This is a genomic window from Neomegalonema sp. (genome assembly GCF_028688855.1).
GTDB lineage: Bacteria > Pseudomonadota > Alphaproteobacteria > Rhodobacterales > Rhodobacteraceae > Neomegalonema.
Map to the genome: position 1 here is coordinate 1 of NZ_JAQTXI010000005.1, position 55,360 is coordinate 55,360.

Here is a 55,360-nt window from a genome sequence, read left to right on the forward strand (position 1 = left end):
CGGGGACGACCTCGGCGGCGACGACCTCGGCGGGGATCTGGACGGCGGCGTCGAGGCCGTGGTGCGCGGCGGCGACGGGCTCGGGGACGATCTCGGCGGCGACGATCTCGGCGGGGATCTGGGCGGCGACGATCTCGGCGGAGATCTGGGCGGCGGCGACGACCTCGGCGGCGACGACCTCGGCGACGCGGGCGCGGGCGCGGGCGGCCAGCGGCGTTGAGCCTTCCGGAGGGCTTCGGCCCTCCCTGACGTCCGGTTTCGGGGCGACGTGGAGGAGCTTTCTCCGCGCCGCCCTTTTCTTTTGGGCCGGGATGCGCTATGAGGCGTCTTCAGAAACATTCCAAGAACGAATTTGAAGGACTCAGGGCGCGCATGGCCGAGAATCTCTTCGCCGATTCCGCCTCCGGGAGCTATTCGGCTCAGGACATCGAGGTGCTGGAGGGTCTGGAGCCCGTCCGCAAGCGGCCCGGCATGTATGTCGGGGGCACGGACGAAAGGGCCCTGCATCATCTGGCCGCCGAGGTGCTGGACAACGCCATGGACGAAGCCGTGGCGGGCCACGCCTCGCGGATCGAGGTGTCGCTCCGCGCCGACGGCTTCCTGACCATCCGCGACAATGGTCGCGGCATTCCGGTCGATCCTCATCCGAAATTCCCCGGCAAATCCGCGCTGGAGGTGATCCTCACCACGCTGCATTCGGGCGGCAAGTTCTCGAACAAGGCCTATCAGACGGCGGGCGGCCTGCATGGCGTGGGCAGTTCGGTGGTCAACGCGCTGTCGGAGCGGCTGGAGGTCGAGGTCGCCCGCGACCGCAAGCTCTATGGTCAGGATTTCGCGCGGGGCCTGCCGCTCGGGCCTCTGGTCGAGAAGGGCGCGGCGCCCAATCGTCGGGGCACGACGGTGACCTTCCGCCCCGATCCCGAGATCTTCGGGGCGCGGGCGGGGTTCAGGCCGTCCCGGCTGTTCAAGATGGCGCGGGCGAAGGCCTATCTGCATCGGGGGGTCGAGATCCGCTGGGCCTGCGCGCCGGAGCTCCTGCAGGAAGGCGACGCCACGCCCTCCGAAACGACGCTGCATTTTCCGGGCGGCCTCGAAGAATTCCTGCGCGCCGAACTGGGCGATCAGCAGCCGGTGGAAGGCGCGATCTTCTCGGGCAAGGCGGCCTTCAGCGAGAAGTTTGGCCCCGAGGCGGTGGGCTCGGTGGAGTGGGCGCTCGCCTGGACCGAGGACGGCGAAGGCTTCGTGCAGAGCTTCTGCAACGCCATCCCGACGCCGCTCGGCGGCACTCATGAGGCGGGGTTCCGCGCGGCGATCCTGAAGGGCCTGCGGGCTCATGGCGAACTCACCAGCAACCGCAAGGCGGCCCAGATCACGCCCGAAGACGTCTTCGTGGGCGCGGGAGCGGTGATGTCGGCCTTCATCCGCGATCCGGAGTTCCAGGGCCAGACCAAGGAGAAGCTGTCGAGCGCCGAGGCGACGCGCTTCATCGAGGGCGCGATGCGCGATCCCTTCGACCATTGGCTGGCGGCGGATCCGCGTCGGGCGGGGGCGCTGCTGGAGCTGTTCATCTCGCGCGCCGAGGAGCGCCTGAAGCGTCGCGCCGAGAAGGACGTGGCCCGCAAGAGCGCCACGAAGCGCCTGCGTCTGCCGGGCAAGCTGGCCGATTGCGCCGACGCCTCCAAGGCGGGCTCGGAGATCTTCATCGTGGAGGGCGATTCGGCGGGCGGCTCGGCCAAGCAGGCCCGCGACCGCAAGACCCAGGCGATCCTTCCGCTCAAGGGCAAGATCCTGAACGTGGCCAGCGCCAGCCTGGAGAAGCTCGCGCAGAATCAGGAGCTTCAGGATCTGATGCAGGCTCTGGGGGTGGCTCTGGGCCGGAATTACCGCGACGAGGATCTGCGCTACGAGCGCGTGATCATCATGACCGACGCCGATGTGGACGGCGCCCATATCGCTTCGCTGCTGCTGACCTTCTTCTTCACCCAGACGCCGAAGATGATCGAGGCCGGGAAGCTCTATCTGGCGGCGCCGCCGCTCTATCGCCTGACCCAGGGGGGGAAGTCGGTCTACGCCCGCGACGACGCCCATCGCGAGAAGGTCATGGCGAGCGTCTTCCGCAACAAGGGCAAGGTGGAGGTCAGCCGCTTCAAGGGCCTCGGCGAGATGACCCCGCGCCAGCTCAAGGAGACCACCATGGATCCCGAGCTTCGCCAGCTGATCCGCGTGCGCCTCGCCGACGAGGAGCCGGGCGAAACCTCGGATCTGGTCGAGCGGCTGATGGGCAAACGCCCCGAGATGCGCTTCGAATTCCTGCGCGAAAACGCCGCCTTCGCCGAAGCCGACATCTGAACGACGCGGAGGAGCGGCTTACAGAAGCCGCTCCAGATAGCGCACGGTCTTGCCGCGATCCTCCAGCCGGGCGCTGCCGACCTCGCGGAAGCCGAGCGCCGCATGGAAGGCGTCCGAAGCGGGATTGGGCGGATCGGAGTTCACTTCGCAGACGACGCGCTTCAGCCCCGCCTCTTTCGCGCTTGCGAAAAGCTCGGCGTAAAGCCGTCGCGCCAGGCCGCCGCCGCGCGCCCGCTCCGAGACGATCACCCGATCCACATAGGCGAAATCTCCGGCGGCGTCCGGGCCGCGCGCCCGGAACCAGAGGAAATTCGGGCTGTCGTAATCCGCCGCGGCGTCCAGCGCGATCAGCAGGGCCTCGGGCGCGCCCTCGGGCCCGACGGCGCGGGCGAGGAAGGCCTCGCCGAGCAGCCGGACGAAGGCTTCGGGGCTCATCGAGGAGGTTTCGCGGGCGTGCGCCTCGTTCAAGGCGTGAAGCCCCGCCAGATCCTGCGCGAGGATCGGGCGGGGCTGACGTCTTTCAGGGATTTCAGTCACTTCAGACGGCGGGCGTTGGCGCTGGCCTTGCGGGCGATGGGCTTGAGCGCCGCGCTGGCGATCTGGGGGGCGCCCTTGCCGTTCACCGCCGCGAGGGCGGCGCTCTGGGCGGCGTGAGCGAAGGCCACGGGCTTCTCCATGGTCATGCGCACGGCTTCGCTGGGGAGCATCTTGCCCTCGGCCATCATCATGGTGCGGCGCCAGATGACGAATCCCGCGTTCTGGGCCATGGTCTGCGCGGCGGTCGCGAAGGTCCACCAGGCCTGAAAGGCGCGGAACTGGGCCGAAGGGTCGAAAAACCAGTCTTGACGACTCATGACGTCCACTCCGGATGCATGGGTTATGTTGCAGTGCAATATAAACGGGGAAGGGGGCGAAAACAAGGCCGCGCGCCGAAGCTTCCGCTCCGCGGAGGAAGGCGAAAGGACGCGGCCGCCGGGAGGTCTCCGGCGGCCGCAAATTCAGGACTGGTCGGCGAAGGCCGCAGGCGAAGCCGTTCCGGCCGCGCCCGACGACGCCCTCACACCGAGTAGGAGGTCACGAACTCGATCGGGTGAGGCGTGGTCTCGTAGGCGAGGACCTCGTCCCACTTGATCTCGGCGTAGGACTCGATCTGGTCCTTGGTGAAGACGTTGCCCTTGAGCAGGAACTCGTGGTCCTCCTCGACCGCCAGCAGAGCCTCGCGCAGCGAGCCGCAGACGGTCGGGATGCCCTTCAGCTCCTCCGGCGGCAGGTCGTAGAGGTTCTTGTCCATGGCCTCGCCGGGATTGATCTTGTTCAGGATGCCGTCCATGCCGGCCATGAAGATCGCGGTGTAGGCGAGGTAGGGATTGGCGGTGGGATCCGGGAAGCGGATCTCGACGCGCTTGGCCTTGGGGTTCGAGGTGTAGGGAATGCGGCAGCTGGCCGAGCGGTTGCGGGCCGAATAGGCCAGCAGCACCGGCGCCTCGTAGCCCGGGACCAGGCGCTTGTAGCTGTTGGTCGAGGGGTTGGTGAAGGCGTTCAGGGCCTTGGCGTGCTTGAGGATGCCGCCGATGAAGAACAGGCAGGTGTCGGAGAGGTCGGCGTAGCGGTTGCCGGCGAAGACCGGCTTGCCCGCCTTCCAGATCGACTGGTGGACGTGCATGCCCGAACCGTTGTCGCCCTTGATGGGCTTGGGCATGAAGGTCGCGGAGAGGCCGTAGGCCTGGGCGACGTTGTGGATCACGTATTTGTAGGTCTGCATCAGGTCGCCGCACTGCGAGAGCGGCGAATACTTGAAGCCCAGCTCATGCTGGTTGGTGGCGACCTCGTGGTGGTGCTTCTCGACGGGCACGCCCATCTTCTTCATGGTCGAGAGCATCTCGCTGCGGAAATCCTGCCCGGAATCGAGCGGGTTGACCGGGAAGTAGCCGCCCTTGGGGCCCGGACGATGCGCGAGGTTGCCGCCCTCGATCTCCTTCCAGGTGTTGGCGGGCGACTCGGGGCCCTCGATCTCGTAGGCGACGCGGTGCGAGGAGACGTCGTAGCGCACGTCGTTGAAGATGAAGAATTCGGCTTCCGGGCCGCAATAGATGGTGTCGCCGACGCCCGTCTGCTTCAGATAGGCCTCGGCCTTCTTGGCGGTGCCGCGCGGATCGCGGGAATAGGGCTCGCCGGTGCCGGGCTCGAGGATGTCGCAGATGATGTTGACGGTCTTCTGCGCGTAGAAGGGATCGACGGCGGCGGTGGAGGCGTCGGGCGCCATCACCATGTCGGATTCGTTGATCGCCTTCCAGCCCGCGATGGAGGAGCCGTCGAACATGATGCCTTCGGTGAGCAGCTCTTCGGTGACCTCGGAGATGTCATAGGTGATGTGCTGCCACTTGCCGCGCGGATCGGTGAAGCGGAAATCGACATATTCCGCGTTTTCCGCGGCGATGAGGTCGAGAACGGATTTGGCGTCGCTCATGGCTCGTCCTTATGGGATCTGGAAGGCTCGAAACGAAAACGGAGGGGCGGGGAGGAGAGGTCAGACGGCGTCGGGGCCGTCCTCGCCGGTGCGGATGCGGATCACCTGCTCGACGGGCGTGACGAAGATCTTGCCGTCGCCGATCTTGCCGGTCTTGGCGGCCTTGACGATGGCCTCCACGGCCTGATCGAGCAGATCGTCGTTGACGACGACCTCCACCTTGATCTTGGGCAGGAAGTCCACGACGTATTCGGCGCCGCGGTAAAGTTCGGTGTGGCCTCTCTGGCGTCCGAATCCCTTGGCCTCCAGCACCGTCAAGCCTTGCACCCCGATCTCCTGAAGGGCTTCCTTCACGTCGTCGAGCTTGAAGGGTTTGATGACGGCTTCGATCTTCTTCATGTAAGGGTCCTCGGCTTTCGTCTCGGGCCGCCGCGCCGGAAGGGCGCGCGCCGCCAGGACTTAGCAAATGCGGCGCCATTCCAGTTTCTCCTGAAGATTCAAGGAGGAATGGAGTAAACTCCGGCGAAGGGGCGCATTTTCAGGCTTTGCGGCGCCCAAAATTCAGGCGACAAGCCCAAATTTTAAGCTCTCGTGAAGCTTTCGTCGCCGCGCCGTCGCCGACTTCGCTGCGGGAGCGGGCCCGCCGCCGCCGCCCGGAGCCCCGGACCCGGGCGGCGGCGGGGGAGGGCGGGAGGCGCTTTTTTGTGATGCGCGCCCTTTCGCCTGTGCTATAGAGGCCCCGATCCGGCTGGGTTTTCCCGGCGGGGTCGCACGGTTTTGCGGGCGTGGTGAAACTGGCAGACACGCAGGATTTAGGTTCCTGTGCTGAAAGGCGTGTGGGTTCAACTCCCTCCGTCCGCACCAAATCTCGACCGCCGCGCGACAAAGACACGCACCCGGCGCGCCTCCGGCCGCCCACGACAGGACGACGACGAACATGCAGGTGACGGAGACCAAATCCGAAGGTCTGAGGCGCGAATACGCCGTGGTGATCGGCGCGGCGGAGATCGACGCGAAGGTCGTCGACAAGCTTCAGGGCAACCGCGAAGCCTTCGCCATGAAGGGATTCCGCAAGGGCAAGGCGCCCCTCGCGGTGATGCGCAAGATGTTCGGCAAATCGCTGCTCGGCGAGACCGTGCAGGAGCTGGTGGACGGCGCCGTCAAGGATCTGGTCGCGCGCCATGAAATGCGCCCGGCCATGCAGCCGGACGTGCGCATCACCACCGCCAACTTCCAGGAAGGCGACGACCTGAAGCTGGAGGTGGCCATGGAGCTGCTGCCCGAGATCCCCGAGGTCGATTACGCCGCCGTGGAGCTCGAGCGCCTCGTGGTCGAGGCCCCCGAGTCCGAAGTGGACGAGGCCCTGAACAAGATCGCCGAATCCAGCGCGACCTACGCCCCCCGCGAGGAAGGCGCCCTTTCCGAGACGAAGGACCAGCTCTCCATCGACTTCCTCGGGAAGATCGACGGCGAGGCCTTCGAAGGCGGCAAGGCCGAAGACTTCCCGCTGGTGCTGGGCTCCGGCCAGTTCATCCCCGGCTTCGAGGACCAGCTCCTCGGCAGGAAGGCCGGCGAGGAAGTCGCGGTGAAGGTGACCTTCCCCGAGAATTACGGCGCCCAGAACCTCGCGGGCAAGGAAGCCGTCTTCGACGTGGTCGTGAAGGAGGTCCGCGCCCCCGGCAAGGCCGAGCTGAACGACGATCTCGCCAAGAAGTTCGGCGCCGCCGACCTCGCCGAGCTGCGCTCCCGCGTGGCCGAGCGCGTCAAGGCCGAATACGACGCCGCCTCGCGCGCCCATGTGAAGCGCCGCCTGCTCGACGCCCTGGACGAGAAGGTCTCCTTCGACCTGCCCCCGACCATGGTGCGCGTCGAGGCCGACTCCATCGCCCATCAGCTCTGGCACGAAGAGCACCCCGAGGAGCACGGCCACAACCACGGCTCCATCGAGCCGACCGACGAGCATAAGAAGATCGCCGAACGCCGCGTGCGCCTCGGGCTGCTTCTGGCGCAGGTCGGCACCGTGAACCAGATCGCGGTGAGCGAGCAGGAGCTGAACCAGGCCATCTTCCAGCAGGCCCGCCAGTATCCCGGCCAGGAACGCGAGTTCTTCCAGTGGGTGCGCGGCAACCAGAACGCCCTGAACCAGGTCCAGGCCCCGATCTTCGAGGACAAGGTCGTGGACTTCATCCTCGGCAAGGCGAAGATCGCCGACAAGACGGTCTCCAAGGAAGAGCTGGAGAAGGCCCTCGCCGAACTCGAGGAAGCCGAGCTCTGACCCTATGCGCCGGGCGGGGCCCTCTTGGCCTCGCCCGGGCTTTGCGCGTAAGCTCCGCATGTTTGATCCGCGAAGCTCGGGAGCCCCCTGCCAAAAGCGGATCCGGCGCCTATATCTACGACGGGATCGCGACGCCTTCCCTGACGCCCCTAATCGCGAGCGAACATGAGAGATCCGATCGAGACCTTCACGAACACCCTCGTTCCCATGGTGGTCGAGCAGACCAGCCGCGGCGAGCGGGCCTTCGACATCTACTCCCGTCTTCTGAAGGAGCGCATCATCTTCCTCGCCGGCCCGGTGCATGACGGCATGGCCACTCTGGCCGTGGCGCAGCTCATGTTCCTGGAGTCGGAGAATCCGAAGAAGGAGATCTCGCTCTACATCAACAGCCCCGGCGGAATCGTGACCTCGGGCCTGTCCATCTACGACACGATGCAATACATCCGCTGCCCCGTGGCGACGCTCTGCGTCGGACAGGCGGCCTCGATGGGCTCGCTCCTGCTGACGGCGGGCGAGAAGGGCATGCGCTATTCCCTGCCGAACAGCCGGATCATGGTCCATCAGCCTTCGGGCGGCTTCAACGGCCAGGTCAGCGACATCCAGATCCACGCCCGCGAGGCCCTTGAACTGCGCGAGCGGCTGAACAAGATCTACGTGAAGCACACGGGCCAGGACCTCGAAGCCGTCGAGGCCGCCATGGAGCGCGACAACTTCATGACGCCCGAACAGGCCAAGGCCTGGGGGCTGATCGACCAGATCTTCGAGAAGCGCCCGGAAGCGCCGACCGCCAGCGCCTGATTCCGGGATTGAATCGCGCGTCGGCGGGGCTTACCGTCGACGCGCGCCCGGGCATGGCGCGGGAATTGCTCGGGAAAGCCCGGAGCCGGGCTTTTGCGGGAGGCTCCGCAGCGTCGCCCCTCGATTGCGGGCGGCGCGCGAGCGAGAGGATGAGGCGAGTTCCGCCGGGAGGATGCGATGACCACGAAACCGACGGGCGACTCCAAGGGCGCGCTCTATTGCTCTTTCTGCGGCAAGAGCCAGCATGAGGTGCGCAAGCTCATCGCGGGCCCCACGGTCTTCATCTGCGACGAATGCGTCGAACTCTGCATGGACATCATCCGCGAGGAGAACAAGACCTCGCTGGTGAAGCAGCGCGAGGGCGTGCCCACGCCCCAGGACATCGCGCAGGTGCTCGACGACTACGTCATCGGCCAGCGTCGCGCCAAGCGCGTGCTCGCGGTGGCGGTGCACAACCACTACAAGCGCCTCGCCAACGCCGCCAAGGCCGGCGACGTCGAGCTGGCGAAATCCAACATCCTGCTGATCGGCCCGACCGGCAGCGGCAAGACCCTGCTCGCGCAGACCCTCGCCCGCATCCTGGACGTGCCCTTCACCATGGCTGACGCCACCACCCTCACCGAGGCGGGCTATGTCGGCGAGGACGTCGAGAACATCATCCTGAAGCTGCTCCAGGCCGCCGACTACAATGTCGAGAAGGCCCAGCGCGGCATCGTCTACATCGACGAGATCGACAAGATCAGCCGCAAGTCGGACAATCCCTCGATCACCCGCGACGTCTCGGGCGAGGGCGTCCAGCAGGCGCTGCTGAAGATCATGGAGGGCACGGTGGCCAGCGTTCCGCCTCAGGGCGGCCGCAAGCATCCGCAGCAGGAGTTCCTGCAGGTGGACACCACCAACATCCTCTTCATCTGCGGCGGGGCCTTCGCGGGGCTGGAGCGGATCATCGCGCAGCGTCAGAAGGGCGCGGCCATCGGCTTCGGCGCCGACGTCCGGCCGCCCGACGACCGCCGCACGGGCGCCATCCTGCAGGATCTCGAATCCGAGGACCTTCTGAAATTCGGTCTCATTCCGGAATTCATCGGGCGTCTGCCGGTCACGGCGACGCTCGAGGATCTCGACGAGGACGCGCTGATCAAGATCCTCTCCGAGCCCAAGAACGCTCTGGTGAAGCAGTATCAGCGGCTCTTCGACATGGAGGGCGTGAAGCTCGCCTTCACCGAGGAGGCGCTGCGCGCCGTGGCCCGCAAGGCCATCGACCGCAAGACCGGCGCGCGCGGCCTGCGCTCGATCCTCGAGGACGTGCTGCTCGACACCATGTACGACGTGCCAGCCGCGCGGGGCCTGGAGAGCGTCACGGTCGGCGCCGAGGCCATCGAGGGCAAGGGCAAGCCGCTCATGAGCTACGCCAAGGACAAGGATACGGCCTCCGCCTCCTGAGGCGGCCGGAGGGTCCGGACCACCTGAAGAACATGAAAACGCCGGATGCGAATCCGGCGTTTTTTCCGTCTTCACGTCTCTGCGTCATGTCTTGAGGCGCGGGGGCGGAGAAGGAGTCCGGACGTGATCGCGCAAGTCTTGCTGGCCGGGGGGACGCTGGGCCTTCTGGTCGTCTTCAGCTTTCGTTGCGCCCGGTTCGGTTCCGGAACGCGGAGGCGCCTCTTCTGGCTCGCCTTCTGCCTGGTGCTGGCTCTGGGGCTGGCGCAGAGCGACGCGGCGCTGGTTCTGGCGCTTCTTCCCGGCCCTTTCGCCTTTCTGATCGGCAGGATCGACGCCCGCGGATGGCTGAGCCGCGCCGGGCGCCTGCTCCTCTGCGGACTGGTCGGCGGCGCAGGGAGCGCCCTGCTGATCTCCGCCTCTCCGCGCTTCGGGCTGTCGGAGGCCCTCTTCGCCGGCTGTCTCGGGGCGGGGACGGTCTGGTTCGTGGCCTGGCTTGTGAAGACCCGGGTCGGCCCAGGCTACATCTGACGCAGGAGACGCAACCTCTTCGTCAGTTTTCGGCGCTATGAGGGAACCCATGGAGGGCCGGAGGCTTCCGCCCCTTGCGCAGGGAGTCGTCTTGCATGGCCTATGGCAGCGGTTTGCCGCGCATCATGCCCAATCTCACGCATCATTGCCGCCCCGGCCTCGCGGAGGCCGCGGTGGCGCGTCATCCGGCTCCGGCCGTGGTGCTCGACATGGGCGCGGGCGGACGCAAGATCGCGCCGCATGTGGTGGCGGTGGATTTCGTCGCCCTTCCGGGCACCGACGTCGTGTCGGACGTCTGCGCCACGCCCTTCCCCGATGATCACGCCGACTGCATCGTCGCCACGGGGCTGATCGAGCATCTGGAGGACGACCTCGCCTTCCTGCGCGAGGCCCGGCGCATCCTCAGGCCGGGCGGCGAGATCCATGTGGAGATCCCCTTCCTCCAGCAATATCACGACGATCCCATCGACGTCCGCCGCTACACCGCCGACGGCCTCGCGCGGGTGATGCGCGCCCAGGGCTTCGAGCCTGTCGACAGCGGATTCCACATCGGGCCGGGCGTGGCCATCGCCACCCTCAACGCCTATTACTGGGGGACCGTCTTCGAGGGCGAGAGCCGCGCTGCGAAGATCCTGTCCAACGGCGCCTTCTTTCTGGCCTCCGTCATCGGCTGGCCCCTGACGCGGCTCGACCGCTGGCTGATGCGCAAGCGCTCGGCGCATCGTCTGGCCTTCGGAGTCTATTGCGTCGCCCGCAAGCCCCTCTCCTGAACGGAGAAAGGGCGCCGGACAACCTCCCGACGCCCCTCCCGGGCTTACAGCGTCACGACCGCGTGGCGCTTCTTGCCCGCCGAGAGCTTCAGCGGACCCGCAGCCAGATCCGCCGCGCCGATCAGGCGGGTGGGATCGCTGGCGGGCTGGTCGTTCACGCGGGCGCCGCCCTCCGAGAAGAGCCGCCGCGCCTCCTTGCCGGAGGAGGCCAACCCCGCCCTCTGGAAGAGCTGAACCAGAGAGACCCCCGCCGCCGCCTCTTCGGCGTTCAGCGTCACGGCAGGCAGATCCGCCCCCAGCTCGCCCGCCTCGAAGGTCGCCTGAGCGGTGGCCTTGGCGGCTTCGGCGGCCTCGCGGCCATGGGCCAAGGTGGTCGCCTCGTCGGCGAGGATCTTCTTGGCCTCGTTGATCTCCGAGCCCCCGAGCGCCCCGAGCCGCGCGATCTCGTCGAGGGGAAGCTCGGTGTAGAGCTTCAGGAAGCGCTCGACGTCGGCGTCCGGGATGTTGCGCCAGAACTGCCAGAATTCGTAGGGCGAGAGCATGTCGGCGTTGATCCAGACCGCCCCGCCGAGGCTCTTGCCCATCTTGCGGCCGTCCGACATGGTCAGCAGCGGCGAGATGAGCGCATAGAGATCCGGAGTCCCCATGCGCCGCCCGAGGTCCACGCCCGTGACGATGTTGCCCCACTGGTCGGAGCCCCCCATCTGGAGCCGCACGCCGTAACGGCGGTTGATCTCCACGAAGTCGTAGGACTGGAGCAGCATGTAGTTGAATTCGAGGAAGCTGAAGGCCTGCTCGCGCTCCAGCCGCAGCTTCACGCTGTCCATCGCCAGCATGCGGTTGATCGAGAAATGACGCCCGTAATCGCGCAGGAAGTCGAGGTAGTTGATCCTGTCGAGCCATTCGGCGTTGTCGATCATGAGCGCGTCGGTGGGGCCCTCGCCGAAGGTCAGGTATTTCACGAAGACCTTGCGGATGCCCGCCTTGTTCTCCTCGATCTTCTCGGGAGTGAGCAGGGGGCGGGCTTCGTCGCGGCCCGTGGGGTCGCCGACGCGCGTCGTGCCGCCGCCCATCAGCACGACGGGCTTGTGGCCGGTCTTCTGGAGCCAGCGCAGCATCATGATCTGCATCAGGCCGCCGACGTGAAGGCTGGTCGCCGTCGCGTCGAAGCCGATATAGCCCGGAACGATCTGAGACTTCAGCAGCGCGTCGAGGCCCTCGTAATCGCTGCAATCCTGAATGAAGCCGCGGGCTGAAAGCTCCGCCAGAAACTCGCTCTTGAACCGGGACATGATGAAAGTCCTTAGGGATGGTCGGGAACAGCGGCTTATAGCCCCCCCCTTCCGCCCCTTACAAGCTTCACGCGAGATCGAGCCGCCGCAGGATCTCGCGCAGGCCCGCTTCGGGGCTGGTCAGGGCGTCGGGCGCCTCCCGCGCCGCCGGCGCCATCGAGGCCTGAGCCAGCGCGATGGTCGCGAAGCCTTCGGCGCGGGCTCCGTCCAGAGCCTCGCGGATCGCCGCCTGATAGGCCTCCGCCTCGCCCGCCCTGAAGCGCGCCCAGGCGCCGGGGATCAGCCGCAGCGGCGGCGGCGTCGCGCCGCGTTCGGCGGCCGCCTCGCGCAGACGGCGCCCCGTGGACCACAGCGTCCCCGGCGACGAGCAGAGCGCCAGACCGGGGCCCGGCGCCGCCACGAGATCCCGAAGGAGAGCCGCCTCCGCCCCCTCCAGCGGAATCCGCAGCCGGGCCTGGGCGAAGGGGATGACGTCGCCCAGACTGGAGCAGGTGAGCAGAAGCGCCCCGCAGCCGGGCGCGAAGGCTCCGAGCGCCTGGGCGGTCTTCGCCGTGACGAGCAGACGCGCCGGTCCATCCTCGCCCGCGGCCTCGATCTCGGCGAGCAGATCGGGACGGATCATGTGCCGCAGGCTCCCCGGCGCCAGGCCGAGGCGTCCGGCGGCCTCCTCGAAGAGGGGCACGTTGCTGGCGGCGCTGTGCAGACAGCCGATGGCGATCAAGCGGGAGCCTCCCGGAGGCGCGAGGATGGAGCGGACAGGCTTCAGCTGCGGTCGACGTCGGCCAGTTCGCCCTCGATGATCACCGAGCCGGGGCCGAAGAGCCGGATCTGCTCGACCGCCCGCGCGGCGGCGTAGCATTCCTCGACATGCTTGTTGAGGATCCAGGTCATCACGCGATAGCTGATCGCGGCGGCGGCGGCCTGTCCGAGGACGGGCGCGAAGCGCGCCGCCTGCCGCACGCCGAGCGCGCGCGCCAGAAGCAGGGCGATCATCTTGCGCGTGACCGCCCGCGCGATGAAGCTGTTGGAGAAGCCCTTGATGGTGCCGTAGAGCGCGACGCGCTCGGCTTCCTCGAGCTGTTCGATCTGCTCGGGGGCGAGGCCGAACTCCCGCGAGATCTGCGGCAGGGCGTTCATGAGCATGGCCATGTCGGCGGCCACGTCCACGCCCGGCAGAGGCGCGGCGGCCAGAATCGCCGAGGTCGCGGCGCGCCGCCGGATCATGGCGCGGCATTCGTGGCGAATCGCTTCGATCTCTTCGACTCTGGGCATGCGCGGCGCTCCCTTTCAGGGCGTTCCGCGGCGCGGAGGTTCGCCCGCGGATGGAGTTCGGCTCGGATTTCGATATGGCTCCGGGCCGCTCCGCCTGCAAGAGCATGCGGATCTTTCTGAATATTCTGTAAATAAACCTCGCCTTGATTTCCGCTTTGCGCGATCCTGCGTATAAGGCTCTTGGCGAAAGCGGCGGGAGGATTTACTCTCGCTTGCGAGAAAGATCAGAAACTTCGCAGGGATTGTTGAACCGATCCCGCAGAAAGAGCCATCAAGCGAGGAGGGCGACTCAATGGGAAGGTTCCTCAAAGTCCTTGGCGTATGCCTGATGGCGGGAGCCTCCGCAGGCTGCGCCGCAGGGGTCAACGCCGATTGGGGCGGAAGGCTGGCGGGCGGCGGCCCTGGCGTCAGCGCGGGACTGGGCGGCCACATCAAGGTCGTGGACGTTCCTTATCAGGGCTCTCATGGATGGCGCGGCGGCCATGGCGGCGGACCCGTCTACAATCCCGCGCCTCTCTACTCCGGGCCGAGCTACTCCGCGCCGAGCTACTCCACGCCGGGCGTCAGCCTCGGGCCGATCGTGAGCGCGCCGCCGGTCTACAGCCCTGCGCCGAGCTACTCCGGGCCAAGCTACTCCACGCCGAGCGTCAGCCTCGGGCCGGTCTACGCCCCGAGCCCGAGCTATCTGCCCTCCAGCTATCCGACCACGAGCTACGCGCCGCCTCTGGTGGCGCCTCCGCCCTACGCGCAGGTGGTCCGGCCGCCGCCGGAGGTGCGGTACGAGCCCCCCGAGATCCAGGTGATCAAGCCGCCGCCCATCGTGAAATACGCGCCGCCCGACGTCCAGGTGATCAAGCCGCCGCCGGTGGTGCAATATGCTCCGCCCGAGGTGCAGGTCATCAAGCCGCCGCCCATCGTCAAGCATGAGCCGCCCGACGTCCAGGTGGTCCAGGCGCCGCCCATCGTGAAATACGCGCCGCCCGAGGTGCAGGTGGTGAGGCCGCCGCCCATCGTGAAATACGCCCCGCCCGAGGTGAAGGTCGTCCAGGCGCCGCCGGTGGTGAAATACGTCCAGCCCGCGAGCGCGCCCTGCTGCGCGCCTCCGCCTCCTCCGCTCTGCTGCGCGCCGCCTCCGCCGCCGACCCCCCTCTGCTGCGACAGGCCCGCTTGGGGCGGAGGCTATGGCGGACAGCCCTGGGCGCCGCGCCGTCCGACGGAATGGCTCGACTGACGCGAGCCGCCCCAGGCGGAACGCCGGAAACCATGAAAGACGCCGCCGGAGGCTTCTCCGGCGGCGTTTCGCTTTGGGGGCGGCTCAGGGGCCCGGCCTGGCGACTCGCGCGCAGGAGGGCCTGAAGAGAGGCCGTCAGGCTTTCGGGAAGGGGCTCTGGCGGCGTCCCTCACTCGCCTTCGGCGGCGAGGAAGCGTTCGGCCTCCAGAGCGGCCATGCAGCCCATGCCCGCCGAAGTCACGGCCTGACGATAGACGTGGTCCGTGACGTCGCCCGCCGCGAAGACGCCCGGAACCGAGGTTGCGGTGGAGAAGGGCTTGACCACCACATAGCCGCCCAGATGGGTTTCGAGCTGCCCCTCGACGAGCTGCGAGGCGGGGGCGTGGCCGATGGCGACGAAGGCGCCCTGCACGGCGATTTCGCGCGTCTCTCCGGTCTTCGCGTGGCGGAGCTCCAGTCCGGTCACGCCCTGTTCGCCGGGCTCGCCGAGGATCCCGGCGACTTCATGATCCCAGATCACCTCGACCCTGGGGTTCTTGAACAGGCGGTCCTGCATGATCTTTTCGGCGCGCAGGGAATCGCGGCGATGGATGAGCGTCACCTTCCGGGCGAAGCGGGTCAGGAAGAGCGCCTCCTCGACGGCGGTGTTGCCGCCGCCGATCACCGCGACCTCCTTGTCGCGGAAGAAGAAGCCGTCGCAGGTGGCGCAGGCCGAGACTCCGAAGCCCTTGAGTTTCTCCTCGGAGGGCAGGCCCAGCCAGCGCGCCTGGGCGCCCGTCGCGAGGATCACCGTCTCGGCGCGATAGACCGCGCCGGAATCGCAGACCGCCGCGAAGGGGCGCTGCGAGAGATCCAGCGAGGTGACCACGTCGTATTCGATCTTCGCGCCCATTTCGGCGGCGTGGGCGGACATGCGCTCCATGAGGGCGGGGCCTTCGACGCGGGCGTCTCCGGGCCAGTTCTCGACGTCGCTGGTGATGGTGAGCTGTCCGCCCGGCTGCATCCCGGCGATCAGCACCGGCTCCAGCATGGCGCGGGCGGCGTAGACGGCGGCGGTGTAGCCGGCCGGACCCGATCCGACGATCAGGGTTTTCACGGCGATGGGCGAGGACATGGAGATTTCCCGATCAAGGCGCGCTCCGGGCTTGCGGCTCCGGGAGGGCGCGGGACGTCAAGGCGAGGATGTCGCCTGATCATATATGGGGGGCGCGGCGGCGCTCAAGCGGGAAGCGCGGCGGCCTCCTGCGGCGCGGGGAGATGGTGGGCGGTGAGGGGATCGAACCCCCGACCCTCTCGGTGTAAGCGAGACGCTCTTCCGCTGAGCTAACCGCCCTCCTGAGCCCCTCCGATCCGGGCGGATCATCCGTGAGGGCTCCCTGTCCTGATCGGCCTGTCCTGATCGGCCGCGCGGCCTGCGCGGCCGCCGCGCCAGGGGCGCAGCCGAGGCCTTCCCGCATCAGCCGGGAGGCTTGCGCTCCTGAAGCGGCGCGTCGGTCCGCGCGGGCGCTCCGCCCGCAACGAAGCCGCCGCAGAGGGCTCTGCGGCGGCCTCTGGCCGCGTCGGCGCGGGTCTCAGGCGTTGAGCGAATCCTTGAGGCTCTTGCCGGGCTTGAAGCGGGCCTGTTTCGAGGCCTTGATCTCGATGGTCTCGCCCGTGGAGGGATTGCGGCCCGAACTGGCGGCCCGCTCGGCGACGACGAAGGAGCCGAAGCCCAGCAAGCGGACTTCCTCTCCCTTCTGGAGCGCCTCGGAGATGAGGGCGAGGGTCGCGTCCAGGACCTCGGCGGCTTGCGCGTTCGTGACGCCGGCGCGCTCGGCGACTCCGGCGACGAGTTCTTTCTTGTTCACGCTTTCAGGCCTCTTGCTGATGCAAACGACGAATATGGTAACGAATCGAGCTTGAAGGTCAAAGCAAAAGCGGCCCCGAAGGGCCGCTTCACGTCTTTTGAGCGAGGTTCAGGCGTTGAAGTTGCGCGGAGCGCCGCCTTCCTCGCCGCCGGAGCGGCCATAGGAGGCGCGTTCGGCGGCTTCCTGATCGGCTTCGCTCCATTCGATGGGCTCGGGGTGGCGCACGAGCGCCGCATCGAGAACCTGCGTCATGGTGGAGACCGGGATGATGGTCATCCCTTCCTTCACGTTGGCGGGGATCTCGATGAGATCCTTTTCATTCTCCTTGGGGATGAGGACGGTCTTGATCCCGCCCCGCAGCGCCGCGAGGAGCTTCTCCTTGAGTCCGCCGATGGCCAGCACGTTGCCGCGCAGCGTGACTTCGCCGGTCATCGCCACGTCCTTGCGGACGGGCACGCCCGTCAGCACCGAGACGATGGCCGTGGTCATGCCGACGCCCGCCGAAGGGCCGTCCTTGGGGGTCGCGCCCTCGGGCACGTGGACGTGGATGTCCACCTTCTCGAAGAGCGGCGGCCGGATGCCGTATTTGGGCGCCTGAGCCCGCACGTAGCTGGCGGCGGCCTCGATCGACTCCTTCATGACCTCGCCGAGCTTGCCGGTGGTCTTCATGCGGCCCCGGCCGGGCAGACGCAGGGCCTCGATGGAGAGCAGTTCGCCGCCCACCTCGGTCCAGGCCAGCCCCGTGACCACGCCCACCTGATCCTCCTGCTCGGCGACGCCGTAGCGGAAGCGCGCCGGGCCCAGCAGCGTCTCGAGATCCTTCGGCTCGACCTTCACCTCCTTGAGCTTCTCGCGGAGGATGCGGGTCACGGCCTTGCGGCAGAGCCGCGCCATCTCGCGCTCGAGGTTGCGCACGCCCGATTCCCGGGTGTAGAGCCGGATCACGTCGCGCAGGGCTTCGTCCGAAAGATGGAACTCCTTCGGCTTCAGGCCGTTGGCCTCGATCTGCTTGGGCAGCAGGTGCTTGCGGGCGATCTCGACCTTCTCGTCCTCGGTGTAGCCCGAGAGCGAGATCACCTCCATGCGGTCCAGCAGGGGCCGGGGCATGTTGTAGGTGTTGGCCGTGGTCACGAACATCACGTTCGAGAGGTCGTAATCGACCTCGAGGTAATGGTCGTTGAAGGTCGAGTTCTGCTCCGGATCCAGCACCTCGAGCATGGCCGAGGCGGGATCTCCGCGGAAGTCCTGGCCCATCTTGTCGATCTCGTCGAGCAGGATGAGCGGATTGCTGGTCTTGGCCTTGCGCAGGGCCTGGATGATCTTGCCCGGCATGGAGCCGATGTAGGTGCGCCGATGGCCGCGGATCTCGGCCTCGTCGCGCACGCCGCCCAGCGAGATGCGGATGAACTCGCGGTTCGTCGCCTTGGCCAGCGACTTGCCCAGCGAGGTCTTGCCCACGCCCGGAGGACCGACGAGGCAGAGGATCGGCCCCTTCAGCTTGGTCTTGCGCTGCTGCACGGCCAGATATTCGAGGATGCGCTCCTTGACCTTCTCCAGCCCGTGATGATCGGCGTCGAGGATCTTCTCCGCGGCGTCGAGGTCCTTCTTGACCTTGGAGTTCTTGCTCCACGGAATCCCGAGCAGCCAGTCGAGGTAGTTGCGCACCACGGTGGCTTCGGCGGCCATGGGCGGCATCTGGCGGAGCTTCTTGACCTCGGCGAGCGCCTTCTCGCGGGCCTCCCTGGAGAGGGCCGTGGCTTCGATGCGCTTTTCGAATTCGCCCGCTTCGTCGCGGCCGTCCTCGCCCTCGCCGAGCTCGCGCTGGATCGCCTTCATCTGCTCGTTGAGGTAATACTCGCGCTGGGTCTTCTCCATCTGCCGCTTGACGCGCGACTTGATCTTCTTGTCCATCTGCAGGACGCCGATCTCGTTGGCCATCAGACCATAGATGCGCTCCATGCGCTCCGAGACCACGAGGGTCTCGAGCAGGGACTGCTTCTCGGAGATCTTGACCAGCAGATGCGCCGCCACCGCGTCGGAGAGCCGACCCGGATCCTCGATCTGGAGGATTCCGGCCGCCGCCTCCTGAGGGATGTTGCGGTTCAGCTTGGCGTATTTGTCGAATTCCTCGGCGAGCGTGCGCGTGAAGGCGGCCGCGGCCTCGGGATCGCCGACGCTCTCTTCGAGCGTCTCGACTTCGGCTTCGTAGAAGGCTTCGTTCTCGACGAAGCGGCGGATGCGCGCGCGGCTCCGGCCTTCGACCAGCACCTTGACGGTGCCGTCGGGCAGCTTCAGGAGCTGGAGCACGGAGGCGATCACGCCGGTCTGATAGATGTCTTCGGGCGTGGGATCGTCGTTGCCCGCCTCGCGCTGGGTGGCGAGCAGGATCTGGCGATTGTCGCGCATGACGCTTTCAAGCGCCCGCACCGACTTCTCGCGCCCGACGTAGAGCGGCGCCGCCATGTGCGGAAAGACCACGATGTCGCGAAGAGGCAGGACGGGATGACGGGAGACCGTCGGAGATGAGCTGTCGGTCATGTCTTTTCCTGATGGGCGAACCGGCGTGGCCCCAGGATTGGCGGCCGCAGCGGCTCCCGCGATGCGATGTCGTCATAAATGGCTTGGCCCGAGGGGATTTTCAAGCGGGCAGGGGAAGCCCCCCGCAAGAAGCCTCCGGCGGCCCGGGAAGGGCGTCCAGGCCCCGGCGCGGCCCTCCCTAGAGGCTGGCGACGATGCTGGCGGCGCTTCCGGCGTGTCCGGCGATTCCGGCGCGCGGCAGGATCCTGTCAATCTTTTCGGGAGAGGATTCCGCAGGGGATCTTCAGGCGGGGGTCTTCAGGGGGATCTTCGGGCGAAAACCGGCTCCGGAAGTCATGAACGATGTTCATGATCCTTGAGTCCGGCGCGCGGATCGCCTATATCTGCGGAAATGCGCGGAGGATGCGCTCCTTCCGTAGGCGTCGTGGGGTGAGGAGCTTGCAGATGAAACGCTCGAAGGCCGTGCATCTTCTGTATCTGGGGATCGCCGCGACGGCGCTTCAGGGCTGCGGCGAGGACGAACGCCCCAGAGGCTACGTCGAGGCGCCGACCGTCCAGACGGTGGCCACGGGCGAAGGCGCCTATTTCTCCATGCAGGAATGTCTGACGCGCTTCGATCAGGCGCTCTGCGACGAATCCGCCGCCGAGGCCCGCGCCGAACACGCGCAGAACGCGCCGAAATTCTCCAGTCAGGAATCCTGCGAGGCCTTCTCCGGCCCCGGCATGTGCGAGGCCGCGCCCCAGACGGCCGGCGCCTCTTCGGGCGGCTCCTCCTTCATGCCGATGCTGATGGGCTTCATGGTGGGCCGCGCCATCGGCAACATGAGCAACTCCGGGCGCGGCTATTACGCGGGGCCTCCGGCGGGCTGCGACCGCTACGGCGCGCAGCCCCGTCTGAACGGCGCGAATTGCGCGCCTCCTGCGCGCAGCGGCGGCGGCGCGGGCGGCGCCCATGTGGGCTCGGTCTTCTCGACGAGCCGCGCGGGCCGCGACGCGCCCTTCTCCGGAGCGGCGGCCATGACGGCGGCCAGGGCGCCGGTGGGGGCCGTGGCCGATTCCCGCGTGATCGGCTCCACTCCGGCGACGGTGCGCGCTCCGGCCACCACGCGGGTCGTCTCGACGCCCGCCGCCCGACCCGCCGGGACCAGCACCACGCGCGGCGGCTTCGGCTCCACGGGCCAGAGCCGGGGATGGTTCTCCGGCTCCTGAGGCCCGCCGCTCCGAGACGTTTCCCCCAGACATCCAAGGAGCGCGCCCATGCGCCGCGTCCGCACTCCCGCCCGTCCCGACTGGATGGAGAAGGCCGAAGCCGTCGGCTTCACCTATCACACCGAGGGTCTGCCGCCCGAACTGCGCAATCCCAACGGCTCCTGGTGGTTCGAGGACGCCGCATGGGAGTTCACGGCCGACGAGATCGACGTGCTGGAGGAGGCCGCCGAGGAGCTGCACCGGCTCTGTCTTTCGGCGGTCTCGCGGGTGGTGCATGACGAGGAGCTCATGGCGCGCTTCGCCATCCCCGAGCCCTTCCGGCCCTGGATCCGGCGTTCCTGGGAGCGCGACGACCCCTATCTGATCGGGCGGATGGATCTGGCCTTCGCGCCCGGCGCCCCCGGCCTCGACGCTCCGAAGCTCATCGAATACAACGCCGACACCCCCACCACCACCATCGAGACCGCCGTGATCCAGTGGCGATGGCTTCAGGACGTGAAGCCCGGCATGGATCAGTTCAACTCGCTGCACGAGAAGATCATCGAGCGCTTCGAGTGGATCGGCGGCTTCATGCCCCGCGGCGAGGTCATGCATTTCTCCGGCATGCTCGAAGAGGAGGAGGAGGCGCGCCACATCATGTATTACATGGATCTCGCCGAACAGGCCGGGATCAAGACGCGCAACACCTCGATTTCGGCCATCGGCTGGGACGCCGCGCGCAAGCGCTTCGTGGACCTCAACGAAGAGCCGATCCGGCGCTGGTTCAAGCTCTATCCCTGGGAATGGCTCATGGCGGAGGAGTTCGGCGTCCATCTGCTGGAGGACACGCTCCGGGTGATCGAGCCGCCCTGGAAGGCGATCCTCTCGAACAAGAACCTGCTGCCGCTGCTCTGGGACACCTTCCCGGATCATCCGAACCTCCTGCCCGCCTTCTGGACGCAGGATGCGCGGCTCGGTCAGTCCTACGTCAAGAAGCCGGTCTTCGCCCGCGAGGGCGCGAACGTCCGCATCGTGCGCGACGGCCGCGTGCTGGAGGAGACGGCGGGGCTCTATGGCGAAGGCGCCTACATCTGGCAGGCTCTGGCCGACATCCCCGAATTCGACGGCGTGCGGCCGATCCTCGGAGCCTGGCTGGTCGGCGACAAGGCGGCGGGCATGATCGTCCGCGAGACCGACCGGCGCATCGTCAAGGGCGGCGACCGCGTGGCGCCGCACTGGTTCGTCCCGCGCCCCGAAGAGGGGGAAGGCGTCGCCTGAGGGATCAGCGATGAGGCGCGGGGGCCTCGCGGCCGCGCATCTCGCGCGCCGAGAGGATCGGCGCCTCGACCTCCAGCCGCGCGCCCGACTCGAAGATCAGCGTGAGCGGCGCCTCGCCGCCCGCCTCCAGAGGCCCCGTCAGGCCGATCAGCATGACATGGGCGCCGCCCGGCGCGAGGATCGCCGTGCTCCCTGCGGGCAGAGCCAGGCCCTCGGCGAGCTTGTCCATGCGCATCACGCCTTCGGGAGTCGTCAGGGTGGCGTGGAGTTCGGCGCGTTCGGCGCGGGGGCTCTCGACGCCGATCAGCCGATCCTCTCCGGCTCCGCCGCGCAGCGTCAGATAGACCGCGCCCGTGCGGGCGCCGGGGGGCGTCGCGCGGGCGTAGGCGTCATGGGCCGAAACGCCCTCCGCCAGAGCGGGCGGGGCCCAGCTCAGGACCGAAGCGGCGAAGGCGAGGCGGAACAGGCGCATCGGAAGGGCTCCAGAGTTCAGGAGACCGCGGGCGCGGCCTCGGCGGGGTCCATGTGGACGATCACGTCGGCGTCCGGCCAGATCCTGAGGATCGCGGCCTTGAGGCTCCGGGCGCGTTCATGGGCGTCGTGCAGGCTGAGGGCGCCGTCAAGCTCGATGTGGATCTGGATGAAGCGCCGTCCGCCGGAACGCCGCGTCTTGAGGTCGTGCCAGCCGCGCAGGACCGGATCTCCGGCGCAGAGCGCCTTGACCCGCTCCAGATCCTCTTCGGGCAATTCGCGGTCCATCAGCCCGCTGAGCGCCTCGCCGCCCACGCCCCAGACGCTGCGCAGCAGGATCCCCGCCGCCAGCAGCCCCACGGCGGGATCCACCCAGCCCGGCCCGCCCAGCCCGATGATCCCCAGCGCGAGGATCGCGCCGAGCGCGGGCAGAAGATCCGACACGTAATGCAGCGAATCCGCCGCCACCACCAGCGAGCCGGTCTTCTTCACGACCTGGCGCTGGAACAGCACCAGCGCGCCCGTGACCAGGATCGCGAGGACCATGGCCGCCAGCCCCTCGGGGGCGGCCTGAAGGGGGGCGGGCTCCAGCAGGCGTTGAATCGAGCGTCCGCCGATCAGCACCGCCGAGATCAGGATCAGCGCCGATTGCGCCAGAGCCGCCAGATCCTCCGCCGAGGCGTGGCCGAAGCGGTGGTCTTCGTCGGGGGGGCGCTGGGCGTAGAGGATGGCGGCGAAATTCGCGCCCGAACTCACCACGTCGAGGGCCGAATCCGCCAGCGAGGCGGCCACCCCGAGCGAATCGGTCCGGATCCAGGCCCAGGCCTTCAGGGCGGTCAGGCCGAGCGCCACCCCCACCGAGACGGCGCCCGCGATCCGGACGAGTCGCCCATGCCGAACATCGGTCGGGGCGGGATTCGGAGAATTTACGCTCTCTGGCATTCGCTGGCTCCAGCGGGGCTGAAAGGCTTCTGCGGAAGGTTAGCTATATGTTTGCAGGGCTCCCGCGCAAGGAAGTCGAAAGGAAACTTGCCCCAGGATGATCCGAAGTCCCTGCTGAGACCGGCGGGCGCTTGTCTGGTCGGGAGGCCGCCCAATGACCCATGCGACGACCCATTCCTTCGCCGCCTTCGCGTTGCTCGACGCGCCGAAGCCGCTTGACCTCTCGGCTCTGGCCGAGGCCCTGAAACGGCGCAGACCCGCGCTGGCTCAGGGGATCTCCGCGGAGTCGGCGCCCGCCTGGCATCTGCGCATCGGCGGCGGAGCCGTGGCCGTCACGCCCGTGGCCGCGCCCATCGCGGGGCTGAAGCTCGGCCCCGGAGCGCCTGCGAAGCTCATCCGCCATCAGGCCCATGTGGTCGCCGCGACCCTCTCCAGCAGCGGCGATTCCCGTCAGGACGCCCTGATGCTCAGCTACGTCATGGCCGAGCTCTGCCGTCAGCAGGGGGCGCGGGGCGTCTACTGGCCGACCTCGGGCGCCTTCGCGCCCGCCGACCACTTCGTCGAGAAGACCGAGGCCGCGGATTCCTGGCCGACGGACATCTGGCTGCGCATCAGCGTGCTGGCCCAGCCCATGCGCGAGGATCCCCGCCGCACCGGATACGGCGTGCGCACGCAGGGTCTGCTGCCGTTCTTCGGCTACGAGCTGGACATGCCCGCCTGGAAGGAATCGGCGGGCGTGGACCGCGCGGCGCGTCGGGCGGCGCAGGTGGCCTCCTATCTCTTCGCGAAGGGCGGCGGCGTGCAGGACGGCGACACTCTGGATTTCGGCGAACCGGCCTGGCGTCTGCGGGCGCGTCTGGTGCGCCAGGGGGCGGCGGCCTCCCTGCGGCTGGTGCCCGAAGCGCGCCCCGCCGCCTGATCCTCCTGCGAGGCCCGGACGAAACAACCCGCGACGCCTGGGCGCCGCGGGTTTTCTCATGCGGGTCAGACGGCTCAGAGTCCGGCGGTGCGGATCGGGCCCGAGCCGCCCGAAGGCGCGAAGCGGTAATGGCCCACCGGCGGCGAGAGGAAGAGCATGTTCTCCTCCTTCACGCCCGCGCCGATGTTGTGGATGATGTAGGGGACTCCGGTGCGCTCGTCGCGCTTGTCCGAGACGATGCCCATATGCGGCTGAGTCCCGCTGATGCGCCAGCTCACGATGTCGCCGGGCTGGTAATCCTGCGGATTGCGGGTCGGGGTGAGGTTCTGGGCGTGGCGCTCCAAGAAGGCCTCCATGTTCACCACGCGGCGATGGTCGATGTTCGGATCCGGCTCCTTGAGGCCGTAGATCTCGGCGCTGGGGTAATAGGAGAAGGCCTGACGCATGTCCTCATGCACCATCTGCTGGAAGTCGAAGCCCATCTGCCGATAGGCCCGCACCAGAACGTCGGTGCAGACGCCGGTGTCTCCCGGCACGTCGCCCCAGGGATAGGCGATCTTCACATAGGCGCCGTCGTAGCGGACGGGGCTGCGCGTCTGGGCGCGGGCGGCCTCCACGAGGCGCGGGCCCATCCCCGGATCGAAGCCGAAGCCGCGCGCCGGAGCCGCAGGACCAAGGCTCGCCACCCGGCGCAGCTCCTCCGGCGCGGGCGCGGAGAGGTCGCCCTCGGCGGTGCGGTAGCGCCCGGCCCGACGCGGACCGGCCGAGGCCGTCGCGGAGCCGCCCGAAGCCTGGCCGTCGGCGCGGTCGCGCACGGGCGCCATCTCGCCGGGGCGGCGCGGACCGCCCGGAAGGGCGCTCTCCGGCGCGGCGTAAGCGTAGCTCGGGGCGGCGGAGGCGTAGCTCGGCGCGGCGTAAGCATAGCTCGGGGCGGGGGCCTGGGGGGCGAAGGCCGGAGCGTCGTAGGTGGGGATGCGCGGCGGGGCGGGCTGATGAACCGGAATCAGAGGCTGCGGCGCATGGATCGGCGCGGGGGCGCGCGCCGTCGGGGCGTCGTAGGTGGGGATGCGCGGCGCGGCCGCGACCTGGTGGACCGGAGCGGGCGCCCGGGCGGCGGGCGCCTCGTGGAGGGGCGCAGGCCCCCGCCGCACGGCGGGATCATGGACCGGAGCCCCGGGCGTGGCGGCGGCGGTCTGGGGCGCGGGGGCCTCGACGGGCGTGGTCGCCCCGGCGTTCAGGCCGGGCGGCGACGTCCGGGGCGCGGCGGCCCCTCCCGACGGGCCATGCGCGCAGCCGGCGAGGCTCAGGGCGGCGGCGGCGAGCGCCGCATAGCGCGGAAGCGTCATGAAAGAGAGTCCCTCGTCATACGAATGCCGTTTCGAAGGCTTCGCCCGGAACGTCCGGCGGGCGAGGCCCCAGAGGTCGAACAGGGTCGCGCTTGTGATCCGAAGGGCGATTCTCCGCGCCTGATCCGGGCCGCGCTCTAGGCTTTACACGGGCTCATTCTGGATTTCATGCCCAAACTTACCGTTACCAGAAGGCGCCGTCAGCTGTCCGGAGGGCGCGCCGGATCTTGCATCCCCGCTTTCGCCCGCCAGCGGATTGTCGCATGATGGGACGGAGCAGCCTTGAGGAGCCCGACGCCATGCCGCCCCCTCCGCCTTTCCTTCCCCTCGCCCGCGCCGCCGGAGCCCTGGTTTTCGCCGCGCCGGGAGAAGGAAGAGCCGGAGCTCCCCCTCAGGGCGGCCCGCCGGGGAGAACCGCCGCGCCGAATCCCGAAACGATCCGCACGCGCCATCGGGCGCCGAACGGCGCTCCCCTTTTCGTGAACAGGCTGATCGAGTCGGCTTCGCCCTATCTGCGCCAGCATGCGCATAATCCGGTCGACTGGCGGCCCTGGTCGGAGGCGGCCTTCGCCGAGGCCAGGGCGCGCGGCGTGATGGTCTTCCTCTCCATCGGCTACGCCAGCTGCCACTGGTGCCACGTGATGGAGGAGGAATCCTTCGACGACGAGGCCGTCGCCGGGGTGCTCAACCGCGATTTCGTGCCGATCAAGGTCGACCGCGAGGAGATGCCCGACCTCGACGCGCAATATACGGCGGCTGCGGCGCTCTTCTCGGGGCGGGCGGGCTGGCCGAACAATCTGCTGATCGTGCCCGACGGAGCCTGGCCCGCCATGGCCTTCTCCTATCTGCGCAAGGACATGCTCATGCGGGCGCTGCAGGCGGCCCTGCAGGAATGGGGACGTCCGGAGCGGCGCAAGATCATCCTCCAGCAGGCCCGGCAGCTCGGCGAGGCCGCCCGGGACACCGCGCTCAAGCGTCCGGCGCCCGCGCCCCTCGGCCCCGAGGTCTTCGACGCGGCGGCGGATGGAATCGCGCGTCAGGCCGATCCCCTGCACGGCGGATTCGGACAGGGCGAGAAATTCCCCAATGAAGTCGTGAGCCGCTTCCTGCTCGATTCGGCGGCCCGTCGCCCCGGACGCACCCCCGCCCTCGACGCCGCGACCTCCCTGCTCAAGGCGATCCTCGCGGGGGGCGTCCACGACCAGATCGGCGGCGGCTTCCACCGCTACGCCGTGGATCGCGACTGGCGCACGCCGCATTTCGAGAAGATGCTCCACACCCAGGCGCTGATGATCCGTTCGCTTCTGGCGGCTCAGGCTCTGGAGCCCGATCCCCTCTGGGAGCGCGCGATGAAGCGGACGCTCGCCTTCGTGGCGCGCGAGATGACGTCGCCGGAGGGCGTCTTCCATTCGGGGCTCGACGCCGATTCGCGCGATTCCTCGGGCAAGATGGAGGAGGGCGCCGCCTATCTCTGGCGCCCGCAGGAGGCCGAAGCGGCGCTGGGCTCCATGCCGGAATCCGAGAAGCGCCATGTGCTCTCGACCCTCGGGCTTCTGACCCAGCCGCGCCTCGCCGGAGGCGTGACGCCTCATCTCGATCCGCGCGCGCGCATCGACTTCCCCCGCCTCGACCCCGCTCTGGACCGGTTGCTCGCCGCCCGCAGGACGCGCCCCGCGCCCTTCGTGGACGACAAGGCCCTGATCGGCTGGAACGGCCTGATGATCCGCGCCCTGGCGGAATATTCCCTGGCGATGGATTCGCCCGCCGAAGCGGCTCTGGCCGACCGCGCGGCGCAGATCCTCTGGGCGCGGGGGCGCAATCCCGACGGCTCCCTGGCGCGGGGCCTGATGAACGGACGCCCCTTCGGACTCGGCACGGTGGAGGATTACGCCCATCTCGGGCTCGGCTTCGTGGCGCTGCACGACGCCATGCGCGATTCCCGCATCCTCTCGGCGGCGGAGACCCTCGGCGACATGCTGTGGCGCGGCGCCTTCCATCCGGATCACGGGCTTCTGGCGGCGCCTGCGCCGCTCGGGCCGCATATCGACGCCCGCGACATGGGCGCGCCCTCCGGCAACGCCGCCGCCATCGAGCTTTACGCCCTGCTGGCGCGGCGGACCTCGAAGCCCGAGAACCAGAAACGCGCCGAAACCCTCTCGCGGGCGATCTCGGGCTCCATCAACCACGAGGCCGGCGCCCATACCGAAGCCATGACCGCGACGCGCATCCTGCATCAGGGCGAGACGGGCCCCATGCGGGCGCTCTTCCAGGGGCGGCTGACGCTCTGGGCGCGGCGCGACGGGGATCTGCTCAAGATCGACCTCGAAGCCTCGCCGGGATGGACCTGGAACGATCCGCCTCCGGCGCTGACCGGGCAGGGGGTGGGGCCGGTCTCGACGGAGCGTCATGGGCTTTCGGCGCGGGTCCGGGGGCCGGGGCTGGCGGTCCTGAACCTCCAGCTTTGCGGCGAGGGGCGCTGTCTGCCGACCGAAACCGCCGCGTTCCGCCTCGGCTGAGAGCGCCCCCGTCGCCCGGAAGGATCAGGCCCGGCCGGAGGCGGCGGCGTTCAGCGCGGCCTTGAGCTTCGCGCCATGGCCTGCGGGCGCCGCCAGAGCCTCGGCGAGAAGCTCGGCCTCCAGAGCGGCGATTCCGGCGCGGGGCGGCGCGGCCTCGACCAGCCCCAGGGCCTGAGCCTCCGTTCCGCCGAGCCTCCGCCCTCCGAGGAGCAGCCATTTCGCCCGACCCGTCCCCACGAGCCGCGTCAGCCGCGCGAGGTCTGAGGCGGGGGGGATCACGCCGCGCCTCAGGGCCGGATAGAAGGCCGAGGCCTCCGCCGCCAGAATCCGCAGATCGCAGGCCAGAGCCAGAGCCAGGCCGCCTCCGGCCACGGTGCGCTCCATGCGGGCGATGGTGAGTTGCGGCAGGGCGGCCAGGGCGTCGGTGGTGAGGGTCCAGTCCGCGATGAAGGCGCGCATGGCGTCTTCGTCTCCGGCCATGGCGGTCACCTCCTCCAGATCGGCGCCCGAGCAGAAGGCCTTCTCGCCCGCGCCTTCGAGCACCACCGCCCGCACCTCCGCGCGTCCGGCGAGCGCGGCGCAATGGGCGCGGATCAGCGCGCGCTCGCGCGGGCCGACGGCGTTGGCCTTGTCGGGGCGGTTGATCGTGAGGCGCGCGACGCCCTCGGCGACGACGCAGGGCAGGGTCTCGGACATGAGGGCTCTCCTGAGCGCGATCCGGAAAACCGGGTGAAGCGCGCGACCGGACGAAAGCCCGGAGCCTCCGGCCGATCAGGCGCGACCGGACAGGGCTTCAGGGCGGCGGGCTTCCCCTATGCCGCAAAACCGGCGCATGAAAAAGCCCCCCGCCTTGCGGCGGAGGGCTGATCGCGCCTTCCTTCCGGAAGAAGCTCAGTGCCCCATGATCTGGCTGAGGAAGAGCTTCGTGCGCTCGTTCTGCGGATTGTTGAAGAACTCCTCGGGCTCGTTCTGCTCGACGATCTGGCCGCGGTCCATGAAGATCACGCGGTTGGCCACCTTGCGGGCGAAGCCCATTTCGTGGGTCACGCAGATCATGGTCATGCCTTCCTCGGCGAGGTCGACCATGGTGTCGAGCACCTCCTTGATCATCTCCGGATCGAGCGCCGAAGTGGGCTCGTCGAAGAGCATGATCCTCGGGTTCATGCAGAGCGAACGCGCGATGGCCACGCGCTGCTGCTGTCCGCCCGAGAGCTGGCCCGGATATTTATGGGCCTGGTCGGGGATCTTCACGCGGCTGAGGAAGTGCATGGCGCGCTCCTCGGCCTGGCGCTTGGGCATCTTGCGGACCCAGATGGGCGCCAGCGTGCAGTTCTCCAGGATGGTCAGATGGGGAAAGAGGTTGAAGTGCTGGAAGCACATGCCGACCTCGCGGCGGATCTCGTCGATCCGCTTGAGGTCGCCGGTCAGCTCGATCCCGTTGACCACGATGCTGCCCGACTGATGCTCCTCCAGCCGGTTGATGCAGCGGATCAGCGTCGATTTCCCCGAGCCCGAAGGCCCGGCGATCACGATGCGTTCGCCGCGGTTGACGGTCAGGTTGACGTCGCGCAACACGTGGAACTGTCCGTACCACTTGTTCATGTTCGTGATCTGGATCACCACGTCGTCGGAGACCTGCATCTGCGGGCGGTCGAGGTCCGGTTTTTCAATGGAGACGGTCATCTTGCTCTCCCGAAATCAGCGCGCGTGCCCACGCCGCAGCTTCTTCTCCATCGACATGGAGTAGCGCGACATGAGGAAGCAGAACACGAAGAAGATCGCCGCCACCACCAGATAGCCGGTCGGACGGGTCACGGGCGTGGCCCAGGAGCTGTCGGCGAAGGTCGAGCTGACCTGTCCGAGCAGATCGAACATGCCGATGATCGAAACCAGCGTCGTGTCCTTGAACAGGCCGATGAAGGTGTTCACGATGCCCGGGATCACCAGCGTCAGGGCCTGAGGCAGCACGATCAGCCGCGTGGTCTCCCAGAAGCTCAGGCCGAGCGACTGGGCGCCCTCGGTCTGGCCCTTGGGGATCGCCTGGAGCCCGCCGCGCACCACCTCGGCCATGTAGGCCGAAGCGAAGAGCGTCACGCCGATCAGCGCCCGCAGCAGATCGTTGAAGCTCGTGCCCGGAGGCAGGAAGAGCGGCAGCATCACCGAGGACATGAACAGCACGGTGATCAGAGGCACCCCGCGCCAGAACTCGATGAAGGCCACCGAGAGGATCTTCACCGCCGGGAGCGTCGAGCGCCGCCCGAGGGCCAGCAGGATCCCCAGAGGCAGCGAGGCCGTGATGCCCGTCAGGGCCACCACCAGCGTGACCAGCAATCCGCCCCAGTCGCGGGTCGTGACCTGGGTCAGGCCCCAGTCCGTCGTCGCCGCCAGGGCGAAGACGAGGATGTAGGCGAGGAAGAGCCCGATCCCCCAGAAGGCGCCGCTGAAGGCGGCGACCGCCTCGCCGCCGATCCCCCTGCGGCCCATCCAGCCGAGGCCCAGCAGGACCGCCGTGGCCAGAGGCCAGACGTACCAGAAGGTCTTCGGCGCCGAGAGCCCCGCGCCCGTCAGCAGCACGAAGGCCACCATCGGGAAGACCACCAGCATCAGCGCCGCCCCGAGCTTGCGGTAGGGCATCCTCGACCAGAGCGTCCAGACCAGCCCCAGCCCCAGCAGCAGGAAGACCAGATTCGGCCGCCAGAGCTCCGCCGCGGGATAGCGCCCGTAGATGAAGAGCTTGGCGTTGGCGGCCACATAGGGCCAGCAGGCCCCCACCGGAGAGCCGTTGGGCAGAAGTCCGCCCTGGGCCTCGGTGAGGCAGGCCTCGCGGCGCGCGCCGGTCGGGTTGGACCAGACGCCGTCGACGAGCACGAACCTGATCAGGCCCCAGATCTGCGAGACGCCGAACCACAGCAGGAAGACCGTCAGCAGGATCATCAGGATCGAGCGGACGCTCGATCCGACGTCCGAGAAATCGGTCATCGAATCGAGGAAGTTGCGCCGCGCCCAGCCGTAGAGGCCCGTGGTGTTGGCCGGAGGCGGCAGGATGGGCGCGTCCTCGGTGCGCACGTAGGCGACGCTTCGGGGGGCGTGAGGAGAAGAAGTCATGTCATGTCCCCCTTACCGCTCGACCAGCTTCATCCGCGAATTCACGTAGTTCATGAACGCGGAGGTGATGAGGCTGAATGTGAGATAGACGAGCATCGCGATCACGATCAGCTCGATGGCGCGTCCGGTCTGGTTCAGCGAGATCTGCACCTGAGAGAAGAAGTCCGGATAGGCGATGGCCACGGCCAGAGAGGAGTTCTTCGTGATGTTCAGATATTGCGAGGTCAGCGGCGGGATGATCACCCGCAGCGCCTGAGGGATCACCACCAGCCGGAGATTCTTGCCCTGGCTGATTCCCAGGGCGTGCGCGGCTTCGGTCTGGCCCTTGTTCACGGCCAGGATGCCCGCGCGCACGATCTCGGCGATGAAGGCCGCCGTATAGAGCGACAGCGCAAGCCAGAGCGCGATGAGCTCCGGAATGAGCAGCATGCCCGAACCCTTCTGGAAGCCCCGGCGCAGCACCGGGCCGTCCTCGACGAAGTTCGCCGCCTCCCAGCGCAGGGGCGAGCCCGTCAGCAGGAAGACCAGAAGCGGAAGTCCGACGATCAGGCCGACCGCGCCCCAGAAGATCGGGAACTGCTTGCCCGTCGCGTCCTGACGCCGGCGCGCCCACCAGCGCATGACGACCGTCAGCGCCACCCCCAGCGCCACCGCCCAGAGCGTCGCGTCGAAGCCCGGCTGCGGCAGGGGATAGGGGCCGTAAAGCCCGGTGATGTTGAAGTGGAAGCTGTCCCAGAAGAAGGAGACCCTCCCGCGCGCGTCCGGCACCCAGGGGGCGCGCAGCGCGGCGAAATACCAGAAGAAGATCTGGAGCAGCAGCGGCGTGTTGCGCAGCAGCTCGACGTAGATCGTCGAGAAGCCGTACAGCACCGAATTGCTGGAGAGCCGGAACACGCCGATCACGAAGCCGACCACCGTCGCCGTGACGACGCCCAGAACGGCCACCAGAAGCGTGTTGATGAGCCCGACTTTGAGAACGTCGAGATAGGTGATGGCCCGGCCGGACACGTCCATCAGATAGGTGCCGAGCGTGGTGACGGTCTGAAAGCCGGGCGTGTTGCCGAGGAAGTCGAAGCCCGAGCTGATGTTGCGGGCCCGCAGGTTCGCCGTGGTGTTCTGCACGATCCAGGCGAAGAAGGCGATCACGGCGACGAGCAGGGCGACCTGGAAGAAGATCGAACGGACCTTCGGATCGTAGAGCAGGGAGCCTGCCGGGCGGGATGCGGCGCGCGTCGGTCCGGAAGATGGAGTCTCGGCGGAGGCGGTCATGATAACCTCCTTGTGTCTCTATGAAGTTGTCCCTCTGATGCGAAGACCGCGCCCTCCGGTCAGGAAGGGCGCGGGTCCCGGAGGCTCAGCGGACGGGCATGCCGTATTGCAGGCCGCCGTTCGTCCAGAGCGCGTTGGCGCCGCGCGCCAGCTTGAGCGGGGTGTCCGGGCCGACGTTGGCGTCGTAGACCTCGCCGTAGTTGCCGACCTTCTTGACGATCTGGTAGGCCCAGTCCTTGGGCAGGCCGATGGCGGCGCCGAAGTCGTCGCCGAGGCCGAGGAGGCGCTGGATCTCCTGGTTGCCCTGGCCCTGCGAGACCAGACCGGCCTGTTCGTCGCGGATCTGGTCGACGTTCTCCGAGGAGATCCCCAGCTCTTCGGCGTTGAGCATGGCGTAATGGGTCCACTTGACCACGTTCAGCCACTGCTCGTCGCCCTGGCGCACTGCGGGCCCGAGCGGCTCCTTGGAGATGATCTCCGGGAGGACCACGTGGCCTTCGGGATCGGCGAACTTCAGGCGTTCGGCCGCGAGGCCCGAGCGGTCGGTGGTGTAGACGTCGCAGCGTCCGGCCTCGTAGGCGGCGCCCACCTCGTCGGTCTTCTCGAAGGCGATCAGCTCGAAGGTCATGCCGTGCGAGCGGAAGTAGTCCGTCACGTTGAGCTCGGTGGTGGTGCCGGTGTTGGTGCAGATGCGCGCGCCGTCGAGTTCGGCGGCGGTGGTCACGCCCAGCGAGGTCGGGACCATCAGGCCCTGGCCGTCATAATAGTTCACGCCCGCGAAGATGATGCCCAGCTGCGTGTCGCGGGTCATGGTCCAGGTGCTGTTGCGCGAGAGCACGTCGATCTCGCCGGACTTCAGCGCCTCGAAGCGCTCCTTGGCCGAGAGCGTGCGGAAACGGACCTTGGTCGGGTCGCCGAAGACGGCCGCAGCCACGCCGCGGCAGAGATCGACGTCGATGCCGGAGAAATTGCCCGCGGAATCGGAGTTGGAGAAGCCGGGCAGACCCTGCGAGACGCCGCAGTCCAGGCGGCCCTTGCTCTTGACGGCGGCGAGCGTGGATCCCGAGCTCTGGGCGGAGGCGGGAGTCGAGGCGGCGGCGAACCCGAAGCCGACGGCCATGACGCCGCAGAGAAGATGACGAAGAGTCATTCTGAATGGACCTTTCCTGACGTTCTTTATGCCGCGCCGGTTCCGCAACCGCTTTGAAAGGGCTTTTCGCAGCGAGGTCGCTCCGGCGTCAGAGGTCAGGATGCCTCACTTCGTCGCGGGGAAGCAAGACTTGGCGTAAGAATTCCGTCATTTTTATCACCTTGCGCGAGACGGTCCTTCCGTCCCGCGCAAGGCGCCCTCAGGTCATCCTGCGGCTCAGCGGACCGGGATTCCGTATTGCAGGCCGCCTTCCGTCCAAAGCGCGTTGAGGCCGCGCGCGAGGCCCAGGGCGCCGCCGGGGCCATGGGGAGCGTCGAAGATCTCGCCGTAATTCCCCACCTGCCGGACGATCTGATAGGCCCAGTCCTTGGGCAGGCCGAGGGAGGCGCCGAAATCGTCGCCGAGGCCGAGCAGGCGCTGGATCTCCTGATTGCCCTGGCTCCGGGCGGCGAGGGCGGTCTGCTCCTCGCGGATCTGGTCGACGTTCTCCGAGGAGATCCCCAGCTCTTCGGCGTTGAGCTGGGCGAAATGGGTCCAGCGGGCCACGTTCAGCCATTGCTCGTCGCCCTGACGCACCGCCGGAGCCAGGGGCTCCTTCGAGATGATCTCGGGGAGGAGGACATGCTCCGCCGGATTGGCGAAGCGCAGGCGCATGGCCGCGAGGCCCGAGGCGTCGCTGGTGTAGACGTCGCAGCGCCCGGCCTCGTAGGCGGAGGCGGCTTCATCGGACTTCTCGAAGGCGATCAGCTCGAAGCCGAGGCCGTTGCGGCGGAAGTAATCGGTGATGTTCAGTTCGGTGGTGGTGCCGGTGTTGGTGCAGAGCCGCGCGCCGTCCAGCTCCGCCGCCGAGCTCACGCCGAGCGAGGTCGGGACCAGAAGCGCCTGACCGTCGTAATAATTCGTGGCGGCGAAGATCACGCCCAGCTGGGTGTCGCGCGACATGCTCCAGGTGGTCACGCGGGCGAGCACGTCCACTTCGCCCGACTTCAGCGCCTCGAAGCGCTCCTTGGAGGAGAGCGGCCGGAAGCGGACCTTCGCGGCGTCGCCGAAGACCGCCGCCGCGACGGCGCGGCAATAATCCACGTCGAGTCCGGCGTAGCTCCCGTCGGAGCCGGCCAGCGAGAAGCCGTCCAGACCCTGGGTGACGCCGCAGACCAGTTCGCCGCGCGCCTTGACCTCCCGCAGCGTGTCGCCGGAAGCCGCCCGGGCCTCCGGAGCGCCGAAAGCCAGACCGAAAACCAGCGCAGGAAGCGCGCAGCCGAGAAGCGATTTCATCTTGAACCCCGGATTCTGAGCGCGCCGGAGGCCTCCTTCGGGAAGCCGCGGCGCCACGTGGCCCGGACCTGACCCGAAACCGACCCGCGAGGCAACCCCGGAGAACGGGATGAAGTTATTCGGGTCCCGCAAGAGTCCGCGCCCTCTTGCGGCGGGGCGGGATTTCTGAAACCCATGGCCTGCCCCTCCGAGGGGCTGAAGAGGGGCTGAAGAGGACAGGGGCCGAAGTGACGCAGATCTCCGCCATCGTGTTCGACGCCTTCGGCACGCTGATCGAGCCGCCCGCGCGGCGGATCCTGCCTTACGAGGCGCTCGCCCGGCGGATCGACCGTCGCGATCTGATGAAGCGGAATCTCTCCTACGACGCGCTGGCCGCCGAACTGGGCCTGCCGCCGCTGGCGCCGGAGGTCCGGGTGGAATGGGCCGCCGATCTCACGCGCTACAGGCTCTTCCCCGAGGTCGCGCCCCTGCTGGAGGCCTTGCGCGCCAGGGGGCTGAAGATCGGACTTTGCAGCAATCTCGCCTTCGAATACGGGCGGATCGTCCGTCGGCTTCTGCCGGATCTCGACGCCCGCCTGCTGAGCTATGAGGTCGGAGCGGTCAAGCCGGAGCCCGAGATCTATCAGGCGGTCTGCGCGGCCCTGAGGATCCGGCCCGAAGAGGCGCTCTTCATCGGCGACAGCCTCAGGGCCGACGTCGAGGGCCCGCGCGCCTTCGGCATGTCCGCCGCCCGGATCGAACGCGCGGGCGGACGCACGCTCTTCGACGTCCTCGCGGAGGCGGGGATTCCTCCGGAGCGTCCATGAATCGCATCAAGGGCTTGCGGCTCCGGGCGAACCCCGCGCCGCAAGGCCCTCACTCAGGAGAAGAACCATGAAGGACGCGACCAGAGCTCTGCGCGGCGGCCGGGATTCCAGAGCGCAGTTCGGAGCGGTGAATCCGCCGGTGGTGCGCGCCTCGACCTATCTCTTCGAAGGCTACGACGGGCTTCAGGAGGCCGAACGCACCCTGTCGGGCGAGGGGCTGACCTACGGCACCCACGCCACGCCCACCAGTCTGGCTCTGGAGCAGGCCCTCCGCGATCTGGAGGGCGGATTCCGCACGCGGCTTCAGCCTTCGGGGCTGCTGGCGATGACCGCGCCTCTGCTGTCCTTCCTTTCGGCGGGGGACCATCTGCTGATGACCGATTCCGCCTATGGCCCCACCCGGGCCTTCTGTCAGGGGACGCTGAAGCGTTTCGGCGTCGAGACCACCTTCTATGATCCGCTGATCGGCGGCGGAATCCGCGACCTGATCCGGCCGGACACGAAGGTCGTCTTCTGCGAGTCGCCCGGCTCATGGACCTTCGAGGTGCAGGACGTCCCCGCCATCGCCGAGGAGGCCCGCAAGCGCGGCGTCGTGGTCATGCTCGACAACACATGGGCTTCGCCCCTGTTCTTCAAGCCCTTCGAGCATGGCGTGGATCTCTGCCTCGCAGCCCTGACGAAATATGTCGGCGGCCATGCGGACCTCCTCATGGGCTCGGTGAGCTGCGCGGAGGCGGTCTATCCGACCTATCGGCGCGGACAACGCGAACTGGGGCTGGCGGTTTCGCCGGACGACTGCGCCCTCGCGCTGCGCGGGCTGCGGACCCTGCCGGTGCGGATGAAGGCCCATGAGGCGGCGGGTCTGGCTCTGGCGGACTGGCTCATGGGCCGTCCGGAGATCGCGGAGATCCTGCATCCGGGGATGCCCCATGATCCGGGCCACCGGATCTGGAAGCGCGATTTCCTCGGCGCTTCGGGGCTCTTCGGCGCGATCCTCAGGGAGGATCTGTCCTCGGAGGCCCATGTGAGGGCTCTGCTCGACGGGCTGGAGCTGTTCGGAATCGGCTATTCCTGGGGCGCCTTCGAGAGCCTGATCCTGCCGGTGGACCCCGTCGGCTCGCGCAGCGCGACGGCCTGGCCGCGCGAGGGCCGCGCCGCAGGGCGGCTGCTGCGCCTGCATGCGGGGCTTGAGGCGGTCGAGGATCTCAAGGCCGATCTCGAAGCCGGCTTCGCCCGCATGGCGAAGGTCTAGAGCGGGCTCCAGCGGAGCCGGCCAGGCTTCGCGTCGCGGACATGCGGCCACACGAGAAGTCGGAGCGTTTGAAGATCCGAGAGGATCGGAAGACGCTCCAGACGCCTCAGAGGCTGCGGCGGCGCGCGGCGGCGTGCATGGCCTTGTCCAGCGCCGTCAGCAGCGAGGCCCGGCTCAGCGGCTTGCAGACATAGGCGTTCATGCCCGCCGCGAGGCACTGGCGCTCGATGGCGGGATCGTCATGGGCGCTCAGGCCGATGATCGGCGTGTCGCGGGCGGGCGGCGGCGCGGCGCGGATGCGGCGCGTGGCTTCGAGGCCGTCGAAGACCGGCATCTCCAGATCCATCAGGATCAGGTCGAACCAGTGGCGGGTCGCCAGCAGCACCGCCTTTTCGCCGTCGGCGGCGACCATGGCCTCATGTCCCGAGGACTCCAGGATGGCCGAAGCAAGGATGGCGTTGGTCTTGTCGTCTTCGGCCAGCAGGATCTTCAGGCGCGAGGTCGTCATGGTTTTCCCCGATGGTGTCGGCGCATGCCTCGCCGCGCGGCGAGTCTGCGGAGAACTCCTGAAGGAAAAATTAAGCCGGGGACGTACGTTCAACCTAGCGCGCTTTTGGTCTCCTGGCCTTCCGGATAAGCTTCAGGCCGCCCGGGCCGGGCCGAGGCTGGCGTCGAGCAGCGCCTCGACATGCAGCGCGGTGGTGTCGTAGAGCGGCGCGCGGGTCTCGCCCGGCTTGAGCGCCATGCAGATCTCGGTGCAGCCGAGGATGAGCGAATCCGCGCCCTCCGCTTCGAGTCCGGCGGCGAAGTCCTGGAAGGCCCGGCGGGTTTCGGGCGTGACGATCCCCTGACAGAGCTCCTCGAAGATCGCGCGCTGGATGGCGGCGCGGTCCTGCGCAGGCGGGACCAGAGGCGCCAGACCCGCCGCGCGCAGGCGGTCGAGATAGAAGCTCTGCTCCATGGTGTAGGCGGTGGCCAGCAGGCCCGGACGGCGCCGCCCGTCGCGCGCGAGGGCCGCCGCCGCGGCGTCGCCGATGTGGAGGAAGGGGACCGTCAGAGCCTCCTGAATGGGCTCGGCGACCTTGTGCATGGTGTTGGTGGCGAGGGCGACCACTTCGGCGCCGGCGCCCTCCAGACGGCGGGCGATCCCGGCGAGGCGACGACCCGCCTCGTCCCAGTCTCCGGCCTTCTGCAGGGCGACGATCTCGGCGAAGTTCACCGACCAGAGCAGCACCGGCGCGCTGTTCAGTCCCCCGAGCCGGGCCCGCACGCCCTTGTTGAGCTGGTCGTAGTAAAGCGCGGTGGATTCGCAGCTCATGCCGCCGATCAGGCCGATGGTCTTCATGGACGCCTCCCTTATGCGTTCTTCGGATGATCAAATTCGATCTGCGCATAAGCGGGAGTCAAGAGCGATTTCGTTCCAGCGGCTCCGCGCGGAGGTCAGGAGGAGGCCTCCTTCTTCGGCGCGAGGAGCGCGCAGGTCGTCCAGATGACGCAGAGCTGAAGGAGGATGAGAGGCGTCCAGTGAACCTTGACGAAGGTGAAGATCGTCCAGCAGACGCCGACCAGCCAGAAGCGGTCGCGGGAGGCGAGGCGTCCCAGAGCGATCGTGACGACGATCAGAGCCTGATAGGCGAGGATGGTCACAGGGGCGCTCCTGAGGAAGAGGTCCGGCGTCGACCGGAGAGGAAGGGCGCCCCGCGCAGGGACGCCTGAATCTCACATCCCGGCGCGGCGGCGGCGCGCGGCGGGCATGGAGTCTTCGGCGCGGAAGAGCTCGGCGAGCTTTTCGGTCAGGGCGCCGCCCAGCTGCTCGGCGTCGGTGATGGTCACGGCGCGGCGGTAATAGCGCGTCACGTCGTGATTGATCCCGATGGCCACCAGCTCCACGGCGTTCTCGCGCTCGATCCGGCGGATCACGCCGCGCAGATGCTGCTCCAGATAATTCTGGGAGTTCGCCGACAGCGTGGAGTCGTCCACCGGGGCGCCGTCCGAGATCACCATCAGGATGCGCCGCTGTTCGGGGCGTCGCCGGAGCCGCTGGGCGGCCCATTCCAGAGCCTCGCCGTCGATGTTCTCCTTGAGCAGCCCCTCGCGGAGCATCAGCCCGAGATTGCGTCGCGCGCGCCGCCAGGGCTCGTCGGCGCTCTTGTAGACGATGTGCCGCAGATCGTTCAGACGCCCCGGATTGCGCGCCGGAAGCTTGCCTTCCTCGATCCACTTCTCCTTCGAGCGCCCGCCCTTCCAGGCGACCGTCGTGAAGCCGAGGATCTCGACCTTGACCTTGCAGCGCTCCAGGGTGCGGGCGAGCACGTCGGCGGAGATGGCCGCGATGGTGATCGGGCGGCCGCGCATGGAGCCGGAATTGTCGATCAGCAGCGTGACCACGGTGTCGCGGAACCTGGTGTCCTTCTCGATCTTGAACGAGAGGGGCGTCGTCGGGGTGGCCACGATGCGCGCCAGACGCCCGGCGTCGAGCATGCCTTCCTCGCGGTCGAACTCCCAGGCGCGGTTCTGCTGCGCCATGAGGAAGCGTTGCAGCCGGTTCGCCAGACGCCCCACGGCGCCTTTCAGCGGCTCCAGCTGCTTGTCGAGGAAGGCGCGCAGACGCTCCAGCTCGTCGGGCTCGCAGAGCTCGGCGGCGGGTTTGTCCATCTCGTCGAATTCGCGGGTGAAGATCTTGTATTCCGGCCCGCCGGAGCCCTGGGCCTCGGTCGGGGGCTGACGCGGCGGCGCGCCTTCGCGCGGGGGCGCCTCGCGACGTTCGTCGCCGCCTTCGGGCTCCATCTCCGCCGAGAGGGTGGCGGTGGAGTCCTCGGGGGCGTCCGGATCGGCGAGGACGTCGTCGAACTCCTCCTGCTCCGACCAGTCGGATTCGCCGCCGCGCTCCTGAGCCTCGGAATCCTCGGCGGAGTCGGGCTGCTCCTGGGGCTCTTCGGGTTCGGGGTCGGGATCGGGGCCGAGCTGGTCTTCGAGCCCCAGATCCTTGAGCAGCCGCCAGCTTTCGCGGGCGAAGGCCTCCTGATCGCCGAGCTTCGCGATCAGCCGGTCGAGCCCTCCGGCGGCGGGGCCTTCGAGCACCTCGCGCCAGAGGTCGTAGACCTTCCGCGCGCCCGGCGGCAGATCGCGCCCGGTGGCCCTGGCCCTCAGCGCCAGAGCGGCGGCGCGCTCCAGGGGGGCGTCGCCCTGAGAGGTGAATTCGCTCCAGCCCTTGCGGCGGGCGTCCTCGGCCAGCACGGCGTCGAGGTTGTCGGCCACGCCGGGCAGGGCCCGCCCGCCGAGCGCCTCGACGCGGGCGGATTCGAGGGCCTCGTAGATCTCGCGGGCCTTCTCGCCCTGAGGCAGGCGATGCTGATGCTTTCCGGCGTCATGGAAGCGCAGACGCAGCGCCGCCGCGTCGGCCCGACCGCGCGCGAGGGCCACCTCTTCGGGCTTGAGCGCCCGGCCGACGGCCCCGACGCCCGCCTTCATCCCGCCGTCGAAGGGGCCTTCGACGCCGCCGAAATTCAGCTCCAGCTCCGGTTCGAGGGCCAGGGCGCGCGTCGCCGACTGGAGGGCTTCGCGGAAAGGCTTGGTCGGGTCGCGGGTGCGGATCGAGGCCATGGCGCAGCCTCAGCCGAGATTGCGCGAGCGCGCGGCGGATTCGGGCAGATCCACGCCGAAGGCCTTCTGGTAGAACTCGGCCACGATGGCGCGCTCCAGCTCGTCGCATTTGTTGAGGAAGCTCAGCCGGAAGGAGAGCGCCGGATCCTTGAAGATCAGGTTGTTCTCGGCCCAAGTGAGCACCGTGCGGGGGCTCATGACGGTCGAGATCTGGCCGCCGATGAAGGCGTCCCGCGACTGCACCGCCACGGAGACCATCTGCGAGACCATCCGGCGGCCCTTGTCGTCCCGGTCGTAGTCGGGCAGCTTGGCGCGGATGATCCGGGCCTCCACGTCATGGTCGAGGTAGTTCAGCGCGGCCACGATGCTCCAGCGGTCCATCTGGCCCTGATTGATCTGCTGGGTGCCGTGATAGAGGCCGGTCGTGTCGCCGAGGCCGATGGTGTTCGCCGTCGCGAAGAGCCGGAACCAGGGATTCGGACGAATCACCTCGTTGGTGTCGAGCAGCGTCAGACGGCCTTCGGCCTCCAGCACGCGCTGGATCACGAACATCACGTCGGGGCGTCCAGCGTCGTATTCGTCGAAGACCAGAGCCACGGGGTTGCGCAGCGCCCAGGGCAGCACGCCTTCGCGGAAGGTGGTGATCTGCTTGCCGTCCACGAGCTGGATGGCGTCCTTGCCGATCAGGTCGATGCGGCTCACGTGGCTGTCGAGGTTGACGCGCACGCAGGCCCAGTTCAGCCGCGCCGCCACCTGCTCGATGTGGCTGGACTTGCCCGTGCCGTGATAGCCCTGGATCATCACGCGGCGATTATGCGCGAAGCCCGCCAGAATGGCGCGGGTGGTCTCCGGATCGAACTGATAGGAGGAGTCGCGGTCGGGCGTGAAGCGGTTGGGGCGCGAGAAGGCCGGAACGCGCCAGTCGATGTCCACCCCGAAGGTCTCGCGCACGTCCACGGTCGCATCGGGACTCAGGATCAGATCTTCGGCTCCGTCGGCCATGGCGCTCGGTCTCCTTGCATCGTTCGGCGGCGGACCTTCGCGCAGATTCGCCTGCGCCGCAAGGGGGGCGTCGGAAAGCCGCAAAAGGCTCGCGCGGAGCGGGGGGCTCATGATATGCCGCAGAAAGACCCAGGCTCCGTCGCAGGAAGGGCGCGCCCATGTCCAGGCTCCATCCGGAAATCTCCGAACCCCTGCGGCGTCTGATCGAACGCCAGAAGATCTTCTTCGCGGCCACGGCGGCGGCGGGGACGCGCGTCAACATCTCGCCGCGCCCGACGGATCTGCTCCGGGTGATCGGGCCGAACCGCGTAGTCTATCTGGATCTGACCGGCAGCGGCAACGAGACCATGGCCCATCTGCGCGAGGACGGACGCCTCACCTTCATGTTCTGCACGTTCGAGGGGCCGCCGACGATCCTGCGGCTTTACGGGCGGGGGCGCTCGCATCAGGTCGACTCGCCGGAGTTCGAAGCCCTGCTCGCCGAACATTACGAAGGGCGCCGACCCACGGGCGCGCGGCAGATCGTCGAGCTGGAGGCGGATCTCGTCCAGACCTCCTGCGGCTACGGCGTGCCGCTCTTCGCCTACGAGGGCGAGCGGCCCGTCCTCGACGAATGGGCCGAGCGCAAGGGCGAAGCGGGCGTTCGGGAGTATCAGCAGCAGAAGAACCGGATCAGCCTCGACGGACGCCCCACCGGGCTGGCCGCGGCGGGCTGAGAAGACAGGGAGACGCGCGTGCGGGAGGAAGCCGCCATCTTGCGCAAATGCGCCGAACAGGGCTTGCGTCTGACGGGACAGCGCCGCGTGGTCGCGCGGGCCCTCGCCGAGATCGAGGGGCATCCGGACGCCGCCGACATCCACGCGCGCGCCAGCAGGCTCGATCCGCGGATCTCTCTGGCGACGGTCTACCGGACGCTGAAGCTCTTCGAGGATGTGGGCGCCGTCGAGAAGCTGGCCTTCCAGGACGGCCGCGCCCGCTATGAGAACGCCGAGCGCGCCCATCACGACCACCTCATCGACCTGAACGACGGGCGGGTGATCGAATTCCTGGAGCCCGAGATCGAGCGTCTTCAGGCGCGCATCGCCCGCAAGCTGGGCTATCGGCTGATCGGCCATCGTCTGGAGCTTTACGGCGTGCCGCTGGAGGAGGAGCCCCTCGACGGCGAGGCCTCCCGCCCCCCCGACGCGGCGTCGCGCAAGAACCTCGCCTGAAATCCGGAACCCGTCCGGGCCTGACGCCTCTTCACAAGAGGCCCGCCCCGCGCTATATCTCGTCCTGTCCCGCAAGGGACTATGGCGATAAACGCGCACGTAATAAGCGGATCGGACCCGGGGGCGGAACCCGGCGGCTCCACCATTCTTTCCCCTTGTTGGAGGGGCGGAGGGGGCCGAATCAGGATCGACGGACGTGTAAAGGTGTTTGCTTTCGCCCGGCATGGCTCCACCGTCATCGGGCCATTCGCACAGTTGCCAACAACAATCGTGCTCCGGTGGCGCTCGCCGCGTAATGCGGTCGAGTAAAACCGATCTCAAGCCCTGAGGGTTAGCCCCTTCAGGCGGGGCCCGGAGGAGCCTGGCAACAGAATCCTCCACTTCTCCCCGGCCTTCAGAGACGGAAAAAGCGCCCCGCAGGGCGCTTTCGTCGTTTCGGGGCGGAGCCTTCAGGCCTTGAGCAGCTCCAGCCCTTCGATCTCCACGCCGAAGCCCGCCAGCCCGACATATTGCCGCTCGCGCGAGGTCATCAGCCGGATGCGCTTCAGCCCGAGATCGCGCAGGATCTGCGCCCCGAGCCCGACTTCCTTCCAGTTGTCTTCGCGCTCGGCCTCGGCGCCCGCGCCGCGCGGCGAAAGCCCCGCCGGACGCACGCCCGTGGCGCGGTCGCGCAAGTAGACGATCACGCCCCGGCCCTCGGCCTTGACGCGCGCCATGGCCAGCCCGAGCCCGCTGCTCCGGCCGCCGAAGACGTCCTCGAGCGGATTCTCGCGATGCAGCCGCACCAGAGGCGCCGGGCCCGGCGCGCTGACGTCGCCCACCACGAGCGCCAGATGCTCCGCCGAATCGAAGGGCGTGCCGTAGACCGAAGCCCTGGCCGAGCCCGCTTCGGTCATGATCTCGAACTGCGCCAGACGCCGCACCAGGGTCTCGCGCCGCTGACGCCAGGCGATGAGGTCGGCGATGGAGACCAGCTTCAGACCATGGGTCCGGGCGAAGTCGGCGAGCTGCGGCCCGCGCATCATCGAGCCGTCGTCGTTGACCAGCTCGCTGATCACGCCCACCGGCGGCAATCCCGCGAGGCGCGCCAGATCCACCGCCGCCTCGGTGTGGCCCGAGCGCATGAGCACGCCGCCGTCGCGCGCCACCAGCGGGAAGATGTGGCCGGGGCGCACGAAATCCTGAGCCTGGACGTTGCCGTTGGTCAGCGCCCGCACCGTGGCGCAGCGCTCGGCGGCGGAGATGCCCGTGGTCAGCCCCTCGCGATAGTCGATGGAGACGGTGAAGGCCGTCGAGAGCGGCGCGTCGTTGACCGCCACCATCGGGTCGAGCTTCAGCCGACGGGCCTCCGTGGTGGTGATCGGCGCGCAGACCACGCCGCCCGTATGGCGCACGATGAAGGCCATCTTCTCCGGCGTGGCCAGAGAGGCGGCCATGATCAGGTCGCCTTCGTTTTCACGGTCTTCGTCGTCCACGACGATCACGCATTCGCCTGCGGCGACGGCCGTCAGGGCGTCTTCGATGGAATCGAGCTTCATCGTGGAAGTCATTCGGGGGAGCCTCACAGAACGGCGTCGAGCGCCTTCATCAGGGAATCGACCTCGGCGGGCGAGGTGTAATGCACGAAGGACAGCCGCAGGACGCCGCGTTCGGGATCGAGCCCCAGAGCCTCCAGAAGCCGCCAGGCGTAGAAATGTCCGGCGCCGGCCATGATGGAGCGCTTCGCCAGCTCCGCCGCGAGTTCGGCGGGGGCGCGCTCCGTGGCGAGCGAGATCGTCGGGGCGCGGCGGGCGTCGGCCTCCGTCGAGCCGAGGACCCGCGCCCGCGGATGACGCGCGAGCCACTCGAGCAAAGGCGCGAGCAGGGCGGTCTCATGGGCGCGCCAGAGCGCCGAGACTCCCGCCGCGCGGGCGCGGGGAGAATCGGCGCGCAGGGCGTGGCGGGCGGCCAGATCGTCGATGTAGTCCACCACCGCGCCCGCCGCCGCGACCTGGGCGTGGTCCGGACCGGCCGGAACCAGCCTCTTGGCGTTGATCTGCGCGTTGAAGAAATGCCCCTGATTGGGCAGGCGCTCGAAGAGCGGGCGACGCACCGCCATCAGCCCCTGATGGACGCCGAAGACCTTGTAGAGGCTGAAGAGATAGACGTCCGCGCCCAGAGCCGCGACGTCGGGGATGGCGTGAGGCGCCCAGCTCACGCCGTCGATCACGACGAGGGCTCCGGCTTCATGAGCCAGCCGCACGATGTCCGCCACGGGATTCTCGCGCCCGAGGATGTTGGAGCAATGGGGCGCCGTCACCAGCTTCACGCGCGGCGACAGCAGCTCCGCGAGATCTCCGGCGAGCAGCCGCCCGCTCCGGGGCTCGACGCGCCATTCCCGGATCCGCGCGCCTCTGGCCTCGGCCAGACGCCGCCAGGCGCCGTTGTTGGCTTCGTGGTCCTGGTTGGTCACGACGATCTCGTCGCCCGGCCCGACGAGATCGGCGAAGGCGCGCTCCAGAACATGGGTGTTCTGCGAAGTGGAGGGGCCGAAATGCACCTCGTCCGCTTCGAGCCCCAGAGCCCCCGCCCAGAGGGCGCGGCTGTCGTCCATGCGCTCGCCGAGCCGCCGCGCCGCCGGATGGGCGTGCCAGGGCTGGACCTTCATCTGGGTGTAGACGTCGTTCAGGGCGGCGATGGTCCGGGCGCAGGCGTAGGAGCCCCCGGCGTTCTCGAAGAATCCCCAGCCCTTGAGGGCGGGCGCGGAGAAGGCGGGAAACTGGCTGCGCGCGAAATCGAGGTCGAACATGGAGAGGGTCCGGGAGACGGGAAGACGGGAGGGAATCGGGCCTGAGCCGCCTGACCATAAGAGGGGCGCCCCGGATTGAAAAGCCCGGCGGCGACCCTGCTGTCCGGGGAGCTTCGGGGGCGGCGCGGCTTCCGGCGGGAGGCGGAGAGGGGGCGCGCTTTTCCCCTTGACTTCCCCTTGAGGACGCAGCCATAACTCGGCCCTGAATTCTGCGGCCCCGATCTGGAGTTCACACGATCGCTCGGGCGCATCGTCGTCGACTTGAGAGGATCCCATGGCCAAACCGACCACCATCAAGATTCGTCTGAATTCTTCCGCCGGCACGGGCTATTTCTACGTGGCGAAGAAGAATTCCCGCACCATGACCGACAAGATGACCGTCCGGAAGTATGATCCGGTCGCGCGCAAGCATGTCGAGTTCAAGGAAGGCAAGATCAAGTAAGATCGGCCCTCCGGATCGAGATTTCAGGAACGGCGTCCGAAAGGGCGCCGTTTCCGTTTGGGGAACGACGGGCATCGGAACGGGCCCCTGCGCGCAGAGGGCGCCTGGAGTCCGGGAAAAGAGGCTCACACCGCCGCTTTCGTTCCATAAAGCTCGGCGGCGCGGGCTTCGAAGCCCCGGATCACGCGCTTCATGGCCTCGCCGAAGAAGCCGCCCGCCACCTTCTGCAAGAGCTTGTTGCGGAAGGCGAAATCCACCTCGAAAGACAGATCGCAAGTCCCCTCCGGAGTCTCGTGGAAGCGGTAGTCCATCACCAGTCGCTCGAAAGGCCCGCCCGGCGCCGCCCTCGCCAGAACCTGCGGAATCTCATGGCCCCCCGGCGGACGCAGCTCCACCGAGGAAAGATAGCTCTCCCGGAAGACCTTGAAGGAGACGATCATGTCCGCCTCCATCCGCTCGCCCGCCTCTCCCGCCAGAGACCGCCGGTCGCGGATGCGCGTCCCGGCGATCCAGGGCAGGAATTGCGGATAGGACGCCACGTCGGCGACCAGGTCGTACATCTGACGCACCGTATAGGGCGTGCGTCGGGTCTCGGCGTAATGCGTGGCCATGCTCTAGCCGAGCGCCGCCAGACGCGCCGCGCGCAGCCGTTCGAAATCGGCGCCCGCGTGATAGCTCGACCGGGTGAGCGGCGAGGCGGAGACCATCAGAAATCCTTTCGCATAGGCCGCCTTCTCGTAGGAGGCGAATTCCTCGGGCGTCACATAACGCTCGACCGCGTGATGCTTCGGCGAAGGCTGCAGATATTGTCCGATGGTCAGGAAATCCACCCCCGCGGCGCGCATGTCGTCCATGACCTGCAGGATCTGCGGACGGGTCTCGCCCAGGCCCACCATCAGGCCCGATTTCGTGAAGACCTCCGGCGACAGCTCCTTGGCCCGCTGCAGGATCCGCAGCGAATGGAAATAGCGCGCCCCCGGACGCACCTCCAGATAAAGGCCGGGCACCGTCTCCAGATTATGGTTGAAGACGTCGGGCCGCGCCTCGATCACCGACTCGAGCGCTCCGGGCGCGCATTTGAGGAAGTCGGGGGTCAGGACCTCGATGGTGGCCTCGGGCCGCCGACGGCGCACCGCGCGGATGGTCTGGGCGAAATGGGCCGCTCCGCCGTCCGCGAGGTCGTCGCGGTCCACCGAAGTGATGACCACATGCGAGAGCCCCAGCTTCTCCACCGCCTGAGCCACGCGGGCGGGCTCGAAGGGGTCGAGCTTGTCGGGGCGGCCGGTCGCGACGTTGCAGAAGGTGCAGCCGCGGGTGCAGATCTCGCCCATGATCATCATGGTGGCGTGGCCCTGAGCCCAGCATTCGGCGGCGTTGGGGCATCCGGCCTCCTCGCAGACCGTCGAGAGCTTGTGCTCCTTGATGGTCGCGCGGGTGTCGAAATAGCCCTTGGAGCTGGGCGCCTTGATGCGGATCCAGGGCGGCTTGCGCGGCGAGGGATTATCCGGGCGATGAGCCTTCTCCGGATGGCGCTCGGCGGGATTGGCGAGATCTCTGGCTTCGGACATGCGGCGCTGTTCCTTGGGCGTTTCCGGCTCAAGGATAGGGCATGGCGCGGCTATTGCAAGATCATTGCGGGCGCCTCGCGAGGGGCGCAGGAGGGCGCGTCTGCGGGAGGGCGAGGGGGGCGGATCCGTGGACGCTGCAATCTTGTCGCGCAACCGGAGGCGGCGACTCGCCGCGAACCTGGAGCTTTCCGCCAAGAATCGCCAGAAATATGCGCGGTTCTTATCATTTTCGTGAATGATCTTTGCAATCATTCTATATGGCGCCTTGACGGGGGAACAAAGGCGCGACCAGTCTTGAACGCATGAAGGATGCCGGGGATCATGACGTAACGTCACCCTCCAGCGTCCGACGATCTGACGGAGAGGCCTGAATGGACCCCATGACCTTCTGGAGCGATCTTTGTCTGCGCTCCGCGCGTGTTTCCGCCCTGGCCGGAGAGGTGATCGCGCGTCGCGTGGCCTATCTCGCACCGGGCGCGGCCGACCCCTTCGACCAGATCGCCGAAGCCTTCCAGATGACCATGGAGAAGCCCGCGGCCTTCATGGAGAGCTGCGCGCGGCTCAGCTTCTCGCCCGCCGAAACGGCCGTGGCCGAGGCCTTCGCGCCCATCGAGCGTTGCGTCCAGGCCAACGCCCGGCGTCTGCGCGGCGGCGGCTTCCCCGGCTTCTGAGATTCCGGGCGCGGGGCGGACCAGCTTGCGCCCTGCTCTGTCCATCCGGGCGGCCCGGGGCGCAGGAGCGCGCCGCCGCCCCCTGAACCAGCTTCGGGGCGCCTTCATGGATCATGGAGGCGCCCTGTGCGCATCGGGCGCCTGCGTCGGCCGGCTCCTCGACGCGCGCGCCTTCACCCATGCGGCGATTGCGCATGGAAAACGCCCGCCGCGAGGTCGCGACGGGCGTTCTTCTTTCCCGACGAAGGGCCGCGGCCCTGCGAACGCGATCAGTTCACGGCGACGCCGAGGCTGTCGAGGAACTCCATGGTGATCTGACCCTGGGCGAGGCCCTTGTCGCGCTGATACTGGCGGACCATCTGCATGGTGCCCGGCCCGAGCTGGCCGTCGATCTGGCGCAGCTTGTAGCCTCCGCCGTCGAGCGCGCGCTGGATGCGCATCACGAGATCCGGCGTGGTGTTGGTGGCGCAGAGGATCGGGCGCCATTCCATCTTGCCGGCGGTCTCCTTGACGGTCTCGCGGAGGGTTTCGTACTCGGGCTGGATCGCGACCTTCACCACCTGAGCCGGCGCCGTGAGCTTCTGGACCTTCACGGTCTCGAAGCGGGCGGGGATCTCGATCTCGCGGGTGGAGGGCGGCGTGATCATCACGCGGGTTTCGAGCGTCTGGGTCTTGGCGGCGACCGGCTTGGTCACCACGCGCGCCGGAGTGCGCACGACCTGCTTCTGGATGGTCACGTATTCCGCCGGGATGGTCACGAGGCACATGATCTCGCCGGTGGCTTCGTCATAGCGCTGGATCGGGCCTTCGCCCTTCTGCCAGGTGGTGTAGGCCGCGCGGACGAGCACCTGCTCCTCGACGGTCTCGTAGATCGGCGCTTCGGCGGTCTGGTCCTCGCGCTCGGGCTCGATGGTCACGACGCGCTCGCGGGTCTCGAACTGGGCGGGGACCACCTCCAGCTCGACCGAGGCGCTCTGGACCTCGATGGTCTCGTCGGTCCATTCGTATTTCGCCGGGACGATGTCCAGACGCTCGGCCTCCTCCTTGACGAGGACGCGGCGCTCGATCTGCTTCTCGGTGGCGGGAATGAACACGCGGGCGTAGCATTCGCCGGGCTTGGCGTTGGGGGGCAGCAGGTAGGCGGCGTCCTCATAGACCGAATCCAGCGCGGTCAGCGCCGCCGAAGGAGTCTCCTCCTGCGCCTGCGCCGCCAGACCGAAGGCCGCGATGGCCCCGCCGGCCAGAAGCGCGGAGGCGCATTTGCGTGTGAACGTCATTGCCATATTCCTCATCCGACAGGATCCGCGGGGGGGCGGAGGGCGAAACTTCGGGAAGCCGGGCCGATCATCGGCATGGGTCTCATGCGGGGTCAAGGGCGAACAGGGAGCGGCCGCGGGCTCTTGCGTATTGGGTTCCCCTCTTGCGAAGCCGACGGGTCCCTTGCGCATCGCTATCAAAGCCGCGGCGTCGGCGTCAACACTCCCTCTGAAGGGGGGAGGCGCTCCAGCAGCGAGGAATCGCCGTAAGAGTAAAAGCGATAGCCTTCGCGCATGGCGTGGCCGTAGGCCGCCCGCATCCTCGATTCGCCCGCAAAGGCGCAGACCAGCATGAAAAGCGTCGATCTCGGCAGGTGGAAATTGGTCAGCAGAAGGTCGGCCGAGCGGAAGCGCCAGCCCGGCGCGATGAAGATCCGCGTGAAGCCCGACCAGGGCGCGAGCGCGCCATTGTGAAGAGACGCGACCGTTTCGAGAAGCCGCAGCACCGTCGTCCCCACCGCCACGAGGCGCCCGCCCGCCGCGCGGGCCTCCGCGATGGCCGCGACCGTCTCCGCCGGGATCTCGCCCCATTCGGCGTGCATCTCGTGATCGGCCAGAGCGCCCGCCTTGACCGGCAGGAAGGTGCCTGCGCCCACATGCAGCGTCACGCGGGCGCTGCGCAGGCCCCGCGCCGTCAGAGCCTCCATCAGCGGCGGATCGAAATGCAGCGCCGCCGTCGGGGCGGCCACCGCGCCCGGACGCGCCGCGAAGAGGGTCTGGTAATCCGAATCGTCGGCGGCGTCGGCCGGACGCCGGCCCGCGATGTAGGGGGGCAGGGGCATCACCCCCGCCTGAGCTATGGCCGCGTCCAGGGCCTCGCCCGCGCGGTCGAAGGCCAGACGGACCGCGCCGCCGCCTTCATGGGCCTCCAGACGGGCCTCCAGCAGGGGCGGGCCCTCCTCCGGCCCGAAGACCAGACGGTCGCCCGCCTTCAGCCGTTTGCCCGGACGCGCCAGAGCCCGCCAGAGGCCGGGCTCGGCCAGGGGTTCGAGGAGGAGCGCCTCCATCTTCGCCGAGCCGCCGTCCGGCCGCAGGCGCCGCCCGAAGAGACGGGCGGGAATCACCTTCGTGTCGTTGAAGATCAGGATGTCGTCCGGCTTCAGGATCTCCGGCAGGTCGGAGACGTGACGGTCCGTCGGGCGGTCGGGCGTCCCCGCGCCGGAGAGGTCCAGAAGCCGCGCCGCCCGACGCGGGCGCGCCGGGCGGAGGGCGATCAGCTCTTCCGGAAGATCGAAATCGAAATCTTCCGGCCGGAGATCGGGATTCAGACTCAATTCGCCCCCTGAGCGCGCAGGCTGATCATCTTGTCCGGATCGGCGACGGTTCCGCCGCCGCCCGAGCCCTTCTTGATCTTGTCCACGAACTCCATGCCCGAGATCACTTCGCCCCAGACCGTGTATTGACGGTTCAGGTGCGGCGCGTCGTCGAAGCAGATGAAGAACTGGCTGTCGGCGCTGTCGGGCGAGGCGCTGCGGGCCATGCCCACCGTGCCGCGCCTGAAGGGCTCGGAGGAGAATTCGGCGCGCAGCTTGCGGCCCGAGCCGCCCGCGCCGGTGCCGGTGGGGTCGCCGGTCTGGGCCATGAAGCCCGGGATCACGCGGTGGAAGACGATCCCGTCGTAGAAGCCTTCGGCGACCAGCTCCTTGATGCGGGCGACGTGGTTCGGCGCGAGGTCCGGGCGCAGCCGGATCAGGACGTCGCCGTCCTTGAGCTTCAGCACGAGGACGTCTTCGGATTGGGCTTCGGACACGACGATCTCCTGGGTTTGGGCGCCGAGAGGGGCCGCAGCCCAGGGCGCGACGGCGAAAGCCAGCGCCAGAGCGGCGAACGCGAACGGGCGTTTGAACATGGGCTGTGCGTTCCTTGGATGCGCGACGAACCGCCGCGCGGGCCTCGATGCGCGAAAAGCGACGCGCGGGAGATGGCCGCATAACTTGCGCCGCCGAAGCTGTCAACGCGGGCGCGGAGGAAGGGAAGGGCGCCGGGGGCCTTCCGGCTTTCTCCGGGCCCCCGCCGGAGGATCAGCGGGCGGCGGTCTCCAGCGCGCGCCTGCGCTCCTCGAGCCGCCGCTTGAGCGCCTCGGCCACGCGGGCGGGCACGAATTTCGAGATGTCGCCGTCATAGCGCGCCACCTCCTTGACCAGCGTCGAGGAGATCGCCTGACGATGGGCGTCGGCCATGAGGAAGACCGTCTCGATCTTCTGGTTCATGGCGCGGTTCATGCTGACCATCTGGAATTCATATTCGAAATCGGCCACCGCCCGCAGCCCGCGCACGATCAGGTCGGCGTTGAGATGCTCGGCGAAATGGATCAGCAGATTGTCGAAGGGGCGGACCTCCAGCTTCTTGCCGGAGATCTCGCTCAACGGGGCGCATTCGCTCTCGATGAGCGCGACGCGCTCGGCGAGGCTGAAGATCGGCTGTTTCGAGCTCGACCCCGCCGCCACCCCGACCACAAGGTGGTCCACCAGCGACAGAGATCGCCGGATGATGTCGAGATGCCCGAGAGTCACCGGGTCGAAGGTGCCCGGATAGAGTCCGATGCGCGGCCGCCCGCCCGCCGGATGCGCCATAGGCCGCACTCCTGATATGGCCAAGATTGAAGCTCGCCCGGACCCGGGGTCAGGCCGAGGCCGACCGAATCAGATCGGCGAGGGCTTCGTTCTCCAGCTGGAGCGCCTCGATGCGCGCGACCACGGCGTCGCCGATGGAGATCAGCCCGACCAGCTCGCCGTTCTCGATCACGGGCATGTGGCGGAAACGTCCCTTGGTCATGCGCGAGAGCACCTGGATGGCGTCGTCGTTGAAGGCGCAGCTCTGCACCTTTGCGGTCATGGCCGTGGAGACCGCGTCGTTCAGGCGCTCGGCGCCTTCGCGTCCGACGAGCCGCACGATGTCGCGCTCCGAGAGGATGCCGACCATGGCGCCGTTGTCGTCGCGCACCAGCAGACAGCCGATCCTGCGCTCGGAGAGCCGCGCGGCGGCCTCGGCGAGCGTGTTGGTCGGGCGGATGGACTCCACCTCCTGAGACCCTTTGCGGTCGAGAATCTGGCGAACCTTGATCATGGCGGAATCCTCCCTCGCTTTACGCGCCGTCCGGAGGGGAGTCTCGCGCGACGAGGGGCGGCCCGTCAAGGCTTGAGGGCGGAGGAAGGGTCAGAAAATTGCGCGTTCCGGGGGTTTTCTCGCCGGATCCGTCGCCGGAGCCGGATCGGAGCCGGGTTGCGGGGGGAGGTGCCGGGCTTCTGGGGAGATCTCGGGAAGATCCCGGGGGATCTGGACAGCCTGTGCGGAAGGCGCCCTTCCCTTGCGGCGCGCGACGCAAGAAAAAAGGGACGCCTTGCGGCGTCCCTGAAGTCGGATTGAGGCAGGTTTCATGCAGGCAAGAAACCTATCGAGCAGTGCATTCGTTTTACTTAATGTGGCGGCAGTTTGGCAAGGCTGAAATGCAGGGGCTGTGAAGATTCAAGCCGATCAGCCCCTTGAACTGTCGCCTTAAAGCCGCATGAAGGAGCCTGTGAGGTCGGATCCGGGACGTTCGCGCGCCCCATCCTGAACGCATGAGGGGGAGGATCTCCATGGGATTCCCGTCGAAATCGACTCGCCCGCCGGACTCCCGTGAAGGGGGTCTACGGCGAATTCTGGACCAAGGACATGAAATGAAAAGCCTTTTGACGGCGGTTTCGCTCTTCGCCCTCGGACTCTCCTGTGCGGCGAGTCCGCTCGGCGCGCAGTCTCCTGCTCGGGAAGCGCCCGTCCACGGGCTGGCGATGCACGGCGCGCCCGCCCTGCCGCCCGACGCGCCGCATCTGCCTTACGCCGACCCGCAAGCGGTCAGGGGCGGCTCCATCGTCCATGGTTTGACGGGAAGCTTCGACAGCGTTCAACCTTTCATCATCCGCGGCTCCTCGCCTTTCTGGGTCATCAGGGACCTCGCCTTCGAATCGCTTTTGACGCGTAATCAGGATGAGTCGTTTACGCTGTATGGTTTGTTGGCCGAGAGCGTCGAGACCCCGGAGGACCGTTCCTGGGCCCTCTTCACGATCCGCGAGGAGGCCCGCTTCAGCGACGGATCGCCCGTCACGCCCGAGGACGTGATCTTCTCCATGGAGATCCTGCGCGATCAGGGCCGCCCCAATTACGGCGCCTCCTACCGCAAGGTCTCCAGCGTCGAGAAGGTCGGCGAGCGGGGGGTGAGGTTCGTCTTCGGCGAGAGCGACCGCGAACTGCCGCTCATCATGGGGCTGATGCCCATCCTCTCGAAGGCCGACTGGCTGGGGCGCGACTTCACGGCCAGCACGCTGCGTCCGGCGCTGGGCTCGGGGCCCTACGTGATCGCGCAGGTGGACGCGGGCGCCTCCCTGACCTTCCGCCGCAATCCCGACTACTGGGGGAAGGATCTGCCGCTCAATCGGGGCCTGCATAACTTCGACGAGGTGAAATACGTCTATTTCCGCGATTCCAACGCGCTCTGGGAGGCCTTCACGAGCGGGATCGTCACCTTCCGCCACGAGCAGAGCGCCGAGCGCTGGGCTCAGGGCTACGACTTCCCCGCCTTCCGCTCCGGAGAGGTCGAGCGCGGCGAGATCGCCCATGGCCGTCCCACCGGCATGAGGGGCATGGTCTTCAACACGCGCCGTCCGCTGTTCCAGGACCGCCGCGTGCGCGAGGCCCTCTCCCTCGCGCTGGATTTCGAATGGCTCAACCGCACGCTCTATTACGGCGCCTACGAGCGCATCGGGAGCTATTTCGGCAACAGCGCGCTCGGCTGCGATTCCGGCCCCGCCGACGAGGCCGAACGGGCCCTGCTCGCGCCCTGGCTCGCGGAATTGCCCGAAGGCGCGCTGGAGGCCTCCTGCGCGCAGCCGGTCTCCGACGGCTCGGGCCGCGACCGGACCCAGCTGCGCCGCGCCACGGCGCTCCTGCGGGAGGCGGGCTGGAGCTCGCGCGGAGGCGTGCTGAGGAACGCCGCCGGAGAGCCCTTCGCCTTCGAGATCCTCACCTCGGGCGTGGAGGAGGAGCGCATCGCGGGGGCCTTCATCCAGGCGCTGAAGGGCCTCGGAGTCCAGGCGCGGGCCCGCACCGTCGACGCCGCCCAGATGGCCGCCCGCAAGAACGATTACGATTACGACATGGTGTTCAACTTCTGGGCCCAGTCGCTGTCTCCGGGCAACGAGCAGACGCTCTACTGGGGCTCGGCGGGGCGCGAGACCCTCGGCACGCGCAATTACATGGGCGTCGCCAGCCCCGCCGTCGACGCCATGATCCAGGCCCTGCTGGAGGCCCGCGAGCGCGCCCCCTTCGAGGCCGCCGCGCGGGCTCTGGACCGGCTGCTGACGACGAACCGCTACGTCGTGCCGCTCTGGTGGGAGCCCGCCGACAAGCTCGCCTGGCGCAAGGGCCTGCGCCATCCGCAGAAGGATGCGCTCTACGGCTACCGGCCGGAGGTCTGGTGGAGCGCCGCGCCCTGAGCTGAGACGGGCCCGGGCCGGGGCTCAGCGCGGCGCCTGCTCCGCCTCGCCGCCCGAGCGGTCGGCCAGGCCCCTGAGCCCCTCGGCGGCGATCCCGCGCGCCGAGGGCTTCGGCAGCACATGGAAGGGCAGGGGCCGACAGACCTCCATGGCCGCCACGCCCACGCGGGCGGTCAGGGCGCCGTTGAGCAGTCCCTCGCCGAAGCGCCGCGAGAGCTTGGCCACGGCGCCTCCGCCCAGAGCGGGCCCGATGAGGTCGTCCGCCAGAGCCACCGCGCCCGTAGCCGCCAGATGGGCCGCCACCTGCTTCATCAGCCGCCAGCCTCCGAGCCAGCCGCCGCGTCCGCCGTAGCTCTGGGCGATGCGGCGGATCATCCGCAGGTTGATGTAGAGGATCGCCATGGCGTCGAGGATCCCCGCCGGGATCAGCGCCGTGGCCACGGCGGCGTTGCGCGCGCCCTCGGCGGCGGCCTGACGCGCCGAGGCGTCCGGACCCGCCAGATAGCTCCGTTCGGCCAGAGCGATCAGGCCCGAGGCGTCGGGCTGGTCGCCCTTCAGGGCCTTCACCCGCTCGCGGGCCTCGGCGAGCTCGGGGCGTCCGGAGGCGAGGGCCTCCAGATCCTTGAGGGCGGCCTCGGCGGCGGGGCGGTCCTCGTGACGCAGGGCCCGGGCCGCGAGGATCTGCGTCTCCTCCGCCCGCCTGAGCCGCGAGAGGGCCGCCAGCTCCCGCGCCGCCATGAGCAGCAGCGCCAGAACCGCCAGCCCCAGCAGGACCATCGCCGTCCGCCCGAGCCAGAGGTTGCGCGTCAGCAGCCCCGCGATGGTCTCGTAGGCCGCCAGAGACAGCGCCAGAGTCAGGAATCCGCCGAAGGCCCACCAGAAGAGCCGACTCAACGCCGAGCCCCGCGCCATGCGCGCCGCGCTGGCCGCCGCGGCGGCGGGCTCGGTCAGGGGCGTCAGGGAA

53 protein-coding genes, 2 tRNA genes and 1 other RNA gene (1 of these 56 cut by a window edge) are annotated in these 55,360 nt (G+C 68.4%); 21 read left to right on the forward strand and 35 right to left on the reverse strand.

The window, feature by feature from the left end:
* Window positions 1–220 (forward strand): hypothetical protein (locus PHN62_RS04830; protein ID WP_300147103.1); only part of this gene is annotated, 220 nt, incomplete at its 5' end.
* A 152-nt stretch (window positions 221–372) separates the two neighbouring features.
* Window positions 373–2,349 carry a DNA topoisomerase IV subunit B gene (parE, locus tag PHN62_RS04835; RefSeq protein ID WP_300147105.1) on the forward strand — a complete coding sequence of 659 codons (1,977 nt, stop codon included), beginning with the start codon at window positions 373–375 and terminating at the stop codon, window positions 2,347–2,349.
* 18 nt (window positions 2,350–2,367) lie between these two features.
* Here the strand turns inward: parE and PHN62_RS04840 are convergent, their stop codons facing one another.
* The 4 genes from PHN62_RS04840 to PHN62_RS04855 form a co-directional block, all read right to left on the reverse strand.
* A complete protein-coding gene (locus PHN62_RS04840) occupies window positions 2,368–2,886 on the reverse strand; it encodes a GNAT family N-acetyltransferase (protein ID WP_300147108.1) in 519 nt (172 codons plus the stop codon).
* Window positions 2,883–3,203: an antifreeze protein gene (locus tag PHN62_RS04845; protein WP_300147111.1), complete on the reverse strand. Its 321-nt coding sequence runs from the start codon at window positions 3,201–3,203 to the stop codon at window positions 2,883–2,885. The genes PHN62_RS04840 and PHN62_RS04845 overlap by 4 nt, the downstream gene beginning before the upstream one ends.
* A gap of 203 nt (window positions 3,204–3,406) precedes the next feature.
* The gene (glnA, locus tag PHN62_RS04850; protein WP_300147113.1) at window positions 3,407–4,816 is read right to left on the reverse strand and encodes a type I glutamate--ammonia ligase; all 1,410 of its coding nucleotides are present in this window, start codon (window positions 4,814–4,816) and stop codon (window positions 3,407–3,409) included.
* 60 nt (window positions 4,817–4,876) lie between these two features.
* Window positions 4,877–5,215 (reverse strand): P-II family nitrogen regulator, encoded by a 339-nt coding sequence (locus PHN62_RS04855; RefSeq protein ID WP_300147115.1) that lies wholly within the window; start codon window positions 5,213–5,215, stop codon window positions 4,877–4,879.
* Window positions 5,216–5,595: 380 nt separating this feature from the next.
* Here PHN62_RS04855 and PHN62_RS04860 point away from each other — a divergent pair.
* The 6 genes from PHN62_RS04860 (at window position 5,596) to PHN62_RS04885 (ending at window position 10,627) form a co-directional block, all read left to right on the forward strand.
* Window positions 5,596–5,680 (forward strand) — tRNA-Leu (locus tag PHN62_RS04860).
* A 73-nt stretch (window positions 5,681–5,753) separates the two neighbouring features.
* A complete protein-coding gene (gene tig, locus PHN62_RS04865) occupies window positions 5,754–7,091 on the forward strand; it encodes a trigger factor (protein WP_300147118.1) in 1,338 nt (445 codons plus the stop codon).
* 165 nt (window positions 7,092–7,256) lie between these two features.
* Window positions 7,257–7,889 carry an ATP-dependent Clp protease proteolytic subunit gene (locus PHN62_RS04870; protein ID WP_300147121.1) on the forward strand — a complete coding sequence of 211 codons (633 nt, stop codon included), beginning with the start codon at window positions 7,257–7,259 and terminating at the stop codon, window positions 7,887–7,889.
* A gap of 177 nt (window positions 7,890–8,066) precedes the next feature.
* The gene (clpX, locus tag PHN62_RS04875; RefSeq protein WP_300147125.1) at window positions 8,067–9,329 is read left to right on the forward strand and encodes an ATP-dependent Clp protease ATP-binding subunit ClpX; all 1,263 of its coding nucleotides are present in this window, start codon (window positions 8,067–8,069) and stop codon (window positions 9,327–9,329) included.
* Window positions 9,330–9,452: 123 nt separating this feature from the next.
* On the forward strand, window positions 9,453–9,857 hold the full coding sequence (locus PHN62_RS04880) for a hypothetical protein (protein WP_300147128.1): 405 nt from the start codon (window positions 9,453–9,455) through the stop codon (window positions 9,855–9,857).
* Window positions 9,858–9,952: 95 nt separating this feature from the next.
* Window positions 9,953–10,627 carry a class I SAM-dependent methyltransferase gene (locus tag PHN62_RS04885; RefSeq protein WP_300147131.1) on the forward strand — a complete coding sequence of 225 codons (675 nt, stop codon included), beginning with the start codon at window positions 9,953–9,955 and terminating at the stop codon, window positions 10,625–10,627.
* 44 nt (window positions 10,628–10,671) lie between these two features.
* Here the strand turns inward: PHN62_RS04885 and tyrS are convergent, their stop codons facing one another.
* The 3 genes from tyrS to PHN62_RS04900 form a co-directional block, all read right to left on the reverse strand.
* Window positions 10,672–11,919 carry a tyrosine--tRNA ligase gene (tyrS, locus tag PHN62_RS04890; RefSeq protein WP_300147134.1) on the reverse strand — a complete coding sequence of 416 codons (1,248 nt, stop codon included), beginning with the start codon at window positions 11,917–11,919 and terminating at the stop codon, window positions 10,672–10,674.
* Between the two features lie 67 nt (window positions 11,920–11,986).
* Window positions 11,987–12,640: a hypothetical protein gene (locus tag PHN62_RS04895; RefSeq protein ID WP_300147136.1), complete on the reverse strand. Its 654-nt coding sequence runs from the start codon at window positions 12,638–12,640 to the stop codon at window positions 11,987–11,989.
* 41 nt (window positions 12,641–12,681) lie between these two features.
* Complete coding sequence (locus PHN62_RS04900; protein ID WP_300147138.1) at window positions 12,682–13,191, reverse strand: hypothetical protein; 510 nt, start codon at window positions 13,189–13,191, stop codon at window positions 12,682–12,684.
* A gap of 328 nt (window positions 13,192–13,519) precedes the next feature.
* On the opposite strand from PHN62_RS04900, the gene PHN62_RS04905 reads away from it, so the two are divergent.
* Complete coding sequence (locus PHN62_RS04905; RefSeq protein ID WP_300147141.1) at window positions 13,520–14,422, forward strand: hypothetical protein; 903 nt, start codon at window positions 13,520–13,522, stop codon at window positions 14,420–14,422.
* A 169-nt stretch (window positions 14,423–14,591) separates the two neighbouring features.
* On the opposite strand, the gene trxB is transcribed toward PHN62_RS04905, so the two are convergent.
* The 4 genes from trxB to lon all read right to left on the reverse strand — a co-directional run bounded on the left by trxB (window position 14,592) and on the right by lon (window position 18,807).
* On the reverse strand, window positions 14,592–15,536 hold the full coding sequence (trxB, locus tag PHN62_RS04910) for a thioredoxin-disulfide reductase (RefSeq protein WP_300147144.1): 945 nt from the start codon (window positions 15,534–15,536) through the stop codon (window positions 14,592–14,594).
* 144 nt (window positions 15,537–15,680) lie between these two features.
* Window positions 15,681–15,755 (reverse strand) — tRNA-Val (locus tag PHN62_RS04915).
* 238 nt (window positions 15,756–15,993) lie between these two features.
* The gene (locus tag PHN62_RS04920) at window positions 15,994–16,269 is read right to left on the reverse strand and encodes an HU family DNA-binding protein (protein ID WP_300147146.1); all 276 of its coding nucleotides are present in this window, start codon (window positions 16,267–16,269) and stop codon (window positions 15,994–15,996) included.
* Window positions 16,270–16,377: 108 nt separating this feature from the next.
* Entirely contained in the window at window positions 16,378–18,807 is a 2,430-nt protein-coding gene (gene lon, locus PHN62_RS04925) for an endopeptidase La (protein ID WP_300147148.1), read from the reverse strand.
* A 444-nt stretch (window positions 18,808–19,251) separates the two neighbouring features.
* On the opposite strand from lon, the gene PHN62_RS04930 reads away from it, so the two are divergent.
* On the forward strand, window positions 19,252–20,016 hold the full coding sequence (locus tag PHN62_RS04930) for a DUF1190 domain-containing protein (RefSeq protein ID WP_300147150.1): 765 nt from the start codon (window positions 19,252–19,254) through the stop codon (window positions 20,014–20,016).
* Window positions 20,017–20,064: 48 nt separating this feature from the next.
* Entirely contained in the window at window positions 20,065–21,273 is a 1,209-nt protein-coding gene (locus tag PHN62_RS04935; protein ID WP_300147152.1) for a glutathionylspermidine synthase family protein, read from the forward strand.
* 4 nt (window positions 21,274–21,277) lie between these two features.
* On the opposite strand, the gene PHN62_RS04940 is transcribed toward PHN62_RS04935, so the two are convergent.
* Window positions 21,278–21,745 (reverse strand): copper chaperone PCu(A)C, encoded by a 468-nt coding sequence (locus PHN62_RS04940; protein WP_300147154.1) that lies wholly within the window; start codon window positions 21,743–21,745, stop codon window positions 21,278–21,280.
* Window positions 21,746–21,762: 17 nt separating this feature from the next.
* On the reverse strand, window positions 21,763–22,686 hold the full coding sequence (locus PHN62_RS04945) for a cation diffusion facilitator family transporter (RefSeq protein ID WP_300147156.1): 924 nt from the start codon (window positions 22,684–22,686) through the stop codon (window positions 21,763–21,765).
* Between the two features lie 154 nt (window positions 22,687–22,840).
* Between PHN62_RS04945 and PHN62_RS04950 the strand changes: the two genes are divergently transcribed.
* Window positions 22,841–23,605, forward strand: a complete 765-nt coding sequence (locus PHN62_RS04950; protein ID WP_300147158.1) for a hypothetical protein — start codon at window positions 22,841–22,843, stop codon at window positions 23,603–23,605.
* Between the two features lie 74 nt (window positions 23,606–23,679).
* Here PHN62_RS04950 and PHN62_RS04955 read toward each other — a convergent pair whose 3' ends face one another.
* The gene (locus PHN62_RS04955) at window positions 23,680–24,951 is read right to left on the reverse strand and encodes a DUF1287 domain-containing protein (RefSeq protein WP_300147160.1); all 1,272 of its coding nucleotides are present in this window, start codon (window positions 24,949–24,951) and stop codon (window positions 23,680–23,682) included.
* A gap of 263 nt (window positions 24,952–25,214) precedes the next feature.
* Here PHN62_RS04955 and PHN62_RS04960 point away from each other — a divergent pair, with 263 nt between their 5' ends.
* Entirely contained in the window at window positions 25,215–27,467 is a 2,253-nt protein-coding gene (locus PHN62_RS04960) for a thioredoxin domain-containing protein (RefSeq protein ID WP_300147162.1), read from the forward strand.
* A 24-nt stretch (window positions 27,468–27,491) separates the two neighbouring features.
* On the opposite strand, the gene PHN62_RS04965 is transcribed toward PHN62_RS04960, so the two are convergent.
* The 6 genes from PHN62_RS04965 to PHN62_RS04990 all read right to left on the reverse strand — a co-directional run bounded on the left by PHN62_RS04965 (window position 27,492) and on the right by PHN62_RS04990 (window position 34,266).
* Window positions 27,492–28,163, reverse strand: coding sequence for an enoyl-CoA hydratase/isomerase family protein (locus tag PHN62_RS04965; RefSeq protein ID WP_300147164.1), 672 nt, complete (start codon window positions 28,161–28,163; stop codon window positions 27,492–27,494).
* Between the two features lie 195 nt (window positions 28,164–28,358).
* Entirely contained in the window at window positions 28,359–29,150 is a 792-nt protein-coding gene (locus tag PHN62_RS04970) for an amino acid ABC transporter ATP-binding protein (RefSeq protein WP_300147166.1), read from the reverse strand.
* Window positions 29,151–29,165: 15 nt separating this feature from the next.
* The gene (locus PHN62_RS04975; RefSeq protein WP_300147168.1) at window positions 29,166–30,572 is read right to left on the reverse strand and encodes an amino acid ABC transporter permease; all 1,407 of its coding nucleotides are present in this window, start codon (window positions 30,570–30,572) and stop codon (window positions 29,166–29,168) included.
* Window positions 30,573–30,584: 12 nt separating this feature from the next.
* Complete coding sequence (locus PHN62_RS04980; protein WP_300147170.1) at window positions 30,585–31,841, reverse strand: ABC transporter permease subunit; 1,257 nt, start codon at window positions 31,839–31,841, stop codon at window positions 30,585–30,587.
* A gap of 85 nt (window positions 31,842–31,926) precedes the next feature.
* Window positions 31,927–32,991 (reverse strand): amino acid ABC transporter substrate-binding protein, encoded by a 1,065-nt coding sequence (locus PHN62_RS04985; protein ID WP_300147172.1) that lies wholly within the window; start codon window positions 32,989–32,991, stop codon window positions 31,927–31,929.
* Window positions 32,992–33,207: 216 nt separating this feature from the next.
* Window positions 33,208–34,266 carry an amino acid ABC transporter substrate-binding protein gene (locus PHN62_RS04990; protein WP_300147174.1) on the reverse strand — a complete coding sequence of 353 codons (1,059 nt, stop codon included), beginning with the start codon at window positions 34,264–34,266 and terminating at the stop codon, window positions 33,208–33,210.
* 227 nt (window positions 34,267–34,493) lie between these two features.
* On the opposite strand from PHN62_RS04990, the gene PHN62_RS04995 reads away from it, so the two are divergent.
* Together PHN62_RS04995 and metC are read left to right on the forward strand one after the other, a co-directional pair.
* Window positions 34,494–35,072: an HAD family hydrolase gene (locus PHN62_RS04995; RefSeq protein ID WP_300147176.1), complete on the forward strand. Its 579-nt coding sequence runs from the start codon at window positions 34,494–34,496 to the stop codon at window positions 35,070–35,072.
* Between the two features lie 67 nt (window positions 35,073–35,139).
* Window positions 35,140–36,324, forward strand: a complete 1,185-nt coding sequence (gene metC, locus PHN62_RS05000; RefSeq protein ID WP_300147178.1) for a cystathionine beta-lyase — start codon at window positions 35,140–35,142, stop codon at window positions 36,322–36,324.
* 106 nt (window positions 36,325–36,430) lie between these two features.
* On the opposite strand, the gene PHN62_RS05005 is transcribed toward metC, so the two are convergent.
* The 5 genes from PHN62_RS05005 to cobS form a co-directional block, all read right to left on the reverse strand.
* Window positions 36,431–36,832, reverse strand: coding sequence for a response regulator (locus tag PHN62_RS05005; RefSeq protein ID WP_300147180.1), 402 nt, complete (start codon window positions 36,830–36,832; stop codon window positions 36,431–36,433).
* 132 nt (window positions 36,833–36,964) lie between these two features.
* Complete coding sequence (locus PHN62_RS05010) at window positions 36,965–37,669, reverse strand: aspartate/glutamate racemase family protein (RefSeq protein ID WP_300147182.1); 705 nt, start codon at window positions 37,667–37,669, stop codon at window positions 36,965–36,967.
* A 95-nt stretch (window positions 37,670–37,764) separates the two neighbouring features.
* Entirely contained in the window at window positions 37,765–37,971 is a 207-nt protein-coding gene (locus PHN62_RS05015; RefSeq protein ID WP_300147184.1) for a hypothetical protein, read from the reverse strand.
* Window positions 37,972–38,043: 72 nt separating this feature from the next.
* Entirely contained in the window at window positions 38,044–39,927 is a 1,884-nt protein-coding gene (cobT, locus tag PHN62_RS05020; protein WP_300147186.1) for a cobaltochelatase subunit CobT, read from the reverse strand.
* Between the two features lie 9 nt (window positions 39,928–39,936).
* Entirely contained in the window at window positions 39,937–40,929 is a 993-nt protein-coding gene (cobS, locus tag PHN62_RS05025) for a cobaltochelatase subunit CobS (RefSeq protein ID WP_300147189.1), read from the reverse strand.
* A gap of 158 nt (window positions 40,930–41,087) precedes the next feature.
* Between cobS and PHN62_RS05030 the strand changes: the two genes are divergently transcribed.
* The 3 genes from PHN62_RS05030 (at window position 41,088) to ssrA (ending at window position 42,522) form a co-directional block, all read left to right on the forward strand.
* Entirely contained in the window at window positions 41,088–41,645 is a 558-nt protein-coding gene (locus PHN62_RS05030; protein WP_300147191.1) for a pyridoxamine 5'-phosphate oxidase family protein, read from the forward strand.
* A gap of 18 nt (window positions 41,646–41,663) precedes the next feature.
* A complete protein-coding gene (locus tag PHN62_RS05035) occupies window positions 41,664–42,140 on the forward strand; it encodes a Fur family transcriptional regulator (protein ID WP_300147193.1) in 477 nt (158 codons plus the stop codon).
* Window positions 42,141–42,166: 26 nt separating this feature from the next.
* Window positions 42,167–42,522, forward strand: a transfer-messenger RNA (tmRNA) gene (gene ssrA / locus PHN62_RS05040).
* Between the two features lie 67 nt (window positions 42,523–42,589).
* On the opposite strand, the gene ribB is transcribed toward ssrA, so the two are convergent.
* Window positions 42,590–43,690, reverse strand: a complete 1,101-nt coding sequence (gene ribB, locus PHN62_RS05045; RefSeq protein WP_300147196.1) for a 3,4-dihydroxy-2-butanone-4-phosphate synthase — start codon at window positions 43,688–43,690, stop codon at window positions 42,590–42,592.
* An 11-nt stretch (window positions 43,691–43,701) separates the two neighbouring features.
* Window positions 43,702–44,928: an aminotransferase class V-fold PLP-dependent enzyme gene (locus PHN62_RS05050; protein WP_300147199.1), complete on the reverse strand. Its 1,227-nt coding sequence runs from the start codon at window positions 44,926–44,928 to the stop codon at window positions 43,702–43,704.
* A 274-nt stretch (window positions 44,929–45,202) separates the two neighbouring features.
* Between PHN62_RS05050 and rpmG the strand changes: the two genes are divergently transcribed.
* Window positions 45,203–45,370 carry a 50S ribosomal protein L33 gene (gene rpmG / locus PHN62_RS05055; protein ID WP_018632283.1) on the forward strand — a complete coding sequence of 56 codons (168 nt, stop codon included), beginning with the start codon at window positions 45,203–45,205 and terminating at the stop codon, window positions 45,368–45,370.
* A 125-nt stretch (window positions 45,371–45,495) separates the two neighbouring features.
* Here rpmG and PHN62_RS05060 read toward each other — a convergent pair whose 3' ends face one another.
* On the reverse strand, window positions 45,496–45,981 hold the full coding sequence (locus tag PHN62_RS05060) for a type II toxin-antitoxin system RatA family toxin (RefSeq protein WP_300147205.1): 486 nt from the start codon (window positions 45,979–45,981) through the stop codon (window positions 45,496–45,498).
* Between the two features lie 3 nt (window positions 45,982–45,984).
* Entirely contained in the window at window positions 45,985–46,938 is a 954-nt protein-coding gene (gene lipA / locus PHN62_RS05065) for a lipoyl synthase (RefSeq protein WP_300147208.1), read from the reverse strand.
* A 371-nt stretch (window positions 46,939–47,309) separates the two neighbouring features.
* Between lipA and PHN62_RS05070 the strand changes: the two genes are divergently transcribed.
* On the forward strand, window positions 47,310–47,609 hold the full coding sequence (locus tag PHN62_RS05070; RefSeq protein WP_300147211.1) for a hypothetical protein: 300 nt from the start codon (window positions 47,310–47,312) through the stop codon (window positions 47,607–47,609).
* A 269-nt stretch (window positions 47,610–47,878) separates the two neighbouring features.
* Here the strand turns inward: PHN62_RS05070 and PHN62_RS05075 are convergent, their stop codons facing one another.
* The 5 genes from PHN62_RS05075 to PHN62_RS05095 form a co-directional block, all read right to left on the reverse strand.
* Window positions 47,879–48,886, reverse strand: a complete 1,008-nt coding sequence (locus tag PHN62_RS05075; RefSeq protein WP_300147214.1) for a peptidoglycan-binding domain-containing protein — start codon at window positions 48,884–48,886, stop codon at window positions 47,879–47,881.
* A gap of 176 nt (window positions 48,887–49,062) precedes the next feature.
* Window positions 49,063–50,199, reverse strand: a complete 1,137-nt coding sequence (queA, locus tag PHN62_RS05080; protein WP_300147216.1) for a tRNA preQ1(34) S-adenosylmethionine ribosyltransferase-isomerase QueA — start codon at window positions 50,197–50,199, stop codon at window positions 49,063–49,065.
* On the reverse strand, window positions 50,196–50,774 hold the full coding sequence (locus tag PHN62_RS05085; RefSeq protein ID WP_300147219.1) for a peptidylprolyl isomerase: 579 nt from the start codon (window positions 50,772–50,774) through the stop codon (window positions 50,196–50,198). Before PHN62_RS05085 ends, queA begins: the two co-directional genes overlap by 4 nt.
* Window positions 50,775–50,946: 172 nt before the next feature.
* Window positions 50,947–51,498: a pantetheine-phosphate adenylyltransferase gene (gene coaD / locus PHN62_RS05090; protein WP_300147222.1), complete on the reverse strand. Its 552-nt coding sequence runs from the start codon at window positions 51,496–51,498 to the stop codon at window positions 50,947–50,949.
* Between the two features lie 49 nt (window positions 51,499–51,547).
* Window positions 51,548–51,991 (reverse strand): CBS domain-containing protein, encoded by a 444-nt coding sequence (locus PHN62_RS05095; protein WP_300147225.1) that lies wholly within the window; start codon window positions 51,989–51,991, stop codon window positions 51,548–51,550.
* A gap of 593 nt (window positions 51,992–52,584) precedes the next feature.
* On the opposite strand from PHN62_RS05095, the gene PHN62_RS05100 reads away from it, so the two are divergent.
* On the forward strand, window positions 52,585–54,396 hold the full coding sequence (locus tag PHN62_RS05100) for an extracellular solute-binding protein (RefSeq protein WP_300147227.1): 1,812 nt from the start codon (window positions 52,585–52,587) through the stop codon (window positions 54,394–54,396).
* 24 nt (window positions 54,397–54,420) lie between these two features.
* Here PHN62_RS05100 and PHN62_RS05105 read toward each other — a convergent pair whose 3' ends face one another.
* Window positions 54,421–55,360, reverse strand: the 3' portion of a protein-coding gene (locus PHN62_RS05105) for a TIGR01620 family protein (RefSeq protein WP_300147229.1). It continues 371 nt past the right edge of the window; only the last 940 of its 1,311 coding nucleotides appear in the window; its start codon lies off the right edge, out of view; its stop codon occupies window positions 54,421–54,423.

Coding starts and splice junctions, on each gene's coding strand:
- parE (WP_300147105.1), top strand. CDS start 373: ATGGCCGAGAATCTCTTCGCCGATTCCGCCTCCGGGAGCTATTCGGCT.
- PHN62_RS04845 (WP_300147111.1), bottom strand. CDS start 3,203: ATGAGTCGTCAAGACTGGTTTTTCGACCCTTCGGCCCAGTTCCGCGCC.
- glnA (WP_300147113.1), bottom strand. CDS start 4,816: ATGAGCGACGCCAAATCCGTTCTCGACCTCATCGCCGCGGAAAACGCG.
- PHN62_RS04855 (WP_300147115.1), bottom strand. CDS start 5,215: ATGAAGAAGATCGAAGCCGTCATCAAACCCTTCAAGCTCGACGACGTG.
- tig (WP_300147118.1), top strand. CDS start 5,754: ATGCAGGTGACGGAGACCAAATCCGAAGGTCTGAGGCGCGAATACGCC.
- PHN62_RS04870 (WP_300147121.1), top strand. CDS start 7,257: ATGAGAGATCCGATCGAGACCTTCACGAACACCCTCGTTCCCATGGTG.
- clpX (WP_300147125.1), top strand. CDS start 8,067: ATGACCACGAAACCGACGGGCGACTCCAAGGGCGCGCTCTATTGCTCT.
- PHN62_RS04885 (WP_300147131.1), top strand. CDS start 9,953: ATGGCCTATGGCAGCGGTTTGCCGCGCATCATGCCCAATCTCACGCAT.
- tyrS (WP_300147134.1), bottom strand. CDS start 11,919: ATGTCCCGGTTCAAGAGCGAGTTTCTGGCGGAGCTTTCAGCCCGCGGC.
- PHN62_RS04900 (WP_300147138.1), bottom strand. CDS start 13,191: ATGCCCAGAGTCGAAGAGATCGAAGCGATTCGCCACGAATGCCGCGCC.
- PHN62_RS04905 (WP_300147141.1), top strand. CDS start 13,520: ATGGCGGGAGCCTCCGCAGGCTGCGCCGCAGGGGTCAACGCCGATTGG.
- trxB (WP_300147144.1), bottom strand. CDS start 15,536: ATGTCCTCGCCCATCGCCGTGAAAACCCTGATCGTCGGATCGGGTCCG.
- lon (WP_300147148.1), bottom strand. CDS start 18,807: ATGACCGACAGCTCATCTCCGACGGTCTCCCGTCATCCCGTCCTGCCT.
- PHN62_RS04930 (WP_300147150.1), top strand. CDS start 19,252: ATGAAACGCTCGAAGGCCGTGCATCTTCTGTATCTGGGGATCGCCGCG.
- PHN62_RS04935 (WP_300147152.1), top strand. CDS start 20,065: ATGCGCCGCGTCCGCACTCCCGCCCGTCCCGACTGGATGGAGAAGGCC.
- PHN62_RS04940 (WP_300147154.1), bottom strand. CDS start 21,745: ATGCGCCTGTTCCGCCTCGCCTTCGCCGCTTCGGTCCTGAGCTGGGCC.
- PHN62_RS04945 (WP_300147156.1), bottom strand. CDS start 22,686: ATGCCAGAGAGCGTAAATTCTCCGAATCCCGCCCCGACCGATGTTCGG.
- PHN62_RS04950 (WP_300147158.1), top strand. CDS start 22,841: ATGACCCATGCGACGACCCATTCCTTCGCCGCCTTCGCGTTGCTCGAC.
- PHN62_RS04955 (WP_300147160.1), bottom strand. CDS start 24,951: ATGACGCTTCCGCGCTATGCGGCGCTCGCCGCCGCCGCCCTGAGCCTC.
- PHN62_RS04960 (WP_300147162.1), top strand. CDS start 25,215: ATGATGGGACGGAGCAGCCTTGAGGAGCCCGACGCCATGCCGCCCCCT.
- PHN62_RS04965 (WP_300147164.1), bottom strand. CDS start 28,163: ATGTCCGAGACCCTGCCCTGCGTCGTCGCCGAGGGCGTCGCGCGCCTC.
- PHN62_RS04970 (WP_300147166.1), bottom strand. CDS start 29,150: ATGACCGTCTCCATTGAAAAACCGGACCTCGACCGCCCGCAGATGCAG.
- PHN62_RS04975 (WP_300147168.1), bottom strand. CDS start 30,572: ATGACTTCTTCTCCTCACGCCCCCCGAAGCGTCGCCTACGTGCGCACC.
- PHN62_RS04980 (WP_300147170.1), bottom strand. CDS start 31,841: ATGACCGCCTCCGCCGAGACTCCATCTTCCGGACCGACGCGCGCCGCA.
- PHN62_RS04985 (WP_300147172.1), bottom strand. CDS start 32,991: ATGACTCTTCGTCATCTTCTCTGCGGCGTCATGGCCGTCGGCTTCGGG.
- PHN62_RS04990 (WP_300147174.1), bottom strand. CDS start 34,266: ATGAAATCGCTTCTCGGCTGCGCGCTTCCTGCGCTGGTTTTCGGTCTG.
- metC (WP_300147178.1), top strand. CDS start 35,140: ATGAAGGACGCGACCAGAGCTCTGCGCGGCGGCCGGGATTCCAGAGCG.
- PHN62_RS05005 (WP_300147180.1), bottom strand. CDS start 36,832: ATGACGACCTCGCGCCTGAAGATCCTGCTGGCCGAAGACGACAAGACC.
- PHN62_RS05010 (WP_300147182.1), bottom strand. CDS start 37,669: ATGAAGACCATCGGCCTGATCGGCGGCATGAGCTGCGAATCCACCGCG.
- cobT (WP_300147186.1), bottom strand. CDS start 39,927: ATGGCCTCGATCCGCACCCGCGACCCGACCAAGCCTTTCCGCGAAGCC.
- cobS (WP_300147189.1), bottom strand. CDS start 40,929: ATGGCCGACGGAGCCGAAGATCTGATCCTGAGTCCCGATGCGACCGTG.
- PHN62_RS05030 (WP_300147191.1), top strand. CDS start 41,088: ATGTCCAGGCTCCATCCGGAAATCTCCGAACCCCTGCGGCGTCTGATC.
- ribB (WP_300147196.1), bottom strand. CDS start 43,690: ATGACTTCCACGATGAAGCTCGATTCCATCGAAGACGCCCTGACGGCC.
- PHN62_RS05050 (WP_300147199.1), bottom strand. CDS start 44,928: ATGTTCGACCTCGATTTCGCGCGCAGCCAGTTTCCCGCCTTCTCCGCG.
- rpmG (WP_018632283.1), top strand. CDS start 45,203: ATGGCCAAACCGACCACCATCAAGATTCGTCTGAATTCTTCCGCCGGC.
- PHN62_RS05060 (WP_300147205.1), bottom strand. CDS start 45,981: ATGGCCACGCATTACGCCGAGACCCGACGCACGCCCTATACGGTGCGT.
- lipA (WP_300147208.1), bottom strand. CDS start 46,938: ATGTCCGAAGCCAGAGATCTCGCCAATCCCGCCGAGCGCCATCCGGAG.
- PHN62_RS05070 (WP_300147211.1), top strand. CDS start 47,310: ATGGACCCCATGACCTTCTGGAGCGATCTTTGTCTGCGCTCCGCGCGT.
- PHN62_RS05075 (WP_300147214.1), bottom strand. CDS start 48,886: ATGACGTTCACACGCAAATGCGCCTCCGCGCTTCTGGCCGGCGGGGCC.
- PHN62_RS05085 (WP_300147219.1), bottom strand. CDS start 50,774: ATGTTCAAACGCCCGTTCGCGTTCGCCGCTCTGGCGCTGGCTTTCGCC.
- coaD (WP_300147222.1), bottom strand. CDS start 51,498: ATGGCGCATCCGGCGGGCGGGCGGCCGCGCATCGGACTCTATCCGGGC.
- PHN62_RS05095 (WP_300147225.1), bottom strand. CDS start 51,991: ATGATCAAGGTTCGCCAGATTCTCGACCGCAAAGGGTCTCAGGAGGTG.
- PHN62_RS05100 (WP_300147227.1), top strand. CDS start 52,585: ATGAAAAGCCTTTTGACGGCGGTTTCGCTCTTCGCCCTCGGACTCTCC.